Here is a 56,947-nt window from a genome sequence, read left to right on the forward strand (position 1 = left end):
CCAAACCGGCAGCAGGCCACATGGCTCGCTTTTTGAATTTGCTCGCGACGGCCGCAGTCTCGTCGGTCGGCGCCAGCATGATTTTCACGGCCCCTGCTCCAGCCGCTGCGCCAGACGCGGGTGAGGCGGTATTCAAGACCCAATGCGCAAGTTGCCACAGCGTGGCGGCCAGAGGAGGCCCCATAACAGGTCCTCGACTGTCGGGAGTTGTCGGGCGCCGCGCTGGCACTTTGCCAGGCTTTGCCTATTCGCCAGCCATGAAAAATTCAGGGGTCACATGGACGCCAGAACAGCTCAAACGCTTTCTCGCCAACCCTGCCCAAAGCATGAGGGGAAACAGAATGCCCTATGCCGGCCTTCGTGATCCCAGGAAGCTTGACGACTTGGTGGCCTGGTTGGGCAAGCAAAAATGAGACCGCCGACCAGTTGATCTCGGCGCCAACCAAACCACCAGCAGGCCCGCGAACCTCTGCGTGTAGTCGGCGACGTAGGAGAAATCTTGTCACCAAACACGCACTACCATGTGCATTCTACGTATTGTGACGGTTCCGCGAACACTAGCAAATGGGCGCGGCTAGAAGCGACATTTGCTGGCTCACGCCACTCAATTTTGCTGCTTCTGGGAATGTAATTTCGGCCGATTGGCAGAAGCTCGGTCCTATCCGGGAACTCGCAGGAGGAATGATCAACTCGCTGCATGGCAATAAGCCAGCGGCTCCAGTCAAAAGGACAGATTTGCCATGAAGAAGTTTTTTGCGCCCCTGCTCATCGGAGCCGCATTGCTTGCGGCAACGCCGGTCATTGCCCAAGGTGTCGATCACACTTGGTTTATGCGCGGTCATGTTGTCGCAATGGAATCGGCAGGCCCGGTTGTTTGCATCGGCAGGGCTGATGGCGCTCAGCCTGGACAGGTTCTCGATGTGTACAGGGTGGAGTACCGACACAAGCACAAGTCGAACTTGCCGAGTTACAATCGCGTCAAGGTTGGATCGATCACGATTACCGAGGTCATCGACGACCACTTCGCGCGTGCGCAGGTGACCGATGGCAAGCTCAAGAAGCACGATATCGTCGAGCTTCGCAAGGATTGATAAGATGGCGGGGCAGTCCTGATTGGGCGGCTCCGCCACCAGTTTTGTTGCAGCGATTGCGGCCAGTCGGCGCCGTTTCCACCGGAAAACGGAATGGCGAAGTCATCTTGGTCCTCAGCGCAGAATAATGATTGTAAGTCTAGGGCGGTTTGAACTTCATCCTCGATCAAACAAGACTACGAGACCCAATCCATCCTGGGAAAGTCGCCCGTGAGGGTCCCTGCGGGGTGGATGGCCAAGGATGTTGAGCGCAGATCCGGCGGCACTGTGCTGGCTAAGGCAATTGGGACATGCCCGATCTGCGCCGGAACGGGTAATCCACTTGGGCCTGGTACCAATGAAGCTTCCTCGCACATTACGTATACCCGTCTAGATCGAAAGACTTCATTCCAAGTCTAGGCCATCTCGAGTGGCAACGCTTCGAAGGTCAGTCGAGAATCGAGGAATGGAGTCCTATGATGATGCCAAAAACTGCTGTCTATCTCGCACTTTTCGGCGTTCTCGTTTCCGGGGCCGGGCTTGCCTTGGCCGACGAAATGCCGCCGGACATGAAGGCTGTCGCTGCATCAAAGCCCCAGCCCAACGCCGGTCACGACCCAGGCAGTCATGCCCGGTTGCATGGCATGACTGGTGGCGTTCGAGAAACGCGCGATCGCCGGATGCAAGGACACCGGATGGGGATGCACGCCATGCAGCATTCCGGGATGGCCCCTGAAGCCGGCAAGCCGATGCAAACCGGTCGAGGCTGCTGAGTCCGCAAAGCATCAAGTCCGCGGTCAGATCGCGGCAAGAGCAGTAAGCACTGGAACAAGGCTCACGGAAAAATCTGGAGCCACAGGCCCGCCGCCCTTGCCCCCCGGCGGCGGGCCCTTTTCCAGAACGAGCCAGTCATTTCGGCACTCTGTCCTGATGCCGCAACCCAGGCGATGTCGAGAACCACGGCACCTGCCTTTTCGCCTTCCACAGATAATCGTTGTCCCAAGCACGATCCATGATCGCCAAGACGGAGCAGAAAGCCTGAAGTAGCCATGCAAAGCACCAAGACCCCTTCCGCATTGACGCAAATCGCGCTCGTTGGGACGTGCGTTCCAAGGGAATGCGGCATTGCGACGTTCACAAGCGACTTGCGCAGTGCCCTTCTCCGGGAGGCTACCGGAATTTCCTGCAGCACTGTCGCGATCACCGATAGCGGCAGCTATCCTTATCCCAATTTTGTTCCGTTGGAGATCGACGCAGCCCGCCCCGCCTCATATGCAGTTGCAGCCGACTTCCTGAATGTTTCAGATGTCGACGTCGTGTCGTTGCAGCACGAATTCGGAATATTTGGCGGCGAAGCCGGAAGCCATATTCTCGAACTCTTGCGACGGCTCCGCGCGCCGGTTGTGACAACCCTTCATACCGTCCTGACGACGCCGGACGATGCCCAACGCCGTGTCATGGATGAGATCGTCATGCGCTCGGCGCGCCTCGTGGTCATGGCTGAAAAGGGGCGGCAGATCCTGCAGGACATCTATGATGTCCCCCCTGAGCGCATTGCCCTGGTGCCACATGGTGCACCGGATCGGGCTTTCGTCGATCCCGCGATGGCCAAGCACGATCTCCGGCTTGCGGATCGAACCTTGCTCATGACATTCGGCCTGCTCGGGCCTGGCAAGGGTATCGAGTCGGCAATAAGGGCAATGCCCGATCTGGTCCGGCAGCATCCCAACATTCTCTATTTCGTCGTCGGCGCGACGCACCCAACGCTCCGGCATCACGAAGGCGAGCGTTACCGTGAAGGTCTCGTCGCGCTTGCCCATGAACTGGGCGTCGCCGAACATGTTCGCTTCATCGACCGGTTTCTTGCGCTCGAGGACCTGCTTCAATATCTTTCTGCTTGCGACATCTACCTCTCGCCATATCCAAACGAGGCCCAGATCGCATCGGGAACGCTCGCCTACGCCGTTTCCCTTGGCAAAGCAGTTGTCTCGACGCCCTTCTGGTATGCCCAGGAGCTTCTTGCCGATAAGTGCGGACTGCTTGTGCCGTTCGGCGCACCGGACAAGTTGGCGGGGGCGGTCAGCGAGTTGATAACCAATGACCCTCTGCGCAGCGAGGTTCGAACGAACGCCTATGCTCGAGGCCGGGGGATGACCTGGTCGAACGTGGCGCACCAGTACCTTCGGGTTTTCTCCGAAGTGAGGTTGGAACGGCCACGTTCGAGTGCTGAGATTGTCCCGCTGGTCCCCTTCGGATCGAAGGACCGGGAGCTTCCTCCGCTGGCTATGGCGCGGATTGCAGAGCTGACCGACACGGTTGGTGTCATGCAGCATGCCCAATTCTCCGTCCCCGATCGCAAACACGGCTATTGCCTTGACGACAATGCCCGTGCGCTGCTGCTCATGACCGAGATCGCGCGGCTTCGCCCGCTTTCGCCCGAGGAAAAGCGCCATACGCTCGCATACGCTGCGTTTGTCGAGCACGCTTGGTCCTCCGCCCAAGGACGGGTCCATAATTTCATGGGGTTCAATCGCGAGTGGCTCGATCCACCTGGCGCCGATGATGCGCATGGCCGAGCGGTATGGGCCCTCGGCACGCTTGCCCACTGCAAGGAGTTGGGTCATCTCGCTGACTGGGCGGCTGCGCGGTTGCTGGAGTTCGCGCCGCCCTTGACCGAACTCATCTCACCGCGCGCCTGGGCCTATGGTCTTCTGGGGATCGATAGATTCCTAGCCCGGTTCCCCGGCCACCTCGGCTTCGAACGTTTGAGAAGCGAGCTTTGTGATCGGCTCCACCGACGCTGGCTCGATACGGCAGCACCGGGCTGGAACTGGTTCGAGGATCGGCTCGGCTACGACAACGCAAGGCTTTGTGAAGCCCTGCTGGTGAGTGGCCATGCACAGTCCAATTCCGAACAGGTAAGAGCAGGGTTGGAAACGCTTCGATGGCTGTCGAAGCACCAGACTGCCGATGCCGGACATTTCCGGCCGGTCGGGACCGACACTTTCGGAGTCGACCGCCTCTATCCACAACCGTTTGACCAGCAGCCGTTGGAGGCTTCCGCGACCGTCAATGCATGCCTTGCCGCCGCCAGCATTACCGCCGATCTTTCGTGGCGGCAGGAAGCGCGGCGCGCTTTCGATTGGTTTACCGGAGACAACGATCTGCACATCGCTGTCGCGGAAAGTGACACCGGCGCATGCTTTGACGGCCTTCACCCCGACCGGCGCAATGCGAATCAGGGCGCTGAATCGACCCTGTCCTATCTCTCCGCGCTGACGGCCATGCTGCTCGTCGAGGAACAGCAAAGCCTTTCGCTGCAGAGCGCAGATGTCTCGCAATGCACGAGTTCGCCAAGGCTTGGTGCAAGGTCTGCATGATTGGCGAGGCAACGCCGACCTTTGAGGCCTGGGACCAAGTGCGCCATGTGTCGCGATATTGATTTGGCTTTTTTCGTCAGGAGGGCAAAGTGTCAAAGGCCGAATTTGTAACCCGCTTGCCTGTCATCCTTCGGCCCGATCCCGCTCGAATGGTGATCCGGCCTTACACCCCTTCGGATCCGCAGAGATTTGAAGTCGCCGACCATTCGCGCGCGCAGCGCATCGCCGACCGCGTACTCGCACTCGACGAATTATCGCTCCAGGACGAGCTGCAACGACTCCTGCTCGCCTTTTCAAGTCGCCATCGCGACGTAGAAATGGTCTTTCTACGCAGGTTCGAAGAGGTCAACGGGCTGATGATCTGTCCGTGCAAGGTAAGCCGTGACCGCGCGCTTCTGATCGGCTCCTATTTCTGCAACGAATACACCTATGAGGCGGCGGCATTGTTCAACCCGAGCATTGTACCCCACCCGAACCAATCGGGTGTACCGGCGGACTCCACTCGCTTCGTTCTCTCATTGCGGGGAGTTGGTGAGGGGCACATTTCCTCGGTGACATTTCGCACAGGCGTGTGCAATTCCGCCGGAGCGGTCTCGATCGACCCGCCAAGTCCGAGACCAATTGTGCTGCAGACCGAGATCATCGATTGCGACGGCACGTCAGAAGCAGGCGTCCGGATGTTCTGCGACGGGAGCCATGATCTATCGGAGATAGTCATCTTCCCAACGACGCCCAGCCAGCGCAATGGAATAGAGGATGTGCGGCTCGTTCGTTTTCAGGAGGAGAACGGGACGGTCACCTACTTCGGAACCTATACCGCCTTCAGTGGTCAAGCCATTCGCCAGGAGCTCTTCCGGACACCGGATTTCCGAACCTTCGATCTGCTGCCGCTTCGTGGCGACGCGACCGATAGCAAAGGCATGGCCCTTTTTCCGCGGCGCATCGACGGGAAATTCGCCATGATCGGCCGGCAGGACAACGAGAATATCTGGCTCCTGGTCTCGGACGACGTTTATGAATGGAACGGTGGAGTCAAAATCGTGCGGCCGCGCTGGCCCTGGGAATTCGTCCAGATCGGCAATTGCGGCTCGCCGATCGAAATCGACGAGGGCTGGCTGCTCATTACCCACGGTGTCGGATCGGCGCGCAATTACTGTATTGGCGCCTGCCTCCTCGACCGAAACGATCCTTCCAAATTGCTCGGCCGCGTCACGCAGCCCTTGTTGCGGCCAGACGCAGACGAACGGGACGGGTACGTTCCCAATGTGATGTACAGCTGTGGTGCGATGGTTCACGGGAGAACCTTGGTGATGCCTTATGCTGTTGCCGACAGTTACACTCGTTTTGCCACCATGTCGGTGGATCGGCTGCTTGCAGTAATGGCATAAGCGTGCCGCGATATGAGGCAGGAGGCCGAGCCAGTTGACAATGAACTCTCTTGCTCGTCCATTGGTCCCCAAAAGGCATATCCGCAAAAGGAGCACCCTGAACGGTGAACCGATTTGCCGTGCGGATTTTCTATGCGGCCCCTGCTTGGAGCGCCCGGTTGGATAGTGTCTGCGCCAAATATCGCCGCTTTCGATGAACTGCGGGCAAATGGAGCGCAAGATGGGCTTGAGCACTCGTCGCGACCAGGATGAGATGAAGGGCTGCGGCGTGAATCCCGTCAACTCATCGCACCGGGGCTGCATGGAAATCCTGAATTGGGCGCGTTGAAAACAACAGGGGCGGCGCGGGAGCACTTGGTATTCGATGAGGAACCCTGCCGCAGTGACCAGTCAATCGGCAAACCCGAGTGCCGCGTCGTTCGCCATCCTTTTGACGCACCAGCGCGCATAGAAGCGCGCCGCAATCAGACCCACCAAGCGCCAGGGCCAAGCCGGCAGATCGTATTCGATGAAGACCCTGAGTCGCGAGCCAATGCCCTCAGGGGCTATGTCGAACCCCATTCGATAGGCGCCGATCACCAGCAACCGCGGGGTTCCCTCGGTTTGCCAGACCTTGCGGCGAGGAGGATCCCGCTCGATGATGGTCTCGCTCATCTCTAACGCTAGGCCGAGTACTTTGCCACTCATCCCGATCCTTGAGCCAAGCATCCGTCCTCGGCCATTATCGAACCTAAAGCTCATCGAACTGCCAGCCATCACCGCCGAGGACTGCATCATGTGCGACGCCAGTCGTTCGTGATCGTCGAGGTGTTCGAACAGCGCCATAGGGTCGGCGTTAACATCGACACTGACAGCTTTTCTGTGCCGGTATGCCCGCTGTCGCCATGGATCGGGTTGCCTGGAACCGGGCAGAGCCCGGCCGTTGCCCTTTTCAATCTTGCAGCACTCCATGGCGACTTCCTAACTCATCGCAGCAAACAGGCTGGCGCGAGAGGGTTTGAGGCACCATCCGTAAACGCCACACTTGCCGGAGCAACGAATTGCAGCTGCACGCCTCCTGGGGCTTCAGCAGCAGCCGCCGGATTTCATCGGCATCGCGGTCGGCGATGGCGACGGTGACGGCGTTGATGCAGGCGGGGGGGGCATCTTGTGCGCAGCCGGTTTGTGCGTGGAGCGTTGCCGATGAGGAGCCGGGTGCTTTGGCTTCGGCTTAGGTTTCACCTTCTGTTTTGGAGCGGGCATATCTTTCATGCCGGGTGGCATCTCATCTGCCATAGCTGGGCTGATGCCCGTTGCCAGGAGCCCAATCGCTGCAATGATTATTGATGTCTTGCGCATTCGGTCTTTCCTTTTTCTGACTGCCGCTGCTCGGCCAATCTCGCCTTCCTGATGACGACGGCAATCGGCCGACGGAATACGTAGATTGCGAAATGGCGCCTCGTCTTGTGTGCTTCTGCAGTCACGATCAGCCTTCAGCCGCTACAGGGTTCAGCGGCAATCGGCAGTCAGAATGGTCGCAAGTCCGCAATACGATCGAGCGAGGCCAAACTCAGTCGGAGGCGACCGGAACGAGGCCTTGGGCAAGGAGATACTGCCAAAGATCGTCCGAAGTATCGGCATACGAGAACAAGTCGCGATCAGCGCTGTCGATCATGCCGGTCTCGCAAAAGACATCGAGGTTGATCGCCTTTTGCCAGTAGGTCCGGTCGAACAGCACAATGGGCACCTTTGGCGCTTTCCCGGTTTGCCGAAGCGTCAGGATCTCGAACATCTCGTCCATGGTCCCGAAGCCGCCCGGAAATACGACCAGGGCGCTGGCTCGCATCGCAAGGTGCATCTTGCGAATTGCAAAGTAGTGAAACCGGAATGTCAGCTCAGGGGTTGTGTACGGGTTGGGCACCTGCTCGCGCGGGAGCGTAATGTTGAACCCGATCGTCGGCGCACAGACATCGTGAGCGCCGCGATTGGCTGCTTCCATGATCCCTGGGCCTCCTCCGGTAGCAATGACGTTCACCCGTTCGCCACCGTTGCTTGAAAGAGCGCCACCTTGTTCGGATGCCAATCTGCCGAACTTGCGTGCCTCATCATACCAGAAGCCGCCCCGTCCCGTTTGTCCGGCCCGAACACGCGCACTGCCAAAGACCACAATGGTCGACATGACGCCCCAATTGCGCAGGGCTTCCTCGACTTTTTCGTACTCGAGCAGGAAGCGCACACCGCGCATCGAATCCCCGAGGATGAAATCCTGATCCAGCGCCGCCAACCTGTAGGAGGGCAAATCCGCCGCCCGCGAATTCGGGAAGCAATGCTCGCACGGATGCGGGGCCAAGGCGCTGCAATAAGGCTCGTCATCGGCCGTCATCGGTGCGCTCCTGTTTGGGCGACACCTAGGCGGTCAGCACCTAACGAAGATGCCGGGATCGCTTCTCGATGCCCTCCGAATTCTTCGCGCATTGCCGACAAAAGCTTGTCCCCGAACGTGTGCTCGTGGCGGGACCTGAAACGCGCATTCAATGCAGCTGCCAAGACATTGGCCGGGACACCCTGTTTGATGGCAGCCGACACCGCCCAGCGTCCTTCACCGGAATCGTCTACCTGACCTTCGAGGTGCTGCAACGAACCATCCTTTGCCAAGGCATCTGCAATCAGATCGAGCAGCCATGAGGACACAACGCTGCCCCGCCGCCAGGTTTCCGCAATATCCGCCAGGTTGAGTTGGAACTGATCGCCACCTCGATCTGTCAGACCAGAAGCATTTCTCAGGATATCAAAGCCTTCGGCAAATGCCTGCATCATCCCGTACTCGATGGCGTTGTGCACCATCTTGACGAAGTGCCCTGCGCCATGCGGTCCGGCGTGAACGTAACCCTGCTCGGGTCGCTGGTCGCCAGCTTGACGCGCCAGTGTTCTGGAGGCGGAATCGACCCCGGGTGCCAGCGATTTGAACAACGGATCGAGATAGGCCACAGTCTCCGGCGATCCCCCGATCATAAGCGAGTAGCCTCGCTCAAGGCCCCAGATCCCGCCGCTTGTTCCTGCATCGACATAGGCGATCTTGCGTTCCGCCAGTTGTGCAGCCCGGCGGACGTCATCTTCCCAGAAGGTGTTGCCACCATCAATGATGATGTCGCCCGGGCTCAGAAGCAGCGACAAGGAATGGATCGCCGTCTCTGTTGCATCGCCAGCGGGCAGCATCACCCAGACGGCACGCGGTCGCGCTAGCGCGGCAACAAGTCCAGGCAGGTCCTGCGCAGTTGCAACGCCGGCTGCGGCGAGTTTGCTTGCCTGAAGCGGGTCGTGGTCAAAAGCCACGCAGACATGCCCTCCGGCCATAAGCCTGAGCGCGATGTTGCCGCCCATGCGGCCCAGTCCGACAATTCCGATTTGCATGGTGTAAGTTCCCCTCGCTGTCCCAATCGGCTTTGGCGCGAACCAGCAAGACGCAGTCTGGATCTCCACGCAGTCCGCAGAGTTGATCTAACTGCGGGGCCGCGCGGTGCTGCGCCATATGTAAAGTTCACATCCCGACCGATCGTTGGGTGATTTGTTGCTGCGACCATTACGTATGGTCTTCGTTCGGCAACGCCGGCCAAGTGGATGCAGGAATCCACAAGAGCGGGAGGCGATGTCCATGCATGGGCACAAGCGGCGACATTCGAGGGACAAAACCCGCGCACGTTCTCTGCCAGCCACAGAGCCGCAGGCACGGCTTGAGGTGGAGCCTCGTCCAGCTGGCCAGGGTCTCGCGATCGGTTTTCTTGGTGCCAGCGGTACGGTGACTGGATCCCGTTACCTCCTTGAAGATGATTCCACCCGGATCCTGGTTGACTGCGGACTGTTCCAGGGTGGGCGCGAGCTCAGAAATCTCAATTGGGCACCGCCGCCAGCGGAGCTGAATGGCGTCGAGACCATCCTGCTCACGCACGCGCATCTTGATCACTCCGGAGCCATTCCGCGCCTGGTGCGAAGCGGATGGAATGGTCGGGTCATTGCCACGCGAGCCACAGCCGAGCTCTGCGAGCTGCTGCTACCCGACAGCGGCCACTTGCAGGAGAAGGACGCCCAGTTTGCCAACCGGCGGGGGTACTCTCGGCATCAACCCGCATTGCCATTGTATACGCAGAATGATGCCCTGATTGCGTTGGAGCGCTTCGAGGGTGTCGATTTCGACGAGTCGGTGGAGGTCGCGCCGGGCATATCTGCACGCTTCCACCGCGTTGGTCATATCCTCGGCGCGGCAGCGATCGAGATCGACTGGAAGGGCACCAAGATCCTCTTCTCGGGCGACTTGGGTCGTTACGGCGATGCGGTCATGTTGGACCCTTCTCCCCCAACTGAAGCGGACTACCTGATCGTCGAGTCCACCTATGGCAATCGCGAGCACGATGCGCGCCCCCCCGAGCAGGCTTTGGGAGAAAGTATCGAGCGTTGTGTAGCGCGCGGGGGAACGGTTGTGATTCCGGCCTTCGCAGTCGGCCGGGCGCAATCGTTGCTTTATCACCTCTCCCTTCTCAAGAAGGCCGGTCGTCTGCAGGGCGTGCCCGTCTATCTTGACAGTCCGATGGCGATCGATGCCAGCGAGATCATGTGCGCGAACTCAAGGGACCATCGATTGTCTCATGAGCAATGCAAGGCAGCCTGCGCGGTTGCTCACTATGTTCGCGATGCCGAGGAATCCAAAGCACTTACCGCTGACGCAAATCCAAAGATCATCATTTCGGCAAGCGGCATGGCGACCGGTGGGCGGGTGCTCCATCACCTCAGGCAATTCGCCCCGGACGCCAGGAACCTGGTGCTGTTTGCCGGTTTCCAGGCAGCAGGCACCCGGGGTGCCGCGCTCGTCGCTGGTGCCACATCGATCAAAATCTACGGGGAAGTGGTTCCGGTGCTGGCCGAGGTGATCAATCTCTCGATGCTGTCGGCACACGCCGATTGCAACGAGATCATGCGCTGGCTTTCAGGGATGAAGCACGCGCCACGCATGACGTTTGTGACCCATGGCGAAGCCACTGCCTCGACAAGTCTGGTCGCGAGAATCTCCCGCGAGCTGGGTTGGGAATGCACCGCTCCACGGTTGGGGAGCTGGGGTGATCTCGCCGCCAGCATAGAACTCAAGTCGCTAATGTGACCATTACGTATTTAGAGCAATGCCCCGGGTCCTTACTCCAAGGTTCGAAGAATGCTTCTTCCCCTTGAGGCCTGGGGACGGTCTCTAAAATGTCGCGAAGGAGTCAAGCATGCTCAAGAAGTCCCTGATGGCCGCAATTGTCGGTATTTCGATGCTTGGTGCAACGCCGGTCCTGTCGCAGGGAGTCGGTCACACCTGGTTCATGCGCGGAAACATCGTCAAGGTCGATTCCACCGGCACCGTTGTCTGCATCGGCAAGGCCGACGGCGCCGAAGTCGGGCAGACGCTCAAAGTTTACCGGATCGTGCGTCATCCCGGCCCTCGCAAGAGCGCGGGTCCGGATTTCCATCGCCAGGAGGTCGGCGAGGTTCGCATCGACCATGTCTTCGACGACCATTTTGCGCACGTGACGGTTACCAAAGGCAGGCCGGCGCGGAACGATATCGTTGAACTGCAGCGCAACCACTGATGGCCGGCAGTACGTCGCTCGATGCCTGACATGATCGCTGTCGGCCACTCCGTTTGGAGTGGCCGACTCGATTGGCCATTGGCCATCGGACACGTCGCTCAGGAAGACTTTGCAGATGAAGATCAGTTCGAGACGGGAGCCGCATCCGCAGAAGTTGCAATGTTCCACCAGTTGATTGGGAAAGGGTGCCATGGCGAACTTCAAGATCGGAGAACTTGCAGCCGCAGCGGGCGTCGGTCGGGACACAATCCGCTATTACGAACGCCTCGGCCTGCTGCAGGCAGCGGCACGCAATGCAGCCGGCTACCGGATCTATGGGATCGACACACTCGAACGCCTTCAATTCATTCGCTCAGTGCAGGAATTGGGTTTCAGCCTCGAGCAAACCCGCGAGTTGATCGAGGCGTCGAATCTGAAACCAACACGACTAATTGCGCTTCTTGGTATCGTCAGATCGAAGCTCGATACTGCCAAGAGCAATATCGATCGCCTTCTTCAGGTCGAACGTGTCTTGGCCAACTTGTCCAAAAAGCCAGCGGCATCAAGTCCTCTGCCCCTGTGGACCTGTCTTCGCGACGAAAACTTTGGAGAGCGTGCCGTTTAGTTACCCTGCGTCAAATTTTGTCAAAACCAACGAGCAAGAAAGGATCGACCAATGAACTACCAAAATCGCAAGGCGCTGTCGTTGACGAGCACCAGTCTGGCAATCGTCGGCATTCTCGCGTTGTCAGCATGCGACAACAAGGAAACCACTCCGGCAGCGACTCCGAGCAATTCGGCAAGCGCTGCTGCATCTGCATCCGATAATCCAGCCGCGGCAGCGAGCGCATCAGGCGCCGCCGAGGAAATGCACAACCGGATGGAGGACGATCAGCGTCAGAGAATGGATCACGACAACATGCGGAAGGGCCCTGGAATGAACCATCCCGCTTCCCCGGCCCCAAGTCCCCAGCCGACCGGCGCCAATAGTTCGATGCCGGCCGGCGGGATGCCAGACATGTGAGTGGCCGCCGAGGTTCTAACATGCCCCGGTGGGATAGTCGATGTTCTGTAGCCCTGCTCACTGCGTGTGTGCTGGCAATGCCGGTACACGCGCAGCAAGCCGACGAGCATAGCGCGCATCATCCAGCCGGTGCCGAGTCGGCGGCAGTGCCTCCGCCTGCTGCCACCGCTGGCGTGCTGGCGGCTCCCCAGCCAGCCGCCAGCGCCGATATGTCATCCATGATGCAAAGTATGATGGGCGGCGAGAGTGAACACGGTGAGAAGAACCGCCGTGGTCCGTTTTTTACGCAATTACTTGATTTTCCATCGCTTTCCAACGAGGAGAAGCAGGCGCTTGATCGAAAGGCAAACGAGCGCATCGCCGACGGTCTGGCGCTTATCGATGCCGGAAACGCTGCGGCTATGCATGCGCCGACGCCGCAGGCGCGGCTCGATGCCGCAAGACAATTGCGGGAAGGCCTTGATCTTCTGAAAGGCGGCGCGGCTGCGCAGGCAGCGCTTCAGGACGAGGGCCAGGCACCGGTCGCGGCTCAGGCCTGGTTTCGCGAAGAGCTGGGGATTGCGACACCGACACACGACGCCGGCCGGCAATTGTTCGGCGTATCGCCTTCGCACCTTTTGCTCATGCTGGTCCTTGCTTTGGTCAGCGCCAGCCTGATGGTGCTCCAAATGCTCCGGTTTCGCCGCGTCAGGACGCTTGTCGGAACGACGAAAATCCCAAGCAGACCTAGTGTGGACACTGCTGGATCCGCCCTTCCCAAGGCGCTTGAGCAACCAGCCGCGTCGTCAGCCTCACCAGCGCTGGAGCCTGGGTTAAAAACTGTAGCAGTGCCTGCGGCCTCCCGGCGGCCTTCGAAGCGATGGTCTGGCCAACTCAAGGTCGTCCAGATCGTCCGCGAGACTCCGACGGTCCAGACTTTCCGGTTGGCTGACCCCGGGACGGATCGACTGCCGTTCGACTTTCTGCCCGGTCAGTTCTTGCAAGTCGAGGTGACGCCGGAATCCGGAAAGACGGCGCGAAGATCTTACACGATCGCCTCGTCGCCGACGCAACGGGCCTATGTCGAACTGACAGTCAAACGCGAAGAGCAAGGCGCCGTTTCCAAATACCTCCACGATCAACTTACGGTTGGCGATCTGCTCAAGGTGGCGGGTCCCTTCGGCGAGTTTACCTTCACGGGCACCGACGCTGAAAGCATTGTCCTGATCGCTGGGGGAGTAGGCATCACCCCGATGATGTCGGTGCTGCGCTATTTGACTGACATCGCTTGGCCGGGGCAGATCTTCTTCCTTTACGGCGCTCGATCAACCGAGGAATTTGTCTTTCGTGACGAGCTGGAGCGGCTCGAACGGCGTTACAGCAATCTTCACATCATGGCCGCGATGCAGCGGTCTGCCGGCACCGTCTGGCTCGGACCAGAAGGGCCAATCACGAAGGAATTGCTGGGCTCCGCCGTTCCGGACATCGCCAAGCGCCGGGTCCACCTTTGCGGTCCGCCCGGCATGATGGCCGCTATGCGCGCGCAGCTGGCCGAGCTTGGTGTGCCCGAGGCGCAGTTGCATACCGAGGCATTCGGGCCAGCCTCCCTGCCTGCCGATGCAGCGCAGCTCGAAATCAAGGAAGCGCCTGCGGATGCCGCCGCGAAGCGCGCTGGATCGAAGTCGAAAGTGGCTCAGACCACGGTGACCTTCTCGATTTCCGGGGTATCGGCGGCACTGCCAGCGGATGAGACCTTATTGGAAGCTGCAGAACAAGCCGGTGTGGAAATACCCTATGCGTGCAGGGTTGGCGCATGTGGCGTGTGTGTCACGAAGCTGCTCTCCGGAGAGGTCACGATGGACGTTGAGACCGGTCTCGCTCCGGAGGACAAGCAGAAAGGCTATGTTCTGGCCTGTCAGGCCAAGAGCACAGGCCAGCCGCTGGTGGTAGAAGCCTGATGCGCGAGCGTGGCGACATCCTGGTCGGCCTCATGGTCGCGTTCATTCTTCTTTTCCCCCTTGGATATCTGATCCACGTCTCTCCTCGATTTCCGGGTAGCCTGGCTGGCGGGATCACCGGCATCGTGGCCGCCGTGTTGATGATACTGACTTTGCCCTATGTGTTGGTCAAGCACCTCAAATGGGCCGCCAATGCCAGTACGCACCTTGTCAGCAAGCCGACACTTCTCGCAGTCCACATATACGCGGGCGTACTGGCATCGATCCTCGGTCTCATACATGCGGCGCATACCCTGGAGAGTCCTGCGGGGCTCGTCCTGACCGGCTCACTCCTGCTGACCGTGTTGAGCGGCTACATTGGCCGCTATCTTCTCGGTCAGCTGGCAAAGGCACTGCGCGGACGGAAGTCCGAACTTGCTTCCCTTCAGGCCGCCTTCCTGGGTCTGGACGCCTCATCCCCGGCAGAGGCCGAAGCGCCTCCGTTGCGCAACTGGCTAAGGTTCTTGTTCGTTTCCGGAGAGCCACCCGCAGAAGCCGCCGCCAGCGACGAGCAATCACTCGCTGCGGCAATGGCGGACACCGAGTTCGCCGTGCGGGCGGAAACCGCGACCGATGCGCTGTTCAGGATGTGGAGATGGTTCCACATTGTGCTCGGCTGCGTCATCTACGGAGTGCTGGCAGTCCACATCGGTGCCGCCATTTATTTCGGATTGCGCTGGCTATGACCCTTGCGCGATTCCTCTACGTTCTCTTCATGATCGCCGCTGCGACGCTCCTCCTGGGCCTGCCGGTCGCGTTGCGTACGGATATACCATCCGAAGCAGGGATCATGGAGCGATTTGTTGCTCCGGGCCCTCTCTCCACTGCCCATCGTTCATTGGCCGGGAAATGTGCCAGCTGTCATACCCCCGTGAAAGGCGTGGAAGCAAAAACATGCCTGTCATGCCACACCGGTACCGATTTCGGAGACAAGCAATCGACTGTGTTTCACGCTCAGGCCGCCGAATGCAGTTCTTGCCATGTCGAGCATCAGGGCGATCGGGGGATTGTCAACATCAACCATGCCGCCTTGCTCGATCCAAAGGTCTGGCGACAGACGCCCCCGCGAGCACCGTCCAGCAAGCCAGGGCCGATGTCCGAAACGGCACTCAATTGTTCGAGCTGCCATTCGGTCAGAGACAAGCACTTGGGCCTGTTCGGTACCGATTGTGCGACCTGTCACAGTACAAACTCCTGGAAAATCGGTGACTATCGACACCCTTCGACCAACTCCACCCAGTGCGTGGAATGCCACAAGGCCCCGCCCAGCCACTTCATGGAGCACTTCAGCATGGTGTCGCAGCGCGCTGCCCGTAGTAAGGCCCGTGTCGATCAGTGCTATGCCTGTCACACGACGGACAGCTTCAACAACATTCGAAACCGGGGCTGGTATGATCACCATTAATGCGCCTTGGCTCAGCCAGTTCTTCCATCTGGCCGTCGTCGTGCTGGATGTAACCGGCACCCTGGCGATCCTGATCGGCGCGGCATATGCCGGCTGGGAATTTGCCCGAGCCTTCCCGCGAGGCGATCGGCCACAAGCCTACGTCGCCTTTCGCTCGACCCTTGGACGCAGCATTCTCCTCGGCCTCGAATTCCTGGTCGCCGGCGACATCGTCAAGTCCCTCGTAATTAATCCGACGATCGCTGATCTGGTCGTGCTGGCGGGCCTCGTGCTGGTGCGCACGTTTCTCAGCATTTCACTGGGCGTTGAGATCAACGGGCATTGGCCGTGGCAGGACACCGTCATGGCGCGGCAGAAGTCGATTTCTGCGTTATCGGACGGCAAGTCCGACGAAACCAAACGTCTTGGAAAACATCGAGAGTAATCAGGTATGGAGACAAAAATGATGGAACGAAGAGCCGTATTGACGAGTGGCACCGCCTTTCTCGCCGCGGGAGCTGCAAGTCAGGCAATGGCGAGCGACCGTTCGACCCACAGCATGGCGAAGGCGATGCCTATGAAGGACTGCATCGAGCTTTGCACGGCATCGCATGTGATGTGTCTGGAGACGGCGAACCATGTTGCCAGCACGGTCCGCTCGGCTGCCTCGGCCCAATTGATCGCTCTACTCAACGATTGTGCGGAGATCTGCCAGTCGACGGCGAATTCCATGATCAGAAGTTCGGCGCTTCACCCCATTCTTTGCCGCGCCTGTGCCGAAGCCTGCGAGAGATGCGCCCGCGAATGTGAACGGCAAAGCGGGGACCAGCAGCTGGCTGTTTGTGCTGCCGCGTGCAGGCGGTGCGCGTCGAGCTGCCGCGAAATGGGGGCGATGGGCGACTGAACGCCCCGTCTTCGCACAATACGTATATCCGAAGATGCCGCATGATTGCATCTCGCTCCCGAGAAATGCCGGACAATCGTGCGTGGTTCTGCAACTCGCAGGAGATGTGAAATGACCAGAAATCAAAAATACGCTGCCGTTCTCGCGCTTCTTGCTGGCACAGTCGGCGTGGGCTACGTGCTGGCGGACGAAGCTCCGGCGGATTTGAAGGTTGTTGAAGCCCCGAAACCTGCGGTCCCTGCCTCACCGGCACCCGCGCCAACTTCTGGCACTGAAGACCGTGCCCACATGGACGGCATGAAGCACGGTGCGCAAGAGATGCACGGCGAAATGATGCAGGACCACCAGATGGGAATGCAGAACATGCCGCAGCAGGACATGGGCGGGATGGCGCCGCAAGGCGGCTCCGCCGCCATGCCGATGCAGCCGGGCAAGGATTGTTGCGCCGGCAAGGGCATGAAGCCCGCAGCCAAGCCCAAGCCCAAGCCGATGCCATCGGCTGACAAGCCCATGCCGATGCCTTCGCCGGACAAGCCAATGCCAATGCCGATGGAGGACATGTAGGTTCTGGCTCAATGAATTTAGCAACTTTGCGGCCCGCGCGCGGCGATGAAGCGGCCGAGCATGGGTTTCTGGTCAGTCTGAAGATGTCGTGGCGACTGATGGTCTTGTGCCTATATTCAACACCAACGTAGGCAAGCAACTGATCGCAGTAACGGCGCTACAACGCTCAACAACCGTCCGCATCATGCCGGCGATGCTGGCGATCGCGGCCGCTGCTGCGGCACAAACCGCCTTTCTGCCGTTGCTTTCTGGCTTGGTTGAAGCTCCCGGAACGCCCCAGCCAGGCAGTCACCAAGTCCATCTCGCCGTTTTGGGCGCGATCTTTCCACTTGGCGGGATGCTCACGGCGCCCTTGTGGGGCGCGCTATCCGATCGTGGCAACTTACGCGCGATCCTGGTCATCGCGGTCGCCACGCTTGCTACGACAACGGCGCTTACGGGTGCGACTTCGCTTAATGCTTTGTACCTGTTGCGCATATTCGCGGGTATAGCGTTCGGAGCTGTGGTTCCCCTCTGCCTGCTTGTCGGAAAACAGGCCGCTCTCGACTCCAAAGTGCGGGCTCGCCAGTTCACGATGTTGACTGCATCCCTCTTTCTTGGCGATTTCGCTGGCCCGTTGCTTGCTGAAGCATCCGCGCGCATTTCGCCGCAGCTGCCGCTCCTGTCATTAGGGATTGCTGTCGCCGGCGTTGCCTTCGCACTCGCATTGGCCCCCGCGCCGAATATTCACTGGCAAGTCGAGCCTGCGCTTGTGACTGGCCGCCAAGATTCAAGAATACTGGTGCTGACGTTATTGGGCCTGACAATTGTCGGCACCGGCGGCTTGTCCGCAGTCCACCTTAGCCTGGTAATGCATCATCCCGAGGCATTACCAGGCCGCGAGCAGATCGCGTGGATGCTTAGCCTTTGCGGGCTTGCCATGTTGGCGGCGCAAGCCTTCCACGCCAAGCTTGGGTGGCTGGAAACCAAACCGGCTCGTTTAGCCGGAGGCATGTTGCTTCTGCTCGGAGTCGCACTCTCGCTCTTCCCTCTCGCCCAGTCGAAGCCGATGATTGCCGCCACCGTCTTTACCGCTGGCTGGAGCGCCGCTTCCTTGCGCCTCATCGCCAGTTTCTGGATCAGCGCACCTCGTGGCGACGCAGGCCTGCGCCTTGGCATCCAGCACGGTGTTGCGAGCGTCGGTCAGGTTTCTGTGCCTTTGGCGATGGCATTATCGCCCAGCGAATGGCATCGAACGGTGCTCTGGACCACAAGCCTCATTTGCCTCGTCTTGTTACCCGCAGTGTATTTGGTCTGGCGAAGGACGGCGCTCCTAACCTGATCCGCCCCGCCTTCCTAGCAACCGCAGTCTGGGACGATGTCGCCTGACTCAACACAATCTCCAGCCTTGGCGCATCCGCACAAGCGGGACAGCGCCTCGAGAATGGGCCCGCGAATGAACGGTTTCTGGATGACCTGCGCGTAGCCGCAGGCATGAGCCCGCGACTCCAGACCTTTGGTACAAGATGCGGTTATGAGGATCGCGGAACCGTTCCAACCCCTGGCTCTGATAGCAGTAAGGAGGCTCAGCCCATCGAGGTCCGGCATGCTGTAGTCGGCAATCATGCAGTCGGCCGACAGAGCACCGGGATCGGCTAGCAAGGCCGAAGCCGAGGTGTAGCTATGCGGTTCATAGCCTTTCGCATGCAGCAAGAGCTGCAACGACCGGCGTACGCTGGCCTCGTCGTCGGTGACGAGGACCTTGTACCGCTTTTCGCCAGATTCGCTCAGACTTGTGGACATGGACCCTGATGCTGAAATTCGAGAGTTAGCCTCCCGCAGAAATCACAGGTATGACGGAAAGCGTCTTTACGTAAATATCGCAGATAGTCCGGTCCCGCGCTATAGGCCTGCCGCAAAAGCTATCCGAAGCAAGTCGGACAGACTGTGCACATCCAGTTTGTGCATCAGACTTGCGCGGTGAACCTCGACGGTTCGTGACGAGCACCCCAAATCATAGGCAATTGTCTTGTTCGGATAGCCTTTGGCTAGACCCACTAGGATCTCGCGTTCGCGCGGAGTGAGGGCCGCTATCCGCGTACGTGCCTCGCGCTCTTCCAGTTCGCGGTTGTCGCTCCGTTCTAGCCGCGTGAATGCTCGCTCGAGTGCCGCAAGAAGAGCTGCCTTTTCGAACGGCTTTTCGAGGAACTCGACTGCTCCGGCCTTCATCGCCTGCACGGCAACGGTTACGTCTCCATGCCCCGTAAGAACTATGACCGGCATATCGATGCCGCAGTCTGCCATGGCGGACTGAACCTGCAAGCCGTCCATTTCAGGCATGCGGACATCGAGCAGGACACACCCTTTCGGCTCAGCCTTGGCCCGTTTCAGAAATTCGGTTCCCGAATGGTATGGCAGCACCTTGTAGCCTGCGCGCGACAGCACAAATCCGGCTGACTTGCGAATGGCTTCTTCGTCATCGACGAGGTGAACGATGCGACTATCCCCCATCTAATTCCTCCGCGGAAGCATGAATCAAGGTGAAATGAAACCGGGTGCCGCCGTTCTCCGGATACTCGGCCCAGATACTCCCGCCATGAGCCTCGACGATCGTCCGGCAAATCGACAGACCCAACCCCATCCCGTCTTGCTTGCTGCTGACAAATGCCTCGAACAGGCGTGGCCGGATTTCTGAAGCGATACCCGAACCGGTGTCCTGTACGACGACCTCTACGAACCCATCGGACCGGAGCCTGGTTTCGATCGACAAATCCCGGATTTGCGCCGTCCGCATGGCGTCGATCGCGTTTCGCATGAGATTGACAAGAACCTGCTGGATCTGGACGCGGTCCACTAGCACCGGCGTTGCCCTAGGATCGAAGGTGAACAATGGACGGACGCCGCGTTCTCTCGCACCAGCCAGCGCCAGACGCCCGGCATCCTCAATCAGGCCTGGTAGTTCTTCGAGGCGCTTATCAACCTCACCTCGTGAGACGAATTCACGCAACCTGCGGACGATGTCGCCCGCCCGGAACGTCTCGTGCGCAGCCTCTGTCAGTGCTTCGCGCATGATCGTTGCGGGTTCGTCCGTCGCCGCGACAAGCATATCGCGCACCTCCTCCAGGTAGTTTGCGACTGCTGTCAAAGGCTGGTTAAGTTCGTGGGCAAGGGTAGAGGCCATTGTGCCCATGGCGCTGAGTCGCGAGACGTGAACCAGTTCCGCTTGCAGCTCCTTGAGCTGCAGCTCGTCTTGTTCTTTCGCGGTCAGATCGCGGATGAAGCCTGTAAATATCCGTTCGCCATCCTTGCCTGCTTCACCGACCGAAAGTTCGAGCGGAAACGTTGTTCCATTGCTGCGTTGACCGGTCACCACCCTGCCAATCCCGATGATCCGCTTCTCACCGGTCGTGCAGTAGTGCTTGAGATAGTCGTCGTGGCGTTCGCGATCCGGAGATGGCATGAGGCGCGAAACGTTCGCCCCGATCAGTTCTTTCTCCTCATAGCCGAACAATCGTTCAGCAGCGGCACTGAAGGAAGAAATCCGGCCACGTTCATCGATCACGATCATGGCATCAGGAACGGTCGCCAGGATCGAGTTCAGGTGCTGTTCGCGCGCCTCCATTGCCGCGCGGATCGCGGCTTCCTCGGTGACGTCGCGAACGATGCAAAAATAGCCCAGCAATCGACCTTGATTATGAAGGGCTGCAATGGAAAGATGGGCCAGATACTCCATACCTGATTGGCGAACGCGCCAGCCGTTGCGTTCAAACGAGGGGCCGCGCCGAGCGGCATCCAAGTCTGCCGCGGGCTGACCAGAGGCTATTTCGTCGGGTGCGTAAAAGATCTCGTGATTCTGGCCCTTAACATCGGCCAGGCTCCAGTGTTCAGCACCCCCTTCATCGTCGCTGAGCGCTAGGATTCTGCCAACGTCATCGAGCAGGATAAAGATATGTCCCGGCGCGCTCTGGAAGGCGAGGCAGGCCAGCCGGGATAGTTCCGGTTGGTCGGCAAACGCGTCGGGTATGTGCCGATCGTCCGTCATTTCGATATGGACTCGCAGTCGGTTCTACAGCAGAATCTGACCGTGCCGTGGAGAAGCAATGGTCGTTTAGTCATGGGGTGCATGGCGAATGGCTTCCACCTGTTCACGCCTTCGGGCCGTCACATCGGAATACGCACCCTGCGGCTCCACCCCTCACATTTTTGGATTTCGAGCCTGGCTTCCGGAAATTGCGGCAAATGCCAAACTGTCCGGCCAGCATTACGAGCGCCGATGGCACATCGGCGCTCGTTGGACCCAAGCCAAACGGCCCCGCCCATGGCCATCCGCAATCTTGCTGGTGGCCTCTCTGAGAAATCAGTCAAGTTCGGACGGCGGCCCCGGGGGGTGGGCCGTCATATGCAGCTGGTTTGGAGCCACGATTGCAATTGCTGCCGGACCGGATTCAAATCCAATCGCGGTCAATGCCGGGCATAGATTCTCGGACCTGCCGCTCCGACAGAATAAACCTCGAAGCGCTGGGATGGCTGCCCTGCCACTTCCATCCCGGGCGAACCGAGTGGCATGCCGCCAACCGCAAGGCCTGTTACTCCCCTTGGCCTGGCTGCGAGCGCGCGCCTGATATCTTCAACGGGAACATGACCCTCGAAGGCCATTCCGTCGATGAGCGCGGTGTGACAGGAACGAAGATGAGGTGGGATCCCGAACCTTGCCTGAAGCGCCGAGCGGTTGGACTCGTCAACCACTCGCATGGTCTTCCCCAGCCCCTTGCGCACTTGCGCCGCCCACTTCTCGCAACAGCCGCATCCCGGATCCCGGTGCATGATTGCTGCAGTCGATGCCATTGCGGGCGATCCCGCCAGCAGCAGTGCCAAAACAATTTTGCGCATAAACGTTTCCCTTAGCTCAAAGTTGGGTTCGAGGCCGGTTTCGGCCTTTTTCGTCGAAGCGGCCAGCGCATGAACAGCAGAACCGAACCAGCAATCCCCATCGCTAGCCCGCCGATGGCGAAAGCCAGAAGCCACCAGCTGTTGAAATCCTCGTGGTTCTTCCAGTCCATGATGTGGAGCCCCCAGAAGAAGTCATAAAGCCGCCAAGTTTCGGTCCGAACGGCTGAAATCTTGCCGCTATCTGCCGCCACGAAAACACTGGTCTGATCCAGGTCGGAGAATGCAATTTGCCAAGCCGGAAGTTGCCCCCGGTAGTCTGAGCTTTCTGCAGTGATAAGCGTCGCAGTCGATGAGGGCTTTGTCGCACTCTTCCAGGCATCGCGCGCAATCTGCGTCGCGGTTCGCGCATCGATCGAGTCCCTGATCCCGCCGGTCGCAGCGTCGAACAGCAGTGTTCCTCGCTTCGTCGTCACTTCAGCAACAGGGTGATCGCCAAGCATCCGCCAGGTAATCGTTTCGACCGGCGCCCCGGCCTGCGCGATTATCTTGCCCGGAGCGACCATGGCGGCGTCTGCCGGAACCGCTTTGAAAGCCGCCCGATCGACCAGATGCTCGCCGCGCACCTTTTCGATCGGGAGGAAGCTCATCAACGCCCCGCTCGCAAACCAGATCAGCAATTGCGCACTGATGATCAGCGACAGCCATTTGTGAACCTTGCTTGCCCCGATATGGAGACGACGCATCGAACGCATCGTTTTCCCCTCAATATTACGTCCTGATCAGAACCAGAACCGCACGCCCATGACGAAATGCGGATCGGATACCTGCCCGCCGTTTGCCCGCGTAAAGCGCGCGGAATCGCCAAACTGCCGGACCCATTCGAAGCCAATGTAGGGCGCAAATTCCTTCCTGATTTCGTATCGGAGCCGCGCACCAAGTTCCAGGTTGGACAGACCGGAGCCTACTCCCAGTTCGGGAATGGTTTGCGCTGAAAAGTTCGCCTCCAAGCGCGGCTGCAAGATCAGCTTCTGTGTGATCCGCAGATCGTAAAAGCCTTCAATGCGGCCCCGGACTTCGCCCTTGTTTGATACAAAGGCCGCTGCGGTCACTTCGAACCAATAGGGCGCGAGGCCTTCGATGCCAATCACAGCATAGGTCCGCGATGGGTCAGGCTTCACATCGTACCGGATACCAGCCTGCAAATTCCAGTACGGCGAGATTGCCCGGGAATAGAGCCCGGACAACTCAAGGTCGTCGAGCGGTCCACGGAACTCTCCTTCGCCTTCATACTTGAAGACGAACCGGTTGATGTCTCCGCCAAACCACGCCTCACCGTCCCAACGGTAGCTGTTCTTGTTCTTGTGGACCACATATTCGGCAAGATCGAAGGCAACATAATGGACATTGATGCCCCCGCTTGCCTTCATCATCTTTTCGCGGGCGCGTTCCATTTCTTCCTTTGTGAAGATGCGGTCGGCGTACCAATCCGATGGCGGCGCGGGCGCGGGCGCGTTGCCCGGATCGAGGTCGGTGCCTGTTGCCGTCCCTCGGGCTTTCGCCTGCGGTGCGGACGAGACTTTCGGAGTGCAGTGACCCATCTTTGCGTGTTCCGGCGGGCAATCCGGATCGACGGCATCTCCAGCCGGGAAGGTAGCGCCCATGTCCATGCCCGGCATTGCCTCGCCGCCGCTGCCGGGCTCAGGCGTGGCACCGGATGCTGAAGCTTCCGGGCTACGGTCGGTTGCTGGCGTACAATGTCCCATTTTCGCGTGCTCGGGGGGACACGCAGGGGAGGCCTTTTCGGCTTCCGGCTTCGCGACAGGCGCTAGCGGCTTAGGCGCTGCGGGCATGGCCGAACGGTCCATTCCCGGCATCGATTGGGCTTGGGCAGGCACCGCGAAAGCCGATACCGCAGCACAGCCAAGCATCAGGCGGGGCAGGCTCATGCCGCTTCTCCCCGCGGACGAACGCTGACAACGCGCATCATTCCTGCTTCCATGTGGTAAAGCAGATGGCAATGGAAAGCCCAGTCGCCCAGTGCGTCCGCGGTAAAGTCGAAGCTTGCTTTCCCTCCTGGTTGAACCAGCACGGTGTGTTTTCTTGGCGCGTAGTCGCCCTTGCCTGTCACCAGCTCGAAGAAATGACCATGCAAGTGAATGGGATGGCTCATCATCGAATCGTTGATGAGGTTGATCCGCACCCGCTCGCCCTCGATAAACGGGATGGGCTCGTGATGGTCCGACATTTTCATGCCGTCGAACGACCACATGAAGCGCTCCATGTTGCCAGTGAGATGGATATCGAGCGAGCGATCCGCGGCGCGCGCATCGGGGTTGCGGTCGAGCGCCACGAGGTCGTGATAGGTAAGCATCTTGTGGCCGACATCCTCGAGGCCCTGACCGGGCTCTGCCATGCGGTCGACCGGCATCGGTGAGATGGTCTGGACGCCCGGGTTCTTGTCGACCTGCGGCGCGACCGAGAAATCGCGCATTTTCATGCTGCCGTGATCCATGCCAGCCATCGCGCCTGCAGCAGGCGCAGCGGTGGCGGACATGTCCATCCCGGGCATCGACTCGGCAACGGACGTCCCGGCGCTTCCTGCTGGCGTGCAGTGACCCATCTTCGCATGCTCGGGCAGGCATTCGGCAGCTGCCGCACCCGTTGCCAAACCTGCCTGATCGGCTCCGGACATGTCCATGTCGCCCATGCCCATGTCCTTCATCGTGGCCAACGGCCGCTCGCGCAGCGGGGGCACTTCCGCGGTCATGCCGGGGCGCGGAGCCAATGTCGCACGGCCCATGCCCGAACGGTCATTGGCTTCGGCAACCAGCGTATAGGCGCGATCCTCGTTCGGGGTAACGATCACGTCGTAGGTCTCGGCAACGGCAATCTGGAATTCATCGACCTCAACCGGTCGCACGTTGAGTCCGTCAGCCTGGACGATGGTCAGCCGCAGTCCCGGGATGCGGACATTGAAAATCGACATGGCAGATGCATTGATTATGCGCAGGCGCACCCGCTCACCGGGCCGGAACAGCGCGGTCCAATTGTCCTTGGGGCCATAGCCGTTGACGAGGAAGGTATAGGTCGACCCGTTGACATCCGCGATGTCGGTGGGATCCATCCGCATCTTGCCCCAGTCGAGCCGTTCCTTGAGCGGTTGATCCTTGCCTGCAAGCAAGCCTCCAAGCGTTTGCCGCTGCATGTTGAAATGCCCAGGATTGACCTTCAACTTGCGAAAGATCGCCTCGGGTGAGAGCTGGCTGTGATCGGACAGCACCACGACATGCTCGCGGTCATAGCCGATCGGATCCGCTCCCTTGGGATCGATCACGATCGGCCCATAGTGGCCGAGTTGTTCCTGCAATCCGGAATGGCTGTGATACCAGTAGGTCCCCGACTGGACGACGGGGAATTCGTAGACGAAGGTCGATCGGGGCTTGATGCCCGGGAAACTGACGCCCGGAACACCGTCCATCTGGAAGGGGAGGATCAGCCCGTGCCAGTGAATCGAACTGTCTTCATCAAGGTCATTGGTCACCGAAAGGCGCACATTTTGTCCCTCGCGCAACCGGATCAATGGTGCCGGAACCGTGCCATTCACTGCAATCGCTCGGCTGACCTTACCATCGACCCGCATCGTCTGGCGTGCGATCCGGAGACTGATGTCTGTACCCGAAACCGTCGGGATGGGCGCGATTATCCCTGGCGAAACCGGCTGCGCCCACGCCGGGAACCAGTTGGCGAGTGCGGCAGCAGAGCCGCCCGCTGCGGCAACTCTGATAAATTTTCGTCGATCAGTTATCATGGTCCGTCCGGATTTGAGAAGAGGCCTGGTACCCGAATATACGCATCGCACCAGTTCGGCCCTCACGAAGGATTATCTTTGTATGCAGCACCGAGCCCAAACTTCGCGCCCAATCGTTCTACAGCCATCAGACGGTGGAGCAGCATTTTGGTAATCGGGGGGCTTCGAAAGTATTTTTGCGTCTGCACCGGTCGCGATCCGGAATTCGTCGCCAAGCGCTTTGATTGCCTATGCTATCAAGCCAATTCCGCCTCCGCTGTTCCCGTCAACTTGGCCTTCAGTTGCGCGCGGGCGCGGTAGAGTCGCGTCTCGACAGCTTTTTCGCTGATATCCAATATTGCTGCCGTCTCTGCCTGACTGAGCTCTTCGATGGTGCGCAGGGTCAGAACTTCTCGCAGCGCAAGTGGTAAGGTGGCGATCGCGCGTTCGACTTCAGCGAGTTCGGCGCGTCCCTCGGCTTCGCGCTCTGGACTTGGGGCATCGCTTGCAAAATCTTCACCGGCTTCGATCGGTCGCGCCAACGAGAAGAACGAGCGGACCGCACGCCGTCGGGCCCAGTCCCGGCATTTGTTAAGCGCGATGCGCGCCAGCCAAACTCGGAAAGGGCGTTCCGGGTCGTAGCGATGGATGCTGGCGAAAGCCGACACGAAGCTTTCCTGCAATATGTCCAGCGCCTCGTGCGTATCGCCGACATTGTTCCTGATCAGGCGAAAAATCGGACCCTTGTAGCGTTGCGTCAATTCGCGAAACGCCTGGGCCTGACCGACAAGAGCGAGAGTGGCCAGTTCCCGATCGTCACATTGCGTATAGTTGAGCGTCACCGGGCATCGGCGGTCAGTGCTTTGACCACTGTGTTGTCGAACATCTTCGCCTGCTCAGGATTGAGGACCGCGCGCATCGCGAACAAATGCTCCAGCGTTTCCTTTTGCATTTCACCCATTACCAGGTGACTTTGATCGATGGCGGCAGTGACTTTCGGGCCATAGCCATGTTCGATCTCGATAGCTTCGGCGAGGCGCGCATTGGCTGCGCGCATTTCGAGCTCAAGTGCCTTGCGCCGAACCGCAAACCGCGCTTCGATGGCGTCAATCTTGACCTGCTGTTGTGAAGTCAGCTCGAGTTCGCTGTGCAACAGTGCGTGGAGTTCTGTTTCACTTGCACGAGGCCGGTCGGCAACAAGCCGCCCAATGAACACGCCGCAGATCGCGGAAGCAAAAGCCACCAGCGCAAGCAGCAAGAGTTGACGCGGCCCCATGCTCATCGCGGGTCCAGGAGCGCGGATGGCGCCAATGCCATCGCCGGCGCGAATGGTGACAACGGGCGAGCCGCAACCGCCGCCTCGCTCATGGAAATACCTGCCAGAGCGCCTCCACCAAGCGAAATGAAAGCCGACAGCACCATGAAACGCTGCGCCATGCTGCTCTCTCTCCGGCGCAGTGCAAGCGCGTTCATCACGCGATCATCCAAACCATCGAGCAGCCCTGTCTGCGGCATCCATCTCAATTGACTTAAATAGTCGTCCATGGCGTCCTCATCCAATCGTGTTGCCTCCTGCTTATACGCATGTACGCAAGGAATCCCTTATCTTGGTTCTGCTCCAAGGGATTGATCCAGCGAGTGCGTATCTAGCATCGAACGCAACTTTTTGGAGACTTATTATGCGCAACTCTGCTGTGGCCGCGACTCTTGCCTCGCTGGCGCTGCTTTCAATCCCAGGCACGGCACTTGCTCACGCCAAGCTCATGTCATCGACACCTTCAGCCAATTCCGTGGTTCCAGGCGCAAATGCCCGATCCATCAACCTCGTTTTCAACGAACGGGTAATTGCAGCGACTGTGAAGGTCGATCTCGTCATGACCGCCATGCCCGGAACGCGAGACCATCCGCCTATGAAAGTCGCCTTCAGCTCGATGATGGGCAAGGACGGCAAGTCGATCATGCTGATGCCCCGACGCGCGCTGGCTCCGGGCACCTACCAGGTGACGTGGTCGGCTGCCGGTGCCGACACGCATCGCATGGGTAGCCAGTTCGTCTTCACGGTCCGGTAGGCCGTGGAAGCCGACTGGTTAATGATCGCGATCAGGCTCGGGTTGTACCTGAGCCTGATCCTGCTTCCCGGCCTCGCGGCATTCCCCTTGTACGCGCTGCGCAGACTCGAACGGGCCGATGACGCGATTTTTCCTTTGCGCTCGACCTTTGTATTACTTGCCGTTTTCGGATTTGTCCTGTCTGGAATCGGTTTCCTTGTGTTGCTCGCAAGCATGTCGGGCAGCGCCATTGGCAACCCCGACTGGCAGACCGGTCGCGCGATCTTGGTTGAAACCCCGATAGGCACCGCCTGGATGGTCCGGATGGCAGCCCTCGGCCTCGCCGTGCTGATTGCGATCTACGCCAAGTCGAGCCAGCTGAGGCTGATCGGCGTGATGCTGGCCGGCGCAGCGGCCCTCGCGTCGCTTGTCTGGACCGGACATGCGGGTGCCAGCGAGGGTAACCTTGGCCTGGTCCACCGGGTGAGCGATATCCTGCATATGCTGGCAGCGGCAGTCTGGCTTGGCGGAATTGCCGGCTTTTTGCTGCTGCTGCGCGCGGTGCCCGAACCCTTGTCGGCGAATCGTTTGGCAATCGCACATCGGTCACTCGAGGAGTTCTCGCGCATCGGCGCCATTTGCGTTTCGATCATAGCCGTGACGGGGCTGATCAATGCCCAGATCCTCGTCGGGTTCGACCATCTTACGGCATTGTCCGGTTCCGATTATGGGCTGCTCCTGATGTTGAAACTCCTCGCGGTCGCCCTCATGCTGCTGCTGGCAGCCAACAACCGCTGGCGCTTGACGCCGTCACTGGGCACGGCGCTCGAAGACGACGATCCTCAATCAGCTGCCAAAGCCTTGCGAACGAGCCTGCTGCTGGAGGCGTCCGCAGCATTTGCAATTCTGGCTCTCGTTGCATGGCTGGGGACACTTGAGCCCACAGCCAGCCTGGCGATGCCTTGAACCCGAAGACCTCCGCCTGGTCCGGGACGATGCTCCTGGGTGTCGGTTGGGCCATGCTAGATGCAAACGCGGGCGACAATCGGCCTCACCGCCATGTTGCTCACCAGATCAGTCTCGCGCTTGATACCCCATGCGAGATTGGCGGGGATCGCCCGGTGCGGCTTGCGCCGGGTGAAGCCGCGCTCATTCCAGCCGGACTACTGCACAGCCTTGCACCAGCCGGCGCCGCGCTTCGGACCATTTATGTCGATCCGATGTTTGGCGGGATGCGCGACTTCGTCCACTCTCAGGCGATAGTCGCGCTGACGAAACGCGAAGCGAGCGGATTGAGATCGGTCGATTGCGGTGCTGCGGCGAAGCGGTGGATCGGCGTATTTCTCGGCAAAGGGCCAGCGAGACCCATCGACCAACGGCTACAGGCCGCACTGGTCAGTCTGGAGCCCGGTATCACTCCCTCGACCCTGGCGCTCGAAATCGGGTTGTCGCCGACGCGCCTGCGCGAGATCGCGGTCCGCGATTTCGGGGTGCCGACAGTCAAGCTGCTGCAATGGCTCCAGCTTCAGCATGCGATCGATGCGCTCCACCGCTCAGGTAGCCTGGCTGACGCGGCTCAGGCCGGCGGCTTTTCCGACCAGGCACATTTTACCAGAAGGCTTATTCAGTGGTTCGGCGTAACCCCTTCGCAGGGCTTGGCCCGACTGAAAATCTCGGTCATCCGCTGATCGGGCCAGCGATTCGTTCAAGATCGACCGGCCTGCGCAGTGCATGGTGTGCCATCCATTCTCCGGAGTGCGGCCATGTTTCTCTTTCGTTATGTCTATGCTCCTGCCTATTTCCTGATTTTTGTTGGCGGTGCAGCCTTGCTCGTTTCGGCGGGCGCCGCACCAATATGGCTGGTCGGCTTGTTGTTTGCCGCGATAGCGACATCGCTTGTGGCGGAGCGGGTTGCCCCGTTCGAACGCCAATGGAACAGGGATCATGGCGATGCCCGCCGCGACCTTGCCCATGCACTGGTCAACGAAGGATCAATCCTTGTTCTGGTGCTCCTGCTGCCGCTCTTCGCCAGTCTGGTCCCATGGTCCTCGATTTGGCCCGCTGCGCTGCCATTCTGGGCCGAACTGACGCTCGCCATCATCCTTTTGGATGCGGGCATCAGCCTCACCCATTTCGCAAGTCACCGTGTCCCCATCCTGTGGCGCTTTCATGCGGTGCACCATTCGGTTCGCCGGATGTATGGCTTCAATGGGCTGCTCAAGCACCCGGTCCATCAACTGATCGAGATCTCGGTTGGAACGCTCCCATGGCTGCTGATGGGGATTCCCCAGGAGGTCGCTATGGTTGGCGCCTTTGCCGTAGCCATCCAGCTCCAGCTGCAGCACTCGAACGTCGACATGCGTTTGGGTCCACTCGCCTATGTCTGGGCGGTCGCGCCGGTCCACCGCCATCACCATCTGGCCTCTGAGACCGAAGGCGATGTCAATTTCGGATTGTTCCTGACGGTTTGGGATGCGCTTCTCGGCACCGCGCAATTCCGCTCCAGTGACCATATTCGCGCGAGCCGGGTTGGGATCGCAGGTCGCCCCGACTATCCCGAGACCTACCTCGATCAGCTTGCTGATCCATTCAAGCAGTGGCCTTCTGAACCAGGCGCTGCGCAGGTGGCAAGCAAGGGAGTCGGCTGATGCCGCAAGAGTTAGCCTATACTCCCCCCGCCGGGCACCATTTTCTGACACCGCTCTATGATGTCGGAGTGCGCCTATCGACCCGCGAGATGCTTTGGCGCGCCGCGCTTGTTGACCTGATAGCTCCCGAAGACAGCGACGTGTTGCTCGATATCGGGGCCGGAACCGGAAGCCTTGCGCCTATCCTGGCCAAGAGAAACCCAGCAACCCAATATATCGGGGTCGATCCCGATGCAGCCGCGCTCGCGATCGCCCGCAACAAAGCGAGTGCGCGCGGCATACGGGCCGAATTCATCCACGCGCCATTTTCAGCAGAAGCGATAGCTGCCTGGCCAGCGCCGAGCGTGGCGACCTTGTGTCTCGTCCTCCATCAGGTTCCTCTTGCCGAGAAACTCCGCCTGCTCCTGGAAATTCACCAGGTGCTGCAACCAGACGGGAAACTGTACATCGCCGATTATGGCGAACAGCGATCATGGCTGATGCGCAAGCTGTTCGGGGCGACCATCCAGAAATTGGACGGTTATGCGGATACACAACCCAATGCCGACGGTGTGCTGATCCCGTTGATGATCGAGGCCGGTTTCTCAGAGGTGTCCGAGCGGCGGCAATTCAACACCATTACCGGCTCGATTTCGATCCTGAGCGGAACAAAGGAAGCATTCTGAACCACAGCAACCAGAATTTGGACTCTTTTTGAGGGATCGGCGGTTGCCTTGCGTATAACAGGCTGAAGCAGACCAACCTCTTTCATGCCTTGCCCGCCGGGTCGCCCCGCCCGCGGCGGTGGAGGCGGGAGGATAACCATGGAGACAACACATGGCCTCCCGCCTCATTTTTGCAGCGAAGATCAGCATTGCTGTTATGGTCGAGAGATTGCGATGCGTCGCTTCGGCTTTTGAGAGGCCCTGCGTGATGGCCCGAAACCGGTCAAGCAATTGGCGGTGGATTGGCGCGGGGCCCGCAGTGAGCATCCGCTATTGCCGAAGGCAGGCCCGAAATGTCTGATCATGCCAGTCAAAGCAGTGCAACCGTGACCGATCCGGTCTGCGGAATGACCGTCGCGCCGACCGCCTCGACCCCGAAGGCCGTTCATGCCGGTGAGGCCTATTATTTCTGCAGTCCGGGCTGCCGGACAAAATTTGCTGCCGATCCGCATCGGTTCGCTCATGGGGCAACTGCCGGAACGGAGGACTTTTCCGACGCACCTGACGGCGCGGTCTGGACCTGCCCGATGCACCCCGAGATTCTGCGAGACGCGCCGGGAAGCTGTCCGGTTTGCGGGATGGCGCTCGAACCGGTCATGCCAGGCACCGATTCCGGCCCGAGCGCCGAGTATCGCGATATGGTCCGCCGCTTCTGGATCGGTCTGGCACTTGCTCTTCCTGTGTTTGCGCTGGAAATGGGCGGCCATCTGACCGGACTGCACCAGTTGCTCGCCCGCCAGACGGGCAACTGGCTCCAGATGCTGCTTGCCACGCCGGTGGTGCTTTGGGCCGGTTGGCCGTTCTTCGAAAGGGCCTGGCTGTCGCTCACGACCCGGCGTCTCAACATGTTCACGCTGATCGCGATGGGGACCGGAGTAGCCTGGGCCTACAGTATGGTCGCGGTGCTTGCCCCGTCGATCTTTCCCTCAGCATTCCGGGCACCGGACGGGTCGGTTGCGGTCTATTTCGAAGCCGCTGCCGTTATCACGGTCCTCGTCCTGCTGGGCCAGGTCCTTGAGCTTCGCGCGCGGGAAACGACCAGCGGCGCAATCCGCGCCCTGCTCGATCTCTCCCCAAAACGCGCACGCCGGGTCGGGGCCGACGGCACTGACGAAGAAGTCGCGCTCGAAGATATTCTCGTTGGGGACACACTTCGCATCCGGCCCGGCGAGAAAGTTCCGGTCGACGGGATTGTCCTCGAAGGTCAAGGCAGCGTCGATGAGTCGCTGATCACCGGAGAATCGATGCCAGTGTCCAAGGCGATGGGCGCGGTACTGATCGGCGGGACGATCAATCAGACCGGCGCGCTGGTCATGCGCGCCGAAAAAATCGGGCGTGACACGATGCTGGCCCGGATCGTTCAGATGGTTGCCGAAGCGCAGCGAAGCCGAGCACCAATCCAGCGGCTGGCCGACGCCGTGTCCGCCTGGTTCGTCCCGGCAGTAATCGCGGTTGCGATCTCCGCTTTCGTGATCTGGTCGCTGTTTGGCCCCGCGCCTTCCATGGGCTTTGGCCTTATCGCGGCTGTCGCTGTCCTGATCATCGCGTGCCCATGCGCGCTTGGCCTCGCGACCCCGATGTCGATCATGGTCGGCGTTGGCCGGGGTGCTCAGGCGGGCATATTGATCAAGAACGCCGAGGCGCTCGAGCGGATGGAAAAGGTCGATACGCTCGTTGTCGATAAGACTGGGACGCTGACCGAAGGAAAACCTGCAGTGGTCGCGGTCGAGGTGGCATCGGGTCATACCGGGGACGAAGTGCTCCGCATCGCCGCCAGCCTGGAACGGATGAGCGAACATCCGCTCGCCTTGGCGGTGGTCAAGGCTGCCGAGGCCAAGGGGCTCTCCCTCGCAAACCCAACGAATGTCGATCAGCCTGTCGGCAAAGGTATCACCGGCACTGTCGACGGCCGCACCGTTGCTGTCGGCAAGGCCGCCTTCTTAGACGAATTGGGGCTGGCCATAGGCGCCCTTGCGGCTCGCGCCGATCAATTGCGCGCCAACGGCGCAACCGCGATTTTCCTCGGTATCGATGGCGTCGTCGCCGGGGTTATCGCAATCGCGGACCCGATCAAGTCGACAACGCCAGCTGCCTTGCAGGCATTGGCCGAAGCAGGCGTCCGGGTCATCATGCTCACCGGCGACAATCGCATCACCGCGGAAGCGATCGCCAACCGTCTCGGGATCACTGACATCGAAGCAGATGTCATGCCCGACCAGAAGAGTGCGGTCGTCCAGAGGCTGCGCAGCGAAGGCCGTGTCGTCGCCATGGCCGGCGACGGCGTCAACGACGCACCGGCGCTTGCCGCTGCGGACGTGGGGATTGCGATGGGCTCAGGTACCGATGTCGCGATCGAGAGTGCGGGTGTAACGCTGCTCAAGGGCGATCTCACGGGGATCGTGCGGGCGCGGCATCTCAGCCGCGCGACAATGCGCAATATCCGCCAGAACCTGTTTTTCGCTTTCGCCTACAACATCGCCGGAATCCCCGTTGCGGCCGGGGCCCTCTATCCGGTGTTTGGCATACTCCTCTCTCCCATCATTGCCGCAGCTGCAATGGCGCTGTCATCGGTCAGCGTGATTGGCAATGCGCTGCGGCTCAAGCGCGTGGAGATATGATATGGCAAGTCGTCGCGGCATAAGGTTCGCGCTCGCTTCGCTGGCAGCCATTGCCTTGTTTTTCGTGCTGCGCGAGCACTGGGCGCACGCGCTTGGTGTGCTGCCATATGCCATCCTACTGCTTTGTCCGCTGATGCATCTGTTCCACGGATCGCACGGCCACAACCATTCCGATCGCCAGCCTCGACCATAGGGACCGGGCCAACTCCAGGGGGTACTTGCATGCGCTCGACGATAATCGCGGTGAAAACCATCGCCGCCGCTTTCACCCTTTCGCTCACTTCCGTTTCGGTCGCACAGTTGCCGGACCGCGATGGGGCAGCAGCGGTGCTGGCATCCTACAAGGCGGCGATCGAGCGCCTTGATATGACGGGCGTTGACAGCCTGTTTGCACCCGATGCCGTCGTGATCGAATCGGGAAAAGTCGAGGGTACATTTGCAAAATACCTTGACCATCATCTCGGCCCGGAACTCAAGGAATTCAAATCCTTTTCGTTTCAAGACTACAGGGTGGAGATCCGGGTCGAAGGCCCAATTGCCATCGCGACGGAAACATACACCTACCGGATCGTTCTCAAGAACGAGGAAGTCGTCGAACGGCTTGGCGTCGCCAGCTCTGTGCTGAAGTGGAACGGACAGGCGTGGCAGATCGTCTCGACCCATAGCTCGTCGCGCAAGCCAAAGGCCGCCGTCCGGTGACAGGAGCGAGCGGTCGTTCCGACCAGGTTCGCAAACTGATCGAGGTCTGGCGCGAGGATGCGGGCGCCACCTATCATAGCTGGTTTCTCTGGGATGAGCGGATCAAGAACTTTCGCTCGATCAGACGCGGGATCCAGCAGGTCGTTGCGGAAATCGAGGCCGGGACTTTCGGCGTCGCCTATCGAGGCTCATCGCTTGAAACCGTCGTCCACTCGATCGCCGAGCAGCGTCAGATATTCAAGGGTGCAGATCATGCATTCTTGTGGAAGCCCAAACTGCGCATCCCCGACATCTATGAGAGTCCGACAAACCAACGTGCCTTCGGGCGCTTGCTCCACAATTGTGTCTGCTGCGACACCGCAGAGGATGTTATCGGCCACATCCGGGAGATCGACGGCCTGAAGATCAAGGGACTCGGGCCAGCTGTGGCCAACATGCTCTACTTTCTCCACCCCACGCTGATCCCGCCGTTCAACACTGCCATTGTCAAAGGTTACAACGCTCTGACTTCGTCCAAGGTGAAACTCGGAAGCTGGGAACAGTTCCTCGCCATGCGCAGCGGAATTCTCGACCTCAACGACGAATTCCGCGATCTCCTGTCGAACGATCTCGGGGCCATCGGCGGCATGCTGTTCGATATCGGCTCTGGTCGTTACCCGGCTCCGCCACCTATCGAGGATGCTGCCGCCGATTGGTATGCTCGACTAGATGCGGTACGAGAAGAGGCCCGGCATCTCTCCAAAGCACAACTAGCCCGCGACGAAGAAGATCGCAGCCACAGCGAAATTCAAGCCTGGCTGCGTGATCTGGGAATTGCCTTGGGCTTCCGCATCTGGATCGCAGCAAACGATCGCGGACGACTATTTAATGGCGTTCCGCTCGGATGCGATTGCCTTGAGCATTTGCCCGACCAGATTGCGACAGCGCCCGGTGCCGATGCTGTGCGCTTGATCGATGTACTATGGATCGACCCACAGGAGCCTTGCGTCCGCGCCGCCTTCGAAGTCGAACATTCGACGTCGATCTACTCGGGCATCGTGCGGATGCTCGATCTGGCTCTTAGCGGCGGCAACCTGGACGGCATAGCGGATATGTTCCTGGTTGCGCCCGACGCCCGAGAGCGTGATGTTCGGGCACAAATGGCCCGCCCCGCCTTCAGCCGAATAGCTGACCTCAACATGGCGTATCTGCCCTATGGTGAGCTTGCTTCACATCGCGAACAAATAGCCCGCTTCGGCACCGGAATGAAGGCGATCCGGGCCATTGCCAAGCGACTTTGAGTCTCTAGAATCAGGCTGCCATCATTCGCCGACGAGCGTGAGGGGTAGGCCCCTTCATTTTTTTACGCCGTTTGAGTTATCATCGACGGACGTCCCCTTGCCGCCACCCTTCCATGACGATCTCGCAACGGATGAAACGGTTAAATCGCAGCCAGAGCCACAAACGTTGCGAGCGGATCAGACGACACCATTTTGGCCCTAGAGCATACACTTAAACTGGCAACGGCGTCAACAGGACATTGAATGAACTGATTTGTGCTCATTCCCGCACAGGGTATGATTGCCCAGCGCTTCGATCACATGGCAATCGGCGGCCAATCCACCGCGGCAGCGACCTATGATACGTGACAGTTCGTCTCGCAGGGCAACGAGCTGATCGATCTTCTCTGCGACCTGCGCCAGATGCCTGGTGGCGATCCGGTCGGCCTCGGAACACTCGCGCTCGGGGTGGTCAGCCAGATCGAGCAGCGAGCGGACTTCCTCGATGGTGAAGCCGAGTTCGCGGGAGTGGCGCACGAAGGCGAGCCGCGTGCGATGCGCTTCGCCATAGGAGCGGTAGTTGCTCGCTGTCCGCTCAGGTGCCGGGAGCAAACCGATCCGCTCATAATAGCGGATGGTCTCGACGTTGGTTCCGGTCGCCCTCGATAGTTCACCGATTTTCATCGCTTGACCCTGTAGTTGCTACAGGGTGCATATAGGGGGCCGACTCGAACGATCCAAGGAGTTTCGGCCATGGCGGACAGTTGCTGCGCCGCTCCCAGCAATGACAACTCCGCGGGCAGCGATTCTGCTTGGAGGAGGGTATTGTGGATAGCGCTCATCGCAAATGGCGCGATGTTTCTTGTCGAGATCATCGCCGGAGCCGCATCGGGATCCCGTGCCCTTCAGGCTGACGCGCTCGACTTCCTGGGGGATACCGCGAACTATGCGATCAGCCTTGGCGTCGCCGGCTTGGCGCTTGTCTGGCGGGCGCGGACCGCCCTGGTCAAAGGGCTGACCATTCTCGCCTTCGCGTTTGGTGTGATGGTCTCCGCTGTTTGGGGTATCTTCGCTGGAACCCAGCCCGATCCCTGGGCAATGACAGGCATCGGCGCGCTCGCTCTGGTGACGAACGTCTCGGTGGCAGTGCTGCTTTATCGTTTCCGAGCGGGTGACTCGAACATGCGATCGGTCTGGGTCTGCTCGCGCAACGATGCGATCAACAATTTGCTGGTGATCGGTGCGGGAGCCGCAGTGTTGTGGTCGGGTAGCAACCTGCCCGATCTCATTGTCGCATTTATCATGGCCGCGTTCGGGATCAGCGGCGGGTGGCAAGTCGTGCGCCAGGCCCTGCAGGAGCTAGAGCAACCGGGATCGCCATCATTGGAGCAGGCCGAGTGATGTTAAACTTCATTCCCTTTGTGACCTTTGTGGTTGTCTTCGCCGCGACGATAGCAAGAGGCTTGGTTCTGCGCCGTCGAACCGGGGACAATGTCTGGGCCTTTGCTGGCGCAAGCGGATTGCAGCGCGCGACCAGCGTTGTCTTTGCACTGAGCATTGGCTTGCTTGCGCTCACAAGCGTAAGGACGACCGGTAGGTTGGCTTCTGTTTTTACCGCTGTCGCTGCTCTCGTCGCAACCGGAGGCGGGATCATTATCGTCATTGCCCAGCATCAGATGGGGCGTGCATGGCGGATTGGCATCCGAAGCGGAGATGCCCCGCTCTTCGTCAACAACGGACTGTTCCGGTTTAGCCGGAATCCGGTCTTTTTCGGAATGATTCTGTTGGGGTTGGGAATGGCGATCGCCGCGAGTGACTGGTGGAGCTGGCTTGCCTGGCTGGTTTTTATTGCAGCCTGCGCTATCCAGGTCCGACTGGAGGAGCAGCATCTCGCCCGAATGTTTGGGCAATCTTACCAGGATTATCAGGCGCAGGTTCCGCGTTGGATCGGCGTGCGATGAATTATTTGGTCCTTGAACAAACCTATGCTAGCGGCGTCACCATGCGCCGTCGTCTGTTGGCATTTCTGGTCCTGATCTCCGTGCTTTTCGGGAGCGCGGTGTCGCCAGCATTGGCGCATAGCGGTGGCGACAGCATTATGCACGCCAGCGAAGTGATCGATGTGCATGAATTCGACGCGCCCGACGCTCAATCTGTTATGGATAAGCAAACCGGCCAAGAGGATAGTGGTGCCGCGCCATCGGCTGCACTCCAGCATCATTGTGCCTGCGCGACCGTGGTCGGTCTCGTCGCGCCGGAGATCAGTACGTTTTTCTTCGTCCAGATATTCGAGCCGACGCTCGTATCCGTGATGCCGTCCTGGCGCTCTGCTCCGCTTACTGAGCCGCCTTCAGCCTGATCCTTGCCTGACGCGGGCACGCTTTGCCCGCGCCAACTTGCATTGATCAGGAGTCTTACATGCCGATCCGATTTCGCGCCCTGCTGCTTGCAGGGGCGCTTATACTACAGGCCAGCACGGCGCTGGCTGAGCCTGTTACCCTTGACGACGCGCTCGCCCGAGGGCGCGAAATCTCTCCGCGCGTTACTCGCGCCGAGGCCGAACTCAGAGCTGCGGAAGCGCGAGCGCTGCAGGCGGGGCTGAGACCGAATCCCGAAATAGGTGTTCAGGTCGAAAATTTCAGCGGCACCGGTCCCTATCGCACCTTCCGCCAGAGCGAAGTAACCGTCGCGGTCAGCCAGGAGTTCGAACTTGGCGGCGAGCGCCGTGCGCGCAAGACGGTGGCTGGAGCTCAGCTGGAGTTTGCGCGTCTCAGCTTGAGAAGGGCTGTCGCTGATCTGACCTACGATATCGCAGTGGCGCATGCCGAGCTGCGTGCGGCGGAAGACAGGGCGGTACTTGCGCGCAGCAATCTCGCCCGCGCGCAGGAACTGGCGAGGATCGCGGGCACTCTGGTCGATACAGGACGCGACCCGCCGCTGCGCAAGCTTCGCGCTGACGCGCTGTTGGCCGAAGCCGAAGCGGAGGCCTTGCGCTCCTTCGGCTTGCTGCTGACCGCAAGGCGCAAATTGGGTCTGCTGATCGGCAGCGATGACCCTGAACTGTCAGCTGTGGGTGGCGACCCTATTCCGACCGCACCCTTGCCGCCGAATGTAGCGAGCCTCGATGAGCGGATTGCGGCCGCCGAACGGGATGCTGCCAATGCGCGCATCGCTTTGGCCCGCGCGGAGGCAGTGCCCAATGTCACCGCATCGGGCGGCTTCCGCAATTTCCGGGAGAGCGGATCGACCGCGTTTGTGCTGGGAGTTTCGGTGCCCTTACCGATCAACCGGAGTGTCCGCAGCGGCGTGCCCGCCGCCCGGGCGGAAGGGGAGGCGGCGGAAGCGGTCCTTGCGCAGACAAGGCTCGATACCCGTTTCAGCCGGCAAGAAGCCCAAACGATGCTTTCGGCGGCGGATGAACGGCTCGCCGCCTTGACCGGTCCGGGGCTTCGCCAGGCGATCGAAGCCGAGCGGGTCGCTGGAATTGGCTACCGAGCAGGCAAGTTTTCGCTGCTCGAACTGATCGACGCCCAGGAGGCGCTTACCAACACCCGGCTCAAAATCATTGAAGCGCAACTCGACCGCGCCCGCGCGCTCGCGGCGCTGGCGCGCGCGAACGCGCAGTAAGGAATAGTCCCATGGAATTTGCAACGAACAGGAAAACTCGGATCGCCGCGGTCGCGGCTGGCGCATTGGTGCTGGCTGGCGGCGTCTTCCTTGGCCGGACAGCATTGGCCCCTTCGGTGGCCGAGACTCAAGGCGAAGCTGGGCCTGAGACCAAGAAAGACCACGGGCCTGAAGGGTTCGTGGAGATGGACGCGGCCCGTGCAAAAGCGGCCGGCATTGCGACCGAAACAGTTCAGGCTGGCGGGCTCGGCGCTGAAATCCTTGCCCAGGGTGTCGTTGCGGCGACCCCCGAAGGCGAAGCAGTACTCACCGCCCGTGCGGATGGCGCAATCGTGCGGATCAATCGTCGGCTCGGTGATTTCGTGCGCGCCGGCGAAGTGGTTGCGGTGATGGAAAGCCGCGACGCGGCATCGATTGCATCGGACCGTAGTACCGCAGCCGCAAAGCTTGCGCTCGCGCGCTCGACCTACAACCGGGAAAAGCGGCTGTTCGAAGCCCGGGTTACGGCCCGGCAAGATCTTGAGGGCGCGCAGGCCGCCCTGGCCGAAGCCGAAGCGGAAGCTCGCCGTGCGCAAGGCGCGGCGTCAGCGTTAAAAGTGAGCGGCGATGGCCGCTCGCTGGCGGTCGTCAGCCTGATCTCGGGCCGCGTCACCAAGTCGGACGCCAAACTCGGCTCCTATGTGCTGGCCGGGACCGAACTCTTCCGGGTCTCCGACCCTAACCGGATCCAGATCAACGCGTCAGTCCTGGCTGCCGATGCACGGCGCATTAAGCCGGGCGATACGGCGGTGATCGAACTGCTAGGCGGAGAAACCGTCAGCGCGGTGGTGCGCTCGACAACGCCAAGTCTCGACCCCGAAAGCAAATCGGCAACGATAGTGCTTCAGTCCCAGGGCACCGCCGGGTTGACACCGGGGCAGGGTTTGCGGGTGCGGATCAAGCCTGCAGCGGGTGCCGCAAGTAGCACGATTGCATTGCCCGAAGAGGCTGTTCAGTCGTTCGAGGGCCGCGATGTCGTCTTCGTGAGGACCGCCAAGGGCTTCCAGGCAGCCAACGTGACAACCGCTCAGCGCAGCGGTGGACGGATCGAAATCGTCGAGGGTCTCAAGCCGGGTGTCGTTGTTGCGACCAAGGGAGCGTTTCTCCTGAAGGCCGAGCTTGGCAAGGGCGAGGCGGAGCATTGATCATGACGCAACCAATAGTCCCGCATGCGTTCGCTGATCGGATCAGCGATTTGCCTGTCCAAGCGCTTCGCTCCCATCACGCTCGATCGGAAGGTGGTAAATGATCTCCCGGATACTCGATGCTTCGATCCGTTTCCGCTGGGCTGTGGTCATCGCCACGCTCATCGTCTCGGCCTATGGCGTAACACAGCTCCTCAAACTGCCGATCGACGCGGTTCCTGACATCACCAACAAGCAGGTCCAGATCAATACGGTCGCGCCCAATCTCGGCCCGCTCGATATGGAACGACTGGTCACTTTCCCGGTCGAAACGGCGATGGCCGGGATCCCTGGACTTGAAAGCTCGCGCTCGATTTCGCGCAACGGTTTCAGCCAGGTCACTGTCGTCTTCGAGGACCACACCGACCTCTATTTTGCACGCCAGCAGGTTGCCGAGCGGCTTGGCCAGGCCAAAGGCACGCTGCCGGCCGGAGTCGAACCGTCGATGGGGCCGGTCTCTACCGGGCTTGGCGAAGTTCTGATGTATGTCGTCGATTTCGCGCCCGCCGGGACGAAGACCAACCCGAGAGTTGCCGGGAAACCCGGGCCGCAGCCCGACGGCTCATACTTGACGCCTTCCGGCGAGCTACTGACCGACGACGTGGCCAAGGAAGGCTATCTGCGCTCAGTACAGGATTGGGTCATACGGCCGCAGTTGAAGACCGTGCGCGGGGTTGCTGGGATCGATTCGATCGGCGGCTATGAAAAGCAATTTGTCGTGCAGCCCGACGTTGCGAAAATGTCGACTTACGGCATTTCGTTTACCGAGCTCGCCGATGCGCTCGAACGCGCCAACATTTCGGTCGGGGCGAACTTCGTCGAGCGCGGCGGTGAAGCGTTTCTTGTCCGCGCTGACGGACGTATCCGCACGCTCGACGAGATTGCCCGTGCGGCTATCGACACCCGCGGAGGCGTTCCGGTTACTGTGCGAGACATTGCAACGGTGAGAATCGGCGGCGACCTTCGGACCGGGGCCGCCACCAAAAACGGCAAAGAAGTTGTCGTCGGCACGGCCTTGATGCTCGCTGGCGGCAACAGCCGGATCGTCGCCGCAGCAGTTGCCGAACGGCTCGACGGCGTTGCCAAATCGCTCCCGCCCGGGATCACTGTCAAGACCGTGTTGAACCGTTCGGAACTGGTCGACGCCACGATTGGAACGGTCGAGAAGAACCTGGCCGAGGGCGCCTTGCTGGTTGCCGCCGTCCTGTTCTGGCTGCTCGGAAACATTCGCGCCGCGATCATCGCCACGCTTGTCATCCCGATTTCGTTCCTGGTCATGGGTACGGGCATGAACATCACCGGCACGTCGGGCAACCTCATGAGTCTGGGGGCGCTCGATTTCGGCTTGATCGTCGATGGCTCGATCATCATCATCGAAAACTGCCTTCAACGCCTGGCGCATCGACAACATCGGCTGGGGCGTGTGCTCAATCTCAATGAGCGGCTGCACGAGGTCTTCGAAGCCTCACGCGAAATGGTCAAGCCCACGCTCTACGGTCAGGCAATCATCTTCCTGGTTTTCGTGCCTTTGCTGACCTTCACCGGGGTCGAGGGTAAGACCTTCTCGCCAATGGCGATCACGGTCATGCTGGCGCTGGCGGGGGCATTCGTCGCCTCGCTCACCTTCGTCCCAGCAATGATCGCGCTGTTGATCCGCGGCGAGGTCGCGGAAAAGGAGGTCAAGGCGGTTGTATGGGTCAAGGAGCGCTACGAGCCCGTACTCAAGCGCGTCATTGCCCGGCCCTGGCCATGGATAGGCGCCGGTGGTGGCACATTTGCCGCCGCGATCCTTGTTTTCCTCATGCTCGGAAGCGAGTTTCTTCCGGTGCTTGGCGAGGGCAATCTTGCGATGCAGGCGCTGCGTATCCCGTCCACCTCGCTGGCGAAATCTGTCGAAATGCAGCGGCAGGTCGAGCTTGCGGTCGCGACGCTTCCAGAGGTGGCGTTCGTCTACTCGAAGACCGGCACGGCCGAAGTTGCAAGTGATCCGATGCCGCCAAATGCCTCGGATACTTTTATCATCCTGAAGCCAAAAGAGGACTGGCCGGACGGCGTGGAGACCAAGGACGATGTGATCGAGCGTGTCGAAAAGCGGCTTGAGCCGCTCGTCGGCAATGCGGTCGAGATCAGCCAGCCGATCCAACTGCGCTTCAACGAACTGATTGCCGGGGTTCGGGGCGACATCGCGATCAAGATCTATGGTAACGACCTCGAGGCGATGGGCAAGACCGCCCAGCAGATTGCGGCCGTGCTCAGGACGGTCAAGGGTGCGGCTGACGTCAAAGTCGAACAGACCGCTGGGTTTCCGGTGCTTGACGTGCAGTTCGACCGGGATGCGATCGCGCGTTACGGGCTCAGCCTTCAGGACGTTAGCGACACCGTGGCCGCCGCAATGGGCGGGCGCGAAGCCGGGATCGTCTTCGAAGGCGACCGGCGCTACGACATTGTGGTTCGTCTCGACAATCTGACCCGCAATGATCTCGATGCCGTCGGCGCACTGCCGGTCATGCTGCCGGGCGAGGATGCGCACCGGGCTTCGGTTCCGCTTCGCGAGGTCGCGCGATTTGTCTTCTCGGAAGGTTTGAATCAGGTCAGCCGGGAGAACGGTCAGCGCCGCGTTGTGGTCCAGGCCAATGTTCGCGGCAATGATCTCGGATCCTTTGTCGCCGAAGCGCAGCAAAAGGTGAATGCGCAAGTGAAGCTGCCAAGTGGAAGCTTTATCGAATGGGGCGGGCAGTTCAAGAACCTGCAGGCGGCATCGCAGACGCTGTCGCTTGTCATCCCGGTCATCTTCGCCGCCATCTTTGGCATCCTGTTCATGGCGCTTGGCGGAGTGCGGCAATCGCTCGCGGTCTACTCGGCGATTCCGTTGGCATTGGCTGGCGGGGTGTTCTCGCTGTTGCTGACCGGCCTGCCGTTTTCGGTCTCGGCTGCCGTTGGCTTTATCGTTCTGTCGGGTGTTACGGTGCTCAACGGATTGGTGGTGATGACCAGCATCAATCAGCGATTGGATGCAGGCAAGGCTGTCGACGAGGCGATCGCCGAAGGGACAATGGAACGCGTTCGCGCCGTGCTGATGACCGGGATTGTTCCGGCCATCGGCTTCGTGCCGATGGCAATTGCGACTGGCACCGGTGCCGAGGTGCAGAAGCCGCTCGCGATTGTAGTTATCGGCGGCCTCATAACCTCGACCCTGCTGACTCTGTTTGTGCTGCCCGCGATCAGCCATCTGCTGCTGCGCGGCCGCCACAAGAAGCACGTGCCGGGGGATTACAGCGATGTCTCGGTGCTTGGTGAACCCATCGTGGACAAATAGAGAGGAAACGCGACATGAATCAGCCCACAGCTTCGCAACAAGGCATGCTCTGCCCAGCGTGCCGCTTGCCCCTGTCCATGTCGGAGCGACAAGGTGTCGAAATCGACTTTTGTCCCCAATGTCGCGGTGTCTGGCTTGATCGGGGAGAGCTCGACAAGATCATCGAGCGATCGGAACGCGCTGCACCGCAAAGATCGGAGCCTGATGCCGGAGTTCGGCCCGAAGCGCAGCCACGCGGCCATGGCGATTCCTATCGCTCCAGCCACCACGGGCAAAAGCGCCGCAAGAGTTTTCTTGCAGAATTATTCGATTGATCGAGTGGGCCGAAATTCAGCGAAAGGGAAGGCAATGACGGCATCTCTCATCATGGAACCGACAGTGCTTGCATCGACTCGGGCGGTTACCGCCGAAGACTTAGGGTCATGCTATGGTTTTCGGGTCGATGGTCCGCTGGAGCCGTCAAACTCCATGAAGCGGGCAGTTTCCGGCCGACGGACGTTTCCGAAGTCGATTGCCGCCAGACCTCGCCGCAGCGCCCAGGTCACCCAAACCCGGCGCGCCGAACAGCGCCTGACCGCGGAGCCAGATAATGGATAAGGCTGTCGATAGGCACCGCGAAACGGGGGATCGCGGCACAGGCGATACTTCGGGGCATTCCGCGAGTGATCGCGAGGGGCGCGTCACCTTTGTGCTCGCCTGCATTTGTGCCGCGCTCGCATATGGCATTGCCTGGGTCTTTCCCGCGCATACGCGCCTGACTTTCGCGATCGGAGCGATCGTCTCGGTCTTGCCCTTTGCTCGCAAGGCGTTCGCCAAGGCACGGACTGGCTCGCCATTCAGCATCGAAACGCTGGTCACCATCGCGGTCATCGGCGCGCTTCCTATCGATGCCGGTGCCGAGGCCGTGGTTGTCGTTGCCCTGTTCTCGCTTGGCGAACTGCTCGAAGGCTTCGCTGCGGCCCGCGCACGCTCGGGACTGACGGCGCTCGCCAAACTGTTGCCTGCGACCGCAATAATCGAGCGCGATGGCATGCGGGTGGAAGTGCCGGTGGTCACGTTGACGGTTGGCACGACTGTCTTGGTCGCAGGTGGCGATCGCATTCCAGCCGACGGCACGATCGTCAATGGACGCTCCGATTTGAACGAAGCGGCCATAACCGGAGAGTCGCGTCCGGTCGCAAAGAGCGCGGGCGACCCGGTCTTCGCCGGGAGTATCAACGGCGACGGAACTCTGGGGATCGCAGTAACCAGAGATGCATCGAACAGCGTGGTTGCCCGCATTGCCAAGCTGGTCGAGGAAGCACAGGAAAGTACCGCGCCAACCGCCAGGTTCATCGATCGCTTCAGCGCCTACTACACTCCGATTGCCATAGCCACTGCCGGTTTGATTGCCTTGCTGCCGCCGTTGGTTGCTGGCGGTGACTGGGCCGTATGGCTCTATCGGGCTCTGACCGTTCTGCTCATCGCCTGTCCGTGCGCGCTCGTCCTGTCCACCCCGGCGGCTATCGCGACGGGGATCGCGACGGCCGCGCGCCATGGCATATTGATCAAAAGCGGTGCGGCGCTCGAAGCGCTCGCCGGCATCCGTGTGGCGGCATTCGACAAGACCGGCACGATCACCATGGGGCATCCGGTCGTGACAGATGTCTTAGGTGATGTGCTGCCGCTTGCAGCAGCACTGGAAACCGGCCTTGCCCATCCGGTTGCCAGGGCGATTGTTGCCGAAGCGACGAAACGGAGTGTTACGGTTCCCGCCGCATCCGGCGTGATCATCCGCCAGGGCGAAGGCGTTGAAGGAACCGTCGGCACATCGCGTGTCGAGCTTCTCAGCCCGCGCGCGACAGCAGCGCTTGGGGGAGCCCGGGCGGCGAGCATTCAAGAGCTGGAAGAAGAGGGCAAGACAGTCGCGGTACTCGTCGTTGACAATGTGGTTCGGGGCTACATCGCCTGTCGGGACGAACCGCGTGAGGATGCCATTCCATCAATACGCGCGCTTGCCGCCCTTGGCATCAGGACGTTGATGCTGAGCGGTGACAACCAGCGTACCGCCAGCGCTGTCGCCAAGCCGCTCGGCATGGAAGCCTTCGGCGAACTCATGCCGGCCGAAAAACTTGATCGGATCAATCGGCTCAAAGCCGAACAGCCGATCCTGATGGTGGGCGACGGGGTGAACGATGCCCCGGCGCTCGCGTCTGCGACGCTCGGTCTTGCCATGGGTGGCGGGACAGATGTCGCTATCGAGACTGCCGACGTCGGTTTGCTCAAGGATCGGCTGAGCGGCATCCCCGATGCCATTCGTCTGGCAAGAAAAACGCGGCAGACGATCATCATCAACATTGTGATCGCGATTGGTCTCAAGCTGGCCTTCCTGGTGCTCGCAGTCCTGGGCCTGACCAATTTGTGGACCGCCATCCTGGCTGACACCGGTGCCACAATCCTGGTCACGGGCAATGCGCTTCTGCTTTTCTGGACCTTCCAACCGACACCGGCGATTCAAGTCGCTGACAGGAGAGATTGACTATGGGCGAAGCGCATAATCACCGGGATAGTGGCCACGGCACGCCCAGCCACAATCACGCGGCTGGCTCGAATGCGAGGAGCCTCTCGATTGCTCTGGCAATCACCGGCTCGTTCCTCGTTGCCGAACTAGTCGGCTCATTCGTATTCAACAGCCTCGCTCTTCTGTCAGACGCCGCGCATATGTTCACCGACGCCGCCGCGCTTGCGATCGCGCTGGTGGCGATCAAGGTCGGTCAACGCCCAGCAGACAGGCGGCGGACCTATGGCTACAGGCGCTTCGAGATCCTTGCCGCCTCGTTCAATGCGCTCCTCCTGTTTGTTGTTGCTGGCTATGTGCTTTGGGAGGGCATCAATCGCCTAATTGACCCTCAACCCGTTGGCTCGCTCGGAATGCTGGTTGTGGCGTCCTTGGGGTTGCTGGCAAATCTGGTCGCAATGCGCTTGCTCACAGGTGGGAAAGAGAGCAGCCTGAATGTGAAGGGCGCTTACCTTGAAGTGTGGGCCGACATGTTGGGCTCAATTGGCGTGATTGGTGCCGCAGCCCTCATCTACCTGACCAAGGCTAATTGGATCGACCCGATTGTCGCCATCGCCATCGGGCTGTGGGTGCTTCCACGGACCTGGACACTGCTCAAGGACACCACCCACATCCTGTTGCAAGGTGTTCCAAGCTCCATGAACCTTGATGACATCCGTCGGGCAGTGAATGATATTGGCGGGGTCGAGAGTACCCACGACCTTCACGTCTGGTCGGTGGCCGGCGATGATGCCAGCCTGACCGCGCACGTCGTGCTGGCTGCCGGCGCCGAGCCATTTGCAACACGCCACGCTATTGCGGAAATGCTCGAGAAGAAATTTGGCATCCATCATTCGACCATCCAGGCCGAAGCCACTCCCTGCGGCGATGAGGATGCGCTCCATGCTTGAACTTGGCCGCCCCACGTGTTCGAAGGAAGCAGTCTCCAGCGAGTGAGACCCCGAATGCGCCGGAGGGAGCAGCCACGCCGGAGGCGAGGCTCCAGCCCCTTGCCGCGCCTCCGGCGAAAGTCTTGATGTTCCAGGCGTGACATGATGCGCGAGAACAGTCTGCAGTTGGCCGGTACTGTACATGCGATGCGAGATCGGCCTGCGCGGCGCACCGCCGAATGCCACGAATTCATTCTCGACGGGTGTGTCCGAGAGTTTGCTTGCCAAGATAAACGCCCATTGCTACGAGCCCGGCATGCGGGGTCTTGCTCTCAATTTCCTGATGCTGTTTGCGATGCTTTGTACTGGGATACATTCGCCCGCGCAGGCCCACCAGATTCCTGGTGATCTTGACATGGCTGCTCAGCATTCTGACGTGTATCATGCCCATGGCCCCGATGAATCGTCACAAGATGACGGATCGGACAGAACGCAACCGATCGTCGATCATCAACACGCCCCATTGACGATACTGTCCTTTAGCGTCGAGGCCGCGAAGCCGGTCTATCTCGGCGGGGAATCGCGCCGACCGGGCCTGGCGGACCCACTTTTCTCGGTGACCTCAGCCCCGCCAATCGAACCGCCTCTCGCCTGATACGACACTTCGCCCGGTCGGGAACAAAACCGGCCCGTGATTTGATTCGTTTCAGGAGCTTTCCCCATGTCATTGAAATTGCGCGCCGGCCTTCTGGCCGGGTTGGCGCTGTGCTTGCCCGCAGTGGCAAGTGCCGAACCAATCAGCCTCGATGAGGCTGTTCGGCGTGCCGTAGCTGCTTCACCAGCTATGGCCGCCCAGGAGGCTGGCATTCGCTCAGCTAAGGCTGGCCGCACCCAGGCCGAAGTGCGGCCCAATCCTGTGCTCTCCGTGGAAGCCGAGAATGTCGCCGGCACAGGCGCCTACAACGTCCTTCGCCAGGCCCAGACCACGGTCACCTATTCGCAGATAGTCGAGCGGGGCGGGAAGCGCGAAGCTCGGATTGCCTATGCGGAACGCGACATCGCCGTCTCCGAAGCGGCTGCCCGTCTTGCCCGCCTCGATCTGGCGCAGGCGGTGCAGCAGGCTTTCATGGATGTGCAGATCGCCGAGGAAGTCGTCTGGCTCGCCGAAAGGCGGCTCGAGACCGAGCAGGCGATGCGGACTGAGGCCGTGCGCCGGGTCAGAAGCTACCGGGATCCTCTTTTCGTAGAAACCCGCGCGGATGCCCGGGTCAGCCAGGCCCAACTTGCCTTGAATGAGGCACGTGCCCGGCGCGACGCCGCGCGGGCAAGACTCGCCTCGTACTGGGGCGGCCGCGCCGAGGACATCGAAGTGCCGCGCAGAATCGAGCGGCCTGATGATCATAACCACCCACTGGCGGCGGCCGATGCAAGTCTCGCCGATGCCGCGGTCGACCGGGCACAAGCGGCGGTGGTCGTCGAGCAGTCGCGCGGTATCCAGGACTATACGCTGAGCGGAGGGGTTCGGCATCTGCGGGAAAGCGGCGATGTCGCCGTGGTTGCTGGGATATCCATTCCGTTGGGGCGCTTCGACCGCAACAGAGGCAATATCGAGCGCGCCCAAGCTGATCGCCAACATGTTGAACTCCTGGCCGAGGCCTCAAGGCTCGAACGTCTGCGCGAGCTCGCGTCGTTGCGCGCCGAGGCGGAAGCCGCACGGATGCGCGCCGATGGCATCATGCAGGATGTCTATCCCAAGGCCCTGCGCACGCTGCAGCAGGTCCGTGAGGGCTATGCGCGCGGAGGTTTCCGCTTCAGCGACGTTCAGGATGCTGCCGACGCCATCATCGAAGTCCAGTCGCAATGGGTAGAGGCCATGACCCGTTATCGCGACGTCCAGTCCAAGATTGACCGGCTGACCGGGCGCTTCGACGCCGTCATCGGGGAGGAAGCACCATGAAGAAGATCCATATCGCCACCGCTCTCACCGCTTTTGTTCTTGCCGTGCCCCTGGCCGGATGTGGCTCCAATCCGGCGACCGAAGTCGGCAGCGAGGGGGGCGGCGAAGTCGCCAAGGGCCCCAATGGCGGGCGCCTGCTGCGCGATGGCAACTTCTCTGTCGAAGTGGCCATTTTCGAGACGGGGCAAGAGCCGCAGTTTCGTGTCTTCCCGAGCCGGGAGGGCGAGCCGGTCGATCCGAAAACCGTCCAGCTGACCATGACGCTCAAGCGCCTTGGTGGCGAGGTCAATACCTTCGCCTTCAAGCCTGAAGGCAAGTATCTGGCAGGGCAGGGCGTGGTGACGGAGCCGCACAGCTTCGACGTCGAGGTGGTCGCGCTCGAAAATGGCAAACGCCATGTCTGGAAATATGCCAGCCCCGAGGGACGGACGCGGATCACAGCGGCGGCCGCAAAGGACGGCGGCATAGGGGTGCTGACTGCCGGTCCGGCGACGATCGGCGAGACCCGCGAGCTTTACGGCACGGTTGCGCTTGACCCTTCCGCACGTTCGGAGATCCGTGGGCAGTTCCCGGGCCGGGTCGTCAGCGTCACGAAGGCGGTTGGTGATTATGTCCAGCGCGGCCAGCTTCTTGCGCGCATCGAATCGAGCGAGAGCCTGCAGGTCTACCCGGTCTTTGCCACAGTGAGCGGCGTCGTGGCCGAACGCAACGCCAATCCCGGCGACGTGACCGGTGATCGCCCGCTCTATGTCATTGCCGATCCGGCACGGACCTCGGTCGTGCTTAACATCTTCCCCAAGGACCTGGCGCTGATCCAGCCCGGCATGCGGGTTGAGATCGAAGCCATGGACGGCACCCCTGTCGCCGCAAGCCGGCTGAGCGACTATCTCCCCGAGGGCAATGCGGAAGCAGGCACGGCCCTTGTGAGGGCCATGGTTCCCAACCGCGCCGGTCGTCTGCGCGCGGGTATGGCCCTGCGCGGGAAGGTCACGGTCAATGCCGTTACCGTGCCGCTGGCCGTTCGCACCGAGGCGATCCAGTCGTTCCGTGACTTCAAAGTCGTCTTTGCCAACTACGGCGAAGACTATGAGGTTCGCATGTTGGAGTTGGGGCGGTCTACGCCTGAATGGACCGAGGTCCTGGGCGGCCTCAAACCAGGCACGCCCTATGTCGCCAAGGGTTCCTTCCTCATTCGCGCCGACATCGAAAAGTCGGGCGCGAGCCACGACCATTGAGCGGGAGGAACCAGACAATGTTGCCCCGTATCATCGGATTTTCGATCCGTCAGCGCTGGTTCGTGCTGGCAGTGGTCGCCCTGCTTTGTGCTGCCGGAATTTGGAGCGCGACAAAGCTTCCCATCGACGCTGTGCCGGACATCACCAATGTCCAGGTCCAGATCAATACGGAGGCCGAGGGCTATTCCCCGCTCGAATCCGAGCGACGCGTCACTTTCCCGATCGAAACGGCCATCGCGGGAATTCCGGGGCTGTCCTACACCCGGTCGATCTCGCGCTATGGCCTGAGCCAGGTCACCGTGGTGTTCGAGGACGGCACCGACATCTATTTCGCCCGGCAACAGGTCAACGAGCGACTTCAGTCGGTCCGGTCGCAATTGCCTGCGGGTATCGAGCCCCAGATGGGACCGATCGCGACAGGGCTTGGCGAGATCTTCATGTTCGCCGTCGTCCCGAAACCGGGTGCAACCAAACCGGATGGCGGCCCATGGACCGCGACCGACCTCAGAACCCTGTCCGACTGGGTGGTGAGACCGCAAATGCGCACCATACCCGGCGTCGCCGAGGTCAACACGATCGGCGGCTATGAAAAGCAGTATCATGTGACCCCCAATGCCACGCAGCTGGCGGCCATGAACCTGTCGCTGACCGATCTGGTCGAGGCGCTCGAACGCAACAACGCCAACCGCGGCGCCGGCTATGTCGAGCGCGGCGGCGAGCAGATTCTCATCCGCGTGCCGGGGCAGGCATCAAACGAAACCGATCTCTCCCAGATCATCGTTGCCACCCGCGGCGGGGTGCCGATCCGGATCGGCGATGTGGCGGAGGTCGTGATCGGTTCCGAATTGCGAACCGGTGCGGCGACCGAAAACGGCAAGGAGATCGTGCTCGGAACGATCTTCATGCGCACCGGCGAAAACCCGCGGATCATCGCCCAGGCGGCAGCCGAGAAGCTGAAGCAGGCAACAGCATCCCTACCCGAAGGAGTCGTAGCTCACCCGCTCTATGACCGGACCGAGCTCGTCGACCGGACCATTGCGACAGTCGAGAAGAACCTCGCCGAGGGCGCATTGCTCGTGATCGTCGTGCTGTTCTTGCTGCTCGGAAACATTCGCGCCGCTTTGATCACCGCGGCGGTTATTCCGGTCGCCATGCTGATGACGCTGTCGGGCATGCTCGCAACCCGCACCTCGGCCAACCTGATGAGTCTGGGGGCGCTCGACTTCGGCCTGATCGTCGATGGGGCCGTCATCATCGTCGAGAACTGTCTGCGCCGCCTGGGCGAAGCGCAGCACCGCATGGGGCGCCTGCTCGACCGCGACGAGCGTTTTGGCCTGGTGGCCAAGGCCAGCGCCGAAGTTATCCGACCCTCCATCTTCGGGATTATCATCATCACGGCGGTCTACTTGCCGATCTTCGCCCTCGAAGGGATCGAGGGCAAGACCTTTCACCCGATGGCCTTTACGGTGGTAGTGGCGCTGACGGCCGCGCTGATCCTCTCGCTCACACTGGTGCCCGCGGCGGTTGCCCTTTTCGTCACCGGCAAGGTCGAGGAAAAGGAAAACCGGGTCATGCGCTGGATCGGTGCACGTTACGCACCGATGCTCGACAAGGCCTTCGCGATGCCCAAGCGCTTCGTCGCCGTCGCGATTCTTCTCGTTGCCGTAAGCGGCTTCGGGGCAACCCGGCTGGGATCGGAATTCATTCCGAACCTCGAGGAAGGCGATATCGCCATGCACGCGCTGCGTATTCCGGGCACGAGCCTCAGCCAGGCGATCCAGATGCAGGAGGCGCTGGAGAAACGCATTCGACAATTCCCCGAGGTAGAGCGGGTATTCGCCAAGATCGGTACCGCCGATGTGGCGACGGACCCAATGCCGCCCTCGGTCGCCGACAATTTCATCATGCTCAAGGACCGCAAGGATTGGCCGGACCCGCGCAAGCCGCGCGACCAACTGGTGGCCGAACTGAAAGCAGCCGTCTCCCAGATACCCGGCAACAATTACGAGTTCACCCAGCCCGTCCAGATGCGGATGAACGAACTGATTGCCGGAGTTCGCGCCGATGTCGCAATCAAGCTTTACGGAGACGATCTCGAGCAGCTGCTGAAGAGCGGCGACGCGATCAGCAATGTCGCTGCCTCCATTCCCGGAGCAGAGGACGTCAAGCTCGAGCAGATTACCGGCCTGCCGATGCTTTCGGTCACGCCCCGGCGCGACATGCTCGCGCGCTACGGGGTGAGCATGGCCGACGTGCAGGATGCGGTTGCAACCGCGACCGGAGGAGCCAAGGCTGGCGAGATCTATGAAGGCGATCGCCGCTTTGCCGTGATCGTCCGCCTGCCTGAAGCTACCCGAACCGATCTGGCGGCGCTCGGCAACCTGCCGATCCGTCTCGCGTCGAGCGGGACGGTTCCGCTGTCTGAGCTGGCGGACATCTCGCTCGAAGCCGGGCCCAACCAGATCAGCCGCGAGAATGGCAAACGGCGGGCGGTGATTACCGCCAACGTGCGCGGCCGCGACCTTGGTTCCTTCGTTACCGAACTTCGTCAGAAGGTCGGGGAGGAGGTCAAGCTGCCTGACGGGTACTACGTCGAGTATGGTGGCACGTTCGAGCAGTTGCAGTCTGCCAAGACCCGTCTGGCGATCGTCGTGCCGCTGGTTCTTCTGCTGATCTTCGGACTGCTGTTCACCCTGTTCGGATCGGTGAAGGACGCCGGGATCGTCTTCTCCGGCGTCCCGCTTGCCCTGACCGGCGGCGTAGCAGCCCTGGCCTTGCGGGGGATTCCGCTGTCGATCTCGGCGGGTATTGGCTTCATCGCCCTTTCGGGCGTGGCAGTGCTCAATGGCGTGGTGATGCTCTCGTTCATCAAGGACCTGCGCGAGCGCGGCGCCGACTTGCTCGACGCGATCCGAGAAGGTGCGATCACCCGCCTCCGCCCCGTGATGATGACGGCCCTCGTCGCGTCGCTCGGATTTGTTCCGATGGCACTCAATGTCGGAGCAGGCTCGGAAGTCCAGCGCCCGCTCGCCACCGTGGTGATCGGCGGGATCATCTCTTCGACCATCCTGACACTGCTGGTGCTGCCCGCGCTTTACCTGCTGGTCCATCGGCAGAAGGACCCACGAATAGCGCAACAGGACAAGGCGGTGGCATGATGGTCATGAGCCCCCCCCGGAGAATGTGACCTTGCCCTCTGACACGTTTATAGGATAGGGGGGTATGCTATGGCACATATCAAGGCGAACAAGGATCCGTTACTTGCCCGCGTAAGGCGGATCGCCGGGCAGGTCGGCGCCATCGAAAAAGCGATCGTGCGCGATGCCGACTGCGGCACGGTGCTGCATCAGGTCGCCGGGGTACGCGGCGCGCTTGGCGGATTGCTCGACGAACTGGTGGCCGATCACGTTCGCCAGCATCTGGCATCGCCTGGGCTGACCGATGAGGAGCGGACGCAGGCGGCTGAGGATTTGATAGCGGCGATCCGCCGCTACGCGAAATAGGACCAGACCCGATGTCTCTCGATTCCGAGCTTGACGAACTGACCCACGGCCATGTTTTCCTTGGCGATACCCATGATGAAAGCGCGCGCCGGACCTTGTGGGTCGTTCTGCTGACCGCCGGTATGATGCTGGTCGAGATAGTGGCCGGCATGGCATTCAACTCGATGGCACTGCTGGCCGATGGCGTTCACATGGCCACCCACGCCGGAGCGCTTGGGATCGCGGCTCTCGCCTATTCCTACGCGAAGAAGCACGCGAACAGCAGCCATTATTCCTTCGGCACCGGCAAGGTCGGAGACCTTGCCGGATTTGCATCGGCCATTGTTCTGGGAATAGTGGCGGTCGGTATCGCGGTTGAGTGCTTTCAGCGATTGATGGAACCGCGGCCGGTCGCGTTCTTTGAGGCTACGATCATTGCGGTCGTGGGTCTTCTGGTAAACCTTGTGAGCGCGTTCCTCCTCGGCGGGGGTCATGGTCTCGGCCAAGGGCACAGTCATTCGCACCACGTGCACCACCACGACGAGGGTCATAACCACGAAAAGGGACAGCCCGAACACGACAATAATCTGCGCTCGGCATACTTGCACGTCTTGGCAGATGCGCTGACATCGGTGCTGGCAATCGCAGCCCTGCTCGGTGGCCGGTTTCTTGGCTGGTCTTGGCTCGATCCGCTAATGGGTCTCGTTGGAGCGGTTGTGATCGCGGCCTGGTCATGGTCCCTCATTCGCGACACCGCCAACGTCCTTCTGGATGGCCATGAACCTGCGCTCGACCGGGAAATCCGCGAGTTGGTCGAGGGTCCCGGTGATGCGCGGATTACCGATCTCCATGTCTGGCGCGTCGGCCCGGGCGCGCATGCCGCAATCGTGGGCGTGACGGGCCCTGGTCGGGAGGCTGTGCGACTTCGATTGGCACCGGTCCACGAAATTGCACATCTCACCATCGAGGCGAACGAACGCAATGGGGACCTGCAGAACCGAGGCGTGGCCGAAATTAAATGATTGGCTGCCATTGTTCGGCAGCGCGGTGGGAACGCATGCCGAGACCGCTCACGCGTGGCTCCCTTCAAGGTCAACCATCCTCGCGAGAGCGGAGATGTGCGAATGAGATTGCAATCTCGGCGCCAGTTCCTTCAGCAGGCATGTCGGCCAACCCAGAACTATCTCCACATCAACCGAACGTCACACCTCACTGTCGAATGGACCTCTATGTAGATTTCGCCCTCGGCCGAAGCTCATCGCTGCCCGAAATTGTGAAAGGAAAGCGCAACAGTGCCAGGCTCCTTACCCGCAACCGACTATTCCAATGCTGTGAGCACCGTCCTGACGTGCCGCACAAGCTTTGCCTGGTTACTCGCCACTCCCCCCGTGCGGTCGAGCGGTTGTGCACAGGACATTACCCTGGACGCGTCAATTTGGCCTATCTGCTTTTGGTCGAGCGCCAAGCAACGGAAGCCGACACTAGCCGAGACCCGAGCGCGAGCAGCAGCACTATAGGCCGACGCAAAGCTCCAAATCGGTTCCCATGAATTGTGACCCGAATGTGGGCACCGGAATAGGGATCGACGCCTCTGGGCCTCGTTGGTTCATTCCGGCGGGAACGGCCCTATCCCGTTTGACCGTCCAGCGCATGAGCACCTGGACCGCGAGCCCAGAAATACAGAAGTGCCCCAAGGATCGCCACATTCTTGAACAGCGGTCCAATGTGCGAGGTGTCGGGAACAACATGAATTGCAATGGTGACCGGCACCAGGGTTGCAAACAAAACAAGCGCTGAAATCCGCGTCATCCAACCGATTGCAAGCGTCGCACCGCAAACTACGAACGCCGCACCTGAAAGCCAGAGCAGCAGGGAGGGGTCCCCAATGCCCCTAACGAACTCGCGCCATGGGGATTCGCCGATCCGCTTGAGCATTACTTCATGCTGGCGGAAGTGACCAAGCCCGCCAACAATGAAAATCAAACTCGTCAGAACCCGAAAAGCTGGATCAACAAGTGAAGCCACTTGATCGCTAGGCCTCAGCCAATTGTCCAAACGTCGCAACATCTTGTATTCCCTCTCAACCCTCGGCGCAGTCAGTAGCTGAGGAGCTTCGAAGACTGGTATTGCAGTTTCACCCAACCTTATCAATCGCTCGATTGGTACTGGCTGGCTGCCTATCCCAAAGGTCGAGGGCCTGTAGGGAAGTTCAAAATCAAGGCGCTCCGCCGGCAGCAATCGCCCACGGATGTTGCTAGATGATAGGGCAGGTGCTGTGTCTACAGCTTGTCGCACCAAAGGAACGGTCTGTCGCGCTTACAGTGTGCTTACATACCCTCCTCGGAGCACGAGTGTAAGCGGCGCAAAGCGCCATCTAGGCCTAGCAAGCATGTATAAATGTTTGAAAAACTTGGAGCGGGCGAAGGGATTCGAACCCTCGACCCCAACCTTGGCAAGGTTGTGCTCTACCCCTGAGCTACGCCCGCTCGAACGTTTGCGGCCCTTGCGTTTTTAGCGCCCCGGGCCGGGGTGAGGCGCGCGGTTAGCACCGGCCCTGCGGCTTGCCAAGGGGAAAATTGCCGCGACGCGCAAGGAAACGATTATCCCTTCACAAATGGCGACAAAGGCCCACATTGGGGCCGAATTGGCGCAGATGGAGTGGATTACGTGGCAAGCATGGGGCTGAACCTGGAAGAACAGAAGGCGGTTGACCGGTTCCGCAAGGCGGTGGTTGAGCCTTCGATGGAAAGCCTCGTCATCCTCGATTTCTGGGCCGAATGGTG

Annotated in this window: 55 protein-coding genes, 1 tRNA gene and 1 pseudogene (1 of these 57 cut by a window edge); 38 read left to right on the forward strand and 19 right to left on the reverse strand. The window is 60.5% G+C overall.

The window, feature by feature from the left end; all coding sequences use genetic code 11:
• Together B2V17_RS16040 and B2V17_RS16045 are read left to right on the forward strand one after the other, a co-directional pair.
• Nucleotides 1–413 (forward strand): c-type cytochrome (locus B2V17_RS16040; protein ID WP_292999464.1); only part of this gene is annotated, 413 nt, incomplete at its 5' end.
• A 327-nt stretch (nt 414–740) separates the two neighbouring features.
• Nucleotides 741–1,091: a hypothetical protein gene (locus B2V17_RS16045; protein ID WP_292999466.1), complete on the forward strand. Its 351-nt coding sequence runs from the start codon at nt 741–743 to the stop codon at nt 1,089–1,091.
• A 566-nt stretch (nt 1,092–1,657) separates the two neighbouring features.
• On the opposite strand, the gene B2V17_RS16050 is transcribed toward B2V17_RS16045, so the two are convergent.
• Complete coding sequence (locus B2V17_RS16050) at nt 1,658–1,789, reverse strand: hypothetical protein (RefSeq protein ID WP_292999468.1); 132 nt, start codon at nt 1,787–1,789, stop codon at nt 1,658–1,660.
• 330 nt (nt 1,790–2,119) lie between these two features.
• On the opposite strand from B2V17_RS16050, the gene B2V17_RS16055 reads away from it, so the two are divergent.
• Both B2V17_RS16055 and B2V17_RS16060 read left to right on the forward strand, forming a co-directional pair.
• The gene (locus B2V17_RS16055; RefSeq protein ID WP_292999470.1) at nt 2,120–4,450 is read left to right on the forward strand and encodes a glycosyltransferase family 4 protein; all 2,331 of its coding nucleotides are present in this window, start codon (nt 2,120–2,122) and stop codon (nt 4,448–4,450) included.
• 149 nt (nt 4,451–4,599) lie between these two features.
• Nucleotides 4,600–5,838: a glycoside hydrolase family 130 protein gene (locus B2V17_RS16060; protein WP_292999638.1), complete on the forward strand. Its 1,239-nt coding sequence runs from the start codon at nt 4,600–4,602 to the stop codon at nt 5,836–5,838.
• A 390-nt stretch (nt 5,839–6,228) separates the two neighbouring features.
• On the opposite strand, the gene B2V17_RS16065 is transcribed toward B2V17_RS16060, so the two are convergent.
• From B2V17_RS16065 to gnd, 3 genes are all read right to left on the reverse strand, one after another.
• Nucleotides 6,229–6,789 (reverse strand): SRPBCC family protein, encoded by a 561-nt coding sequence (locus B2V17_RS16065; RefSeq protein ID WP_324475744.1) that lies wholly within the window; start codon nt 6,787–6,789, stop codon nt 6,229–6,231.
• A 598-nt stretch (nt 6,790–7,387) separates the two neighbouring features.
• A complete protein-coding gene (locus B2V17_RS16070) occupies nt 7,388–8,200 on the reverse strand; it encodes an LOG family protein (RefSeq protein WP_292999474.1) in 813 nt (270 codons plus the stop codon).
• Nucleotides 8,197–9,228: a phosphogluconate dehydrogenase (NAD(+)-dependent, decarboxylating) gene (gnd, locus tag B2V17_RS16075; RefSeq protein ID WP_292999476.1), complete on the reverse strand. Its 1,032-nt coding sequence runs from the start codon at nt 9,226–9,228 to the stop codon at nt 8,197–8,199. The genes B2V17_RS16070 and gnd overlap by 4 nt, the downstream gene beginning before the upstream one ends.
• A 292-nt stretch (nt 9,229–9,520) precedes the next feature.
• Here gnd and B2V17_RS16080 point away from each other — a divergent pair, with 292 nt between their 5' ends.
• The 5 genes from B2V17_RS16080 to B2V17_RS16100 all read left to right on the forward strand — a co-directional run bounded on the left by B2V17_RS16080 (nt 9,521) and on the right by B2V17_RS16100 (nt 15,100).
• Complete coding sequence (locus tag B2V17_RS16080; protein ID WP_292999640.1) at nt 9,521–10,966, forward strand: MBL fold metallo-hydrolase RNA specificity domain-containing protein; 1,446 nt, start codon at nt 9,521–9,523, stop codon at nt 10,964–10,966.
• Nucleotides 10,967–11,075: 109 nt separating this feature from the next.
• Nucleotides 11,076–11,435, forward strand: a complete 360-nt coding sequence (locus B2V17_RS16085) for a hypothetical protein (RefSeq protein ID WP_324475748.1) — start codon at nt 11,076–11,078, stop codon at nt 11,433–11,435.
• Between the two features lie 190 nt (nt 11,436–11,625).
• Nucleotides 11,626–12,039, forward strand: coding sequence for a MerR family transcriptional regulator (locus tag B2V17_RS16090; RefSeq protein ID WP_292999480.1), 414 nt, complete (start codon nt 11,626–11,628; stop codon nt 12,037–12,039).
• Nucleotides 12,040–12,515: 476 nt separating this feature from the next.
• Nucleotides 12,516–14,375, forward strand: a complete 1,860-nt coding sequence (locus B2V17_RS16095) for a 2Fe-2S iron-sulfur cluster-binding protein (protein ID WP_292999482.1) — start codon at nt 12,516–12,518, stop codon at nt 14,373–14,375.
• Nucleotides 14,375–15,100, forward strand: a complete 726-nt coding sequence (locus tag B2V17_RS16100; protein WP_292999484.1) for a hypothetical protein — start codon at nt 14,375–14,377, stop codon at nt 15,098–15,100. The genes B2V17_RS16095 and B2V17_RS16100 overlap by 1 nt, the downstream gene beginning before the upstream one ends.
• A gap of 215 nt (nt 15,101–15,315) precedes the next feature.
• On the opposite strand, the gene B2V17_RS16545 is transcribed toward B2V17_RS16100, so the two are convergent.
• On the reverse strand, nt 15,316–15,438 hold the full coding sequence (locus B2V17_RS16545; protein ID WP_349679984.1) for a hypothetical protein: 123 nt from the start codon (nt 15,436–15,438) through the stop codon (nt 15,316–15,318).
• A gap of 367 nt (nt 15,439–15,805) precedes the next feature.
• Here B2V17_RS16545 and B2V17_RS16110 point away from each other — a divergent pair, with 367 nt between their 5' ends.
• Nucleotides 15,806–16,243 carry a DUF1622 domain-containing protein gene (locus B2V17_RS16110; protein ID WP_292999486.1) on the forward strand — a complete coding sequence of 146 codons (438 nt, stop codon included), beginning with the start codon at nt 15,806–15,808 and terminating at the stop codon, nt 16,241–16,243.
• An 80-nt stretch (nt 16,244–16,323) separates the two neighbouring features.
• On the opposite strand, the gene B2V17_RS16115 is transcribed toward B2V17_RS16110, so the two are convergent.
• A complete protein-coding gene (locus B2V17_RS16115; RefSeq protein WP_292999488.1) occupies nt 16,324–16,530 on the reverse strand; it encodes a hypothetical protein in 207 nt (68 codons plus the stop codon).
• A gap of 283 nt (nt 16,531–16,813) precedes the next feature.
• Here B2V17_RS16115 and B2V17_RS16120 point away from each other — a divergent pair, with 283 nt between their 5' ends.
• Together B2V17_RS16120 and B2V17_RS16125 are read left to right on the forward strand one after the other, a co-directional pair.
• On the forward strand, nt 16,814–17,266 hold the full coding sequence (locus B2V17_RS16120) for a hypothetical protein (RefSeq protein WP_292999490.1): 453 nt from the start codon (nt 16,814–16,816) through the stop codon (nt 17,264–17,266).
• Nucleotides 17,267–17,354: 88 nt separating this feature from the next.
• Complete coding sequence (locus B2V17_RS16125; protein WP_292999492.1) at nt 17,355–18,587, forward strand: MFS transporter; 1,233 nt, start codon at nt 17,355–17,357, stop codon at nt 18,585–18,587.
• Between the two features lie 14 nt (nt 18,588–18,601).
• Here B2V17_RS16125 and B2V17_RS16130 read toward each other — a convergent pair whose 3' ends face one another.
• The 10 genes from B2V17_RS16130 to B2V17_RS16175 all read right to left on the reverse strand — a co-directional run bounded on the left by B2V17_RS16130 (nt 18,602) and on the right by B2V17_RS16175 (nt 27,467).
• Complete coding sequence (locus B2V17_RS16130) at nt 18,602–19,048, reverse strand: response regulator (RefSeq protein WP_292999494.1); 447 nt, start codon at nt 19,046–19,048, stop codon at nt 18,602–18,604.
• Between the two features lie 99 nt (nt 19,049–19,147).
• Entirely contained in the window at nt 19,148–19,756 is a 609-nt protein-coding gene (locus tag B2V17_RS16135) for a response regulator transcription factor (RefSeq protein WP_292999496.1), read from the reverse strand.
• Entirely contained in the window at nt 19,746–21,287 is a 1,542-nt protein-coding gene (locus B2V17_RS16140; protein WP_292999498.1) for a PAS domain-containing sensor histidine kinase, read from the reverse strand. Before B2V17_RS16140 ends, B2V17_RS16135 begins: the two co-directional genes overlap by 11 nt.
• Nucleotides 21,288–21,706: 419 nt before the next feature.
• Complete coding sequence (locus B2V17_RS16145; RefSeq protein ID WP_324475759.1) at nt 21,707–22,135, reverse strand: DUF411 domain-containing protein; 429 nt, start codon at nt 22,133–22,135, stop codon at nt 21,707–21,709.
• An 11-nt stretch (nt 22,136–22,146) separates the two neighbouring features.
• Entirely contained in the window at nt 22,147–22,887 is a 741-nt protein-coding gene (locus B2V17_RS16150) for a PepSY domain-containing protein (protein ID WP_292999500.1), read from the reverse strand.
• 27 nt (nt 22,888–22,914) lie between these two features.
• Complete coding sequence (locus tag B2V17_RS16155; protein WP_292999502.1) at nt 22,915–24,081, reverse strand: copper resistance protein B; 1,167 nt, start codon at nt 24,079–24,081, stop codon at nt 22,915–22,917.
• Nucleotides 24,078–25,943 (reverse strand): copper resistance system multicopper oxidase, encoded by a 1,866-nt coding sequence (locus tag B2V17_RS16160; protein ID WP_292999504.1) that lies wholly within the window; start codon nt 25,941–25,943, stop codon nt 24,078–24,080. Before B2V17_RS16160 ends, B2V17_RS16155 begins: the two co-directional genes overlap by 4 nt.
• 236 nt (nt 25,944–26,179) lie before the next feature.
• Nucleotides 26,180–26,764: an RNA polymerase sigma factor gene (locus tag B2V17_RS16165; RefSeq protein WP_292999506.1), complete on the reverse strand. Its 585-nt coding sequence runs from the start codon at nt 26,762–26,764 to the stop codon at nt 26,180–26,182.
• Nucleotides 26,761–27,198: a periplasmic heavy metal sensor gene (locus B2V17_RS16170; RefSeq protein ID WP_292999646.1), complete on the reverse strand. Its 438-nt coding sequence runs from the start codon at nt 27,196–27,198 to the stop codon at nt 26,761–26,763. The genes B2V17_RS16165 and B2V17_RS16170 overlap by 4 nt, the downstream gene beginning before the upstream one ends.
• Nucleotides 27,199–27,200: 2 nt before the next feature.
• Entirely contained in the window at nt 27,201–27,467 is a 267-nt protein-coding gene (locus B2V17_RS16175) for a hypothetical protein (protein WP_292999508.1), read from the reverse strand.
• 134 nt (nt 27,468–27,601) lie between these two features.
• On the opposite strand from B2V17_RS16175, the gene B2V17_RS16180 reads away from it, so the two are divergent.
• The 9 genes from B2V17_RS16180 (at nt 27,602) to B2V17_RS16220 (ending at nt 35,919) form a co-directional block, all read left to right on the forward strand.
• Nucleotides 27,602–27,991 (forward strand): copper resistance protein CopC, encoded by a 390-nt coding sequence (locus tag B2V17_RS16180; RefSeq protein WP_292999510.1) that lies wholly within the window; start codon nt 27,602–27,604, stop codon nt 27,989–27,991.
• Nucleotides 27,992–27,994: 3 nt separating this feature from the next.
• Complete coding sequence (gene copD, locus B2V17_RS16185) at nt 27,995–28,936, forward strand: copper homeostasis membrane protein CopD (protein ID WP_292999512.1); 942 nt, start codon at nt 27,995–27,997, stop codon at nt 28,934–28,936.
• Between the two features lie 53 nt (nt 28,937–28,989).
• Entirely contained in the window at nt 28,990–29,658 is a 669-nt protein-coding gene (locus B2V17_RS16190; RefSeq protein WP_292999514.1) for a helix-turn-helix domain-containing protein, read from the forward strand.
• A gap of 39 nt (nt 29,659–29,697) precedes the next feature.
• Nucleotides 29,698–30,618, forward strand: coding sequence for a sterol desaturase family protein (locus B2V17_RS16195; RefSeq protein ID WP_292999516.1), 921 nt, complete (start codon nt 29,698–29,700; stop codon nt 30,616–30,618).
• Nucleotides 30,619–30,707: 89 nt separating this feature from the next.
• Entirely contained in the window at nt 30,708–31,283 is a 576-nt protein-coding gene (locus B2V17_RS16200; RefSeq protein WP_292999518.1) for a class I SAM-dependent methyltransferase, read from the forward strand.
• 332 nt (nt 31,284–31,615) lie between these two features.
• Nucleotides 31,616–33,940 (forward strand): heavy metal translocating P-type ATPase, encoded by a 2,325-nt coding sequence (locus B2V17_RS16205; RefSeq protein WP_292999520.1) that lies wholly within the window; start codon nt 31,616–31,618, stop codon nt 33,938–33,940.
• Between the two features lies 1 nt (nt 33,941).
• Complete coding sequence (locus B2V17_RS16210) at nt 33,942–34,133, forward strand: DUF2933 domain-containing protein (protein ID WP_292999522.1); 192 nt, start codon at nt 33,942–33,944, stop codon at nt 34,131–34,133.
• A gap of 29 nt (nt 34,134–34,162) precedes the next feature.
• Nucleotides 34,163–34,639, forward strand: a complete 477-nt coding sequence (locus B2V17_RS16215; protein WP_292999524.1) for a nuclear transport factor 2 family protein — start codon at nt 34,163–34,165, stop codon at nt 34,637–34,639.
• Nucleotides 34,636–35,919: a type II restriction endonuclease gene (locus B2V17_RS16220; protein ID WP_292999526.1), complete on the forward strand. Its 1,284-nt coding sequence runs from the start codon at nt 34,636–34,638 to the stop codon at nt 35,917–35,919. The genes B2V17_RS16215 and B2V17_RS16220 overlap by 4 nt, the downstream gene beginning before the upstream one ends.
• A 228-nt stretch (nt 35,920–36,147) precedes the next feature.
• Here B2V17_RS16220 and B2V17_RS16225 read toward each other — a convergent pair whose 3' ends face one another.
• A complete protein-coding gene (locus tag B2V17_RS16225) occupies nt 36,148–36,582 on the reverse strand; it encodes a MerR family transcriptional regulator (RefSeq protein ID WP_292999528.1) in 435 nt (144 codons plus the stop codon).
• Nucleotides 36,583–36,651: 69 nt separating this feature from the next.
• Between B2V17_RS16225 and B2V17_RS16230 the strand changes: the two genes are divergently transcribed.
• The 16 genes and pseudogenes from B2V17_RS16230 (at nt 36,652) to dmeF (ending at nt 55,186) form a co-directional block, all read left to right on the forward strand.
• Nucleotides 36,652–37,299, forward strand: coding sequence for a cation transporter (locus tag B2V17_RS16230; protein ID WP_292999530.1), 648 nt, complete (start codon nt 36,652–36,654; stop codon nt 37,297–37,299).
• Nucleotides 37,299–37,859 (forward strand): methyltransferase family protein, encoded by a 561-nt coding sequence (locus tag B2V17_RS16235; protein WP_292999532.1) that lies wholly within the window; start codon nt 37,299–37,301, stop codon nt 37,857–37,859. Before B2V17_RS16230 ends, B2V17_RS16235 begins: the two co-directional genes overlap by 1 nt.
• Nucleotides 37,856–38,257, forward strand: a complete 402-nt coding sequence (locus tag B2V17_RS16240) for a hypothetical protein (protein ID WP_292999534.1) — start codon at nt 37,856–37,858, stop codon at nt 38,255–38,257. The genes B2V17_RS16235 and B2V17_RS16240 overlap by 4 nt, the downstream gene beginning before the upstream one ends.
• A gap of 59 nt (nt 38,258–38,316) precedes the next feature.
• Nucleotides 38,317–38,832, forward strand: a pseudogene (locus B2V17_RS16555) (TolC family protein); the annotation flags it as partial.
• 30 nt (nt 38,833–38,862) lie between these two features.
• The gene (locus tag B2V17_RS16250) at nt 38,863–39,525 is read left to right on the forward strand and encodes a TolC family protein (protein ID WP_292999538.1); all 663 of its coding nucleotides are present in this window, start codon (nt 38,863–38,865) and stop codon (nt 39,523–39,525) included.
• A gap of 11 nt (nt 39,526–39,536) precedes the next feature.
• Nucleotides 39,537–40,709: an efflux RND transporter periplasmic adaptor subunit gene (locus B2V17_RS16255; RefSeq protein ID WP_292999540.1), complete on the forward strand. Its 1,173-nt coding sequence runs from the start codon at nt 39,537–39,539 to the stop codon at nt 40,707–40,709.
• 100 nt (nt 40,710–40,809) lie between these two features.
• Nucleotides 40,810–44,064 (forward strand): efflux RND transporter permease subunit, encoded by a 3,255-nt coding sequence (locus tag B2V17_RS16260; protein WP_292999542.1) that lies wholly within the window; start codon nt 40,810–40,812, stop codon nt 44,062–44,064.
• Nucleotides 44,065–44,078: 14 nt separating this feature from the next.
• Nucleotides 44,079–44,378, forward strand: a complete 300-nt coding sequence (locus tag B2V17_RS16265) for a zf-TFIIB domain-containing protein (protein ID WP_292999544.1) — start codon at nt 44,079–44,081, stop codon at nt 44,376–44,378.
• A gap of 275 nt (nt 44,379–44,653) precedes the next feature.
• Nucleotides 44,654–46,582 (forward strand): heavy metal translocating P-type ATPase, encoded by a 1,929-nt coding sequence (locus tag B2V17_RS16270; RefSeq protein ID WP_292999546.1) that lies wholly within the window; start codon nt 44,654–44,656, stop codon nt 46,580–46,582.
• A 2-nt stretch (nt 46,583–46,584) separates the two neighbouring features.
• Nucleotides 46,585–47,511 (forward strand): cation diffusion facilitator family transporter, encoded by a 927-nt coding sequence (locus B2V17_RS16275; protein ID WP_292999548.1) that lies wholly within the window; start codon nt 46,585–46,587, stop codon nt 47,509–47,511.
• Between the two features lie 181 nt (nt 47,512–47,692).
• Nucleotides 47,693–48,145 (forward strand): hypothetical protein, encoded by a 453-nt coding sequence (locus B2V17_RS16280; protein ID WP_292999550.1) that lies wholly within the window; start codon nt 47,693–47,695, stop codon nt 48,143–48,145.
• A gap of 66 nt (nt 48,146–48,211) precedes the next feature.
• A complete protein-coding gene (locus B2V17_RS16285) occupies nt 48,212–49,447 on the forward strand; it encodes a TolC family protein (RefSeq protein WP_292999552.1) in 1,236 nt (411 codons plus the stop codon).
• Nucleotides 49,444–50,682 (forward strand): efflux RND transporter periplasmic adaptor subunit, encoded by a 1,239-nt coding sequence (locus tag B2V17_RS16290; protein WP_292999554.1) that lies wholly within the window; start codon nt 49,444–49,446, stop codon nt 50,680–50,682. The genes B2V17_RS16285 and B2V17_RS16290 overlap by 4 nt, the downstream gene beginning before the upstream one ends.
• Before the next feature lie 17 nt (nt 50,683–50,699).
• Nucleotides 50,700–53,840 carry an efflux RND transporter permease subunit gene (locus B2V17_RS16295; RefSeq protein WP_292999556.1) on the forward strand — a complete coding sequence of 1,047 codons (3,141 nt, stop codon included), beginning with the start codon at nt 50,700–50,702 and terminating at the stop codon, nt 53,838–53,840.
• Nucleotides 53,841–53,909: 69 nt separating this feature from the next.
• Nucleotides 53,910–54,185 (forward strand): metal/formaldehyde-sensitive transcriptional repressor, encoded by a 276-nt coding sequence (locus B2V17_RS16300; protein WP_292999558.1) that lies wholly within the window; start codon nt 53,910–53,912, stop codon nt 54,183–54,185.
• 11 nt (nt 54,186–54,196) lie between these two features.
• The gene (gene dmeF / locus B2V17_RS16305; protein ID WP_292999560.1) at nt 54,197–55,186 is read left to right on the forward strand and encodes a CDF family Co(II)/Ni(II) efflux transporter DmeF; all 990 of its coding nucleotides are present in this window, start codon (nt 54,197–54,199) and stop codon (nt 55,184–55,186) included.
• Between the two features lie 604 nt (nt 55,187–55,790).
• Here the strand turns inward: dmeF and B2V17_RS16310 are convergent.
• Together B2V17_RS16310 and B2V17_RS16315 are read right to left on the reverse strand one after the other, a co-directional pair.
• Nucleotides 55,791–56,189, reverse strand: coding sequence for a DoxX family protein (locus tag B2V17_RS16310; RefSeq protein ID WP_292999562.1), 399 nt, complete (start codon nt 56,187–56,189; stop codon nt 55,791–55,793).
• A 386-nt stretch (nt 56,190–56,575) separates the two neighbouring features.
• Nucleotides 56,576–56,650 (reverse strand) — tRNA-Gly (locus tag B2V17_RS16315).
• Between the two features lie 190 nt (nt 56,651–56,840).
• On the opposite strand from B2V17_RS16315, the gene B2V17_RS16320 reads away from it, so the two are divergent.
• Nucleotides 56,841–56,947, forward strand: the 5' portion of a protein-coding gene (locus tag B2V17_RS16320; RefSeq protein ID WP_292999648.1) for a tetratricopeptide repeat protein. Its footprint extends 787 nt past the window's final position; only the first 107 of its 894 coding nucleotides appear in the window; it begins with the start codon at nt 56,841–56,843; its stop codon lies beyond the right edge, outside the window.

Source organism: Novosphingobium sp. UBA6272, assembly GCF_002440635.1.
Lineage (GTDB): Bacteria > Pseudomonadota > Alphaproteobacteria > Sphingomonadales > Sphingomonadaceae > Novosphingobium.

Bases quoted from the DNA above. Each gene is read 5' to 3' on its own strand.
- B2V17_RS16045 (WP_292999466.1), top strand. From the start codon at position 741: ATGAAGAAGTTTTTTGCGCCCCTGCTCATCGGAGCCGCATTGCTTGCG.
- B2V17_RS16050 (WP_292999468.1), bottom strand. From the start codon at position 1,789: ATGCTGCATGGCGTGCATCCCCATCCGGTGTCCTTGCATCCGGCGATC.
- B2V17_RS16055 (WP_292999470.1), top strand. From the start codon at position 2,120: ATGCAAAGCACCAAGACCCCTTCCGCATTGACGCAAATCGCGCTCGTT.
- B2V17_RS16060 (WP_292999638.1), top strand. From the start codon at position 4,600: ATGGTGATCCGGCCTTACACCCCTTCGGATCCGCAGAGATTTGAAGTC.
- B2V17_RS16065 (WP_324475744.1), bottom strand. From the start codon at position 6,789: ATGGAGTGCTGCAAGATTGAAAAGGGCAACGGCCGGGCTCTGCCCGGT.
- B2V17_RS16070 (WP_292999474.1), bottom strand. From the start codon at position 8,200: ATGACGGCCGATGACGAGCCTTATTGCAGCGCCTTGGCCCCGCATCCG.
- gnd (WP_292999476.1), bottom strand. From the start codon at position 9,228: ATGCAAATCGGAATTGTCGGACTGGGCCGCATGGGCGGCAACATCGCG.
- B2V17_RS16085 (WP_324475748.1), top strand. From the start codon at position 11,076: ATGCTCAAGAAGTCCCTGATGGCCGCAATTGTCGGTATTTCGATGCTT.
- B2V17_RS16090 (WP_292999480.1), top strand. From the start codon at position 11,626: ATGGCGAACTTCAAGATCGGAGAACTTGCAGCCGCAGCGGGCGTCGGT.
- B2V17_RS16095 (WP_292999482.1), top strand. From the start codon at position 12,516: ATGCCGGTACACGCGCAGCAAGCCGACGAGCATAGCGCGCATCATCCA.
- B2V17_RS16100 (WP_292999484.1), top strand. From the start codon at position 14,375: ATGCGCGAGCGTGGCGACATCCTGGTCGGCCTCATGGTCGCGTTCATT.
- B2V17_RS16545 (WP_349679984.1), bottom strand. From the start codon at position 15,438: ATGGTTGATGTTGACAATCCCCCGATCGCCCTGATGCTCGACATGGCA.
- B2V17_RS16110 (WP_292999486.1), top strand. From the start codon at position 15,806: ATGATCACCATTAATGCGCCTTGGCTCAGCCAGTTCTTCCATCTGGCC.
- B2V17_RS16115 (WP_292999488.1), bottom strand. From the start codon at position 16,530: ATGGAATTCGCCGTCGACTGGCAGATCTCCGCACAATCGTTGAGTAGA.
- B2V17_RS16120 (WP_292999490.1), top strand. From the start codon at position 16,814: ATGACCAGAAATCAAAAATACGCTGCCGTTCTCGCGCTTCTTGCTGGC.
- B2V17_RS16130 (WP_292999494.1), bottom strand. From the start codon at position 19,048: ATGTCCACAAGTCTGAGCGAATCTGGCGAAAAGCGGTACAAGGTCCTC.
- B2V17_RS16135 (WP_292999496.1), bottom strand. From the start codon at position 19,756: ATGGGGGATAGTCGCATCGTTCACCTCGTCGATGACGAAGAAGCCATT.
- B2V17_RS16140 (WP_292999498.1), bottom strand. From the start codon at position 21,287: ATGACGGACGATCGGCACATACCCGACGCGTTTGCCGACCAACCGGAA.
- B2V17_RS16145 (WP_324475759.1), bottom strand. From the start codon at position 22,135: ATGCGCAAAATTGTTTTGGCACTGCTGCTGGCGGGATCGCCCGCAATG.
- B2V17_RS16150 (WP_292999500.1), bottom strand. From the start codon at position 22,887: ATGCGTTCGATGCGTCGTCTCCATATCGGGGCAAGCAAGGTTCACAAA.
- B2V17_RS16155 (WP_292999502.1), bottom strand. From the start codon at position 24,081: ATGAGCCTGCCCCGCCTGATGCTTGGCTGTGCTGCGGTATCGGCTTTC.
- B2V17_RS16160 (WP_292999504.1), bottom strand. From the start codon at position 25,943: ATGATAACTGATCGACGAAAATTTATCAGAGTTGCCGCAGCGGGCGGC.
- B2V17_RS16170 (WP_292999646.1), bottom strand. From the start codon at position 27,198: ATGGGGCCGCGTCAACTCTTGCTGCTTGCGCTGGTGGCTTTTGCTTCC.
- B2V17_RS16175 (WP_292999508.1), bottom strand. From the start codon at position 27,467: ATGGACGACTATTTAAGTCAATTGAGATGGATGCCGCAGACAGGGCTG.
- B2V17_RS16180 (WP_292999510.1), top strand. From the start codon at position 27,602: ATGCGCAACTCTGCTGTGGCCGCGACTCTTGCCTCGCTGGCGCTGCTT.
- B2V17_RS16190 (WP_292999514.1), top strand. From the start codon at position 28,990: ATGCTAGATGCAAACGCGGGCGACAATCGGCCTCACCGCCATGTTGCT.
- B2V17_RS16200 (WP_292999518.1), top strand. From the start codon at position 30,708: ATGCTTTGGCGCGCCGCGCTTGTTGACCTGATAGCTCCCGAAGACAGC.
- B2V17_RS16205 (WP_292999520.1), top strand. From the start codon at position 31,616: ATGTCTGATCATGCCAGTCAAAGCAGTGCAACCGTGACCGATCCGGTC.
- B2V17_RS16210 (WP_292999522.1), top strand. From the start codon at position 33,942: ATGGCAAGTCGTCGCGGCATAAGGTTCGCGCTCGCTTCGCTGGCAGCC.
- B2V17_RS16215 (WP_292999524.1), top strand. From the start codon at position 34,163: ATGCGCTCGACGATAATCGCGGTGAAAACCATCGCCGCCGCTTTCACC.
- B2V17_RS16225 (WP_292999528.1), bottom strand. From the start codon at position 36,582: ATGAAAATCGGTGAACTATCGAGGGCGACCGGAACCAACGTCGAGACC.
- B2V17_RS16230 (WP_292999530.1), top strand. From the start codon at position 36,652: ATGGCGGACAGTTGCTGCGCCGCTCCCAGCAATGACAACTCCGCGGGC.
- B2V17_RS16235 (WP_292999532.1), top strand. From the start codon at position 37,299: ATGTTAAACTTCATTCCCTTTGTGACCTTTGTGGTTGTCTTCGCCGCG.
- B2V17_RS16240 (WP_292999534.1), top strand. From the start codon at position 37,856: ATGAATTATTTGGTCCTTGAACAAACCTATGCTAGCGGCGTCACCATG.
- B2V17_RS16255 (WP_292999540.1), top strand. From the start codon at position 39,537: ATGGAATTTGCAACGAACAGGAAAACTCGGATCGCCGCGGTCGCGGCT.
- B2V17_RS16260 (WP_292999542.1), top strand. From the start codon at position 40,810: ATGATCTCCCGGATACTCGATGCTTCGATCCGTTTCCGCTGGGCTGTG.
- B2V17_RS16265 (WP_292999544.1), top strand. From the start codon at position 44,079: ATGAATCAGCCCACAGCTTCGCAACAAGGCATGCTCTGCCCAGCGTGC.
- B2V17_RS16270 (WP_292999546.1), top strand. From the start codon at position 44,654: ATGGATAAGGCTGTCGATAGGCACCGCGAAACGGGGGATCGCGGCACA.
- B2V17_RS16275 (WP_292999548.1), top strand. From the start codon at position 46,585: ATGGGCGAAGCGCATAATCACCGGGATAGTGGCCACGGCACGCCCAGC.
- B2V17_RS16280 (WP_292999550.1), top strand. From the start codon at position 47,693: ATGCGATGCGAGATCGGCCTGCGCGGCGCACCGCCGAATGCCACGAAT.
- B2V17_RS16285 (WP_292999552.1), top strand. From the start codon at position 48,212: ATGTCATTGAAATTGCGCGCCGGCCTTCTGGCCGGGTTGGCGCTGTGC.
- B2V17_RS16290 (WP_292999554.1), top strand. From the start codon at position 49,444: ATGAAGAAGATCCATATCGCCACCGCTCTCACCGCTTTTGTTCTTGCC.
- B2V17_RS16295 (WP_292999556.1), top strand. From the start codon at position 50,700: ATGTTGCCCCGTATCATCGGATTTTCGATCCGTCAGCGCTGGTTCGTG.
- B2V17_RS16300 (WP_292999558.1), top strand. From the start codon at position 53,910: ATGGCACATATCAAGGCGAACAAGGATCCGTTACTTGCCCGCGTAAGG.
- dmeF (WP_292999560.1), top strand. From the start codon at position 54,197: ATGTCTCTCGATTCCGAGCTTGACGAACTGACCCACGGCCATGTTTTC.